This window comes from Paraburkholderia sp. EG286A, assembly GCF_040965375.1.
Taxonomy (GTDB): Bacteria; Pseudomonadota; Gammaproteobacteria; order Burkholderiales; family Burkholderiaceae; genus Paraburkholderia.
Genome location: NZ_JBFRCB010000003.1, coordinates 56793 through 112538 on the forward strand (window position 1 = coordinate 56793; position 55746 = coordinate 112538).

At 66.6% G+C, this 55746-nt stretch carries 53 protein-coding genes (2 of these 53 running past the window's edge); 32 read left to right on the forward strand and 21 right to left on the reverse strand.

Annotated elements, in window-relative coordinates:
* From AB4Y35_RS13000 to AB4Y35_RS13010, 3 genes are all read left to right on the forward strand, one after another.
* Positions 1–1003: the 3' portion of an ABC transporter permease gene (locus AB4Y35_RS13000; RefSeq protein WP_368704692.1), read on the forward strand. 104 nt of this gene lie to the left of the window's left edge; 1003 of the gene's 1107 nt are visible here — the last part of the coding sequence; the start codon falls outside the window, past its left edge; the stop codon is at positions 1001–1003.
* Between the two features lie 39 nt (positions 1004–1042).
* Positions 1043–1972: an ABC transporter permease gene (locus AB4Y35_RS13005; protein WP_368704693.1), complete on the forward strand. Its 930-nt coding sequence runs from the start codon at positions 1043–1045 to the stop codon at positions 1970–1972.
* Between the two features lie 105 nt (positions 1973–2077).
* A complete protein-coding gene (locus tag AB4Y35_RS13010) occupies positions 2078–3163 on the forward strand; it encodes a BMP family ABC transporter substrate-binding protein (RefSeq protein ID WP_368704694.1) in 1086 nt (361 codons plus the stop codon).
* A gap of 150 nt (positions 3164–3313) precedes the next feature.
* On the opposite strand, the gene AB4Y35_RS13015 is transcribed toward AB4Y35_RS13010, so the two are convergent.
* Entirely contained in the window at positions 3314–3523 is a 210-nt protein-coding gene (locus AB4Y35_RS13015) for a dodecin (RefSeq protein WP_133186728.1), read from the reverse strand.
* A gap of 189 nt (positions 3524–3712) precedes the next feature.
* On the opposite strand from AB4Y35_RS13015, the gene AB4Y35_RS13020 reads away from it, so the two are divergent.
* The 5 genes from AB4Y35_RS13020 (at position 3713) to AB4Y35_RS13040 (ending at position 10152) form a co-directional block, all read left to right on the forward strand.
* Positions 3713–4612: an NAD(P)-dependent oxidoreductase gene (locus AB4Y35_RS13020; protein ID WP_368704695.1), complete on the forward strand. Its 900-nt coding sequence runs from the start codon at positions 3713–3715 to the stop codon at positions 4610–4612.
* A gap of 198 nt (positions 4613–4810) precedes the next feature.
* The gene (locus AB4Y35_RS13025) at positions 4811–6403 is read left to right on the forward strand and encodes an ABC-F family ATPase (protein ID WP_368704696.1); all 1593 of its coding nucleotides are present in this window, start codon (positions 4811–4813) and stop codon (positions 6401–6403) included.
* A gap of 233 nt (positions 6404–6636) precedes the next feature.
* Positions 6637–8070 (forward strand): aldehyde dehydrogenase family protein, encoded by a 1434-nt coding sequence (locus tag AB4Y35_RS13030; protein ID WP_368704697.1) that lies wholly within the window; start codon positions 6637–6639, stop codon positions 8068–8070.
* Between the two features lie 165 nt (positions 8071–8235).
* On the forward strand, positions 8236–9426 hold the full coding sequence (locus tag AB4Y35_RS13035) for an NAD(P)H-dependent flavin oxidoreductase (protein ID WP_368704698.1): 1191 nt from the start codon (positions 8236–8238) through the stop codon (positions 9424–9426).
* 126 nt (positions 9427–9552) lie between these two features.
* Complete coding sequence (locus AB4Y35_RS13040; protein ID WP_368693655.1) at positions 9553–10152, forward strand: OmpW family protein; 600 nt, start codon at positions 9553–9555, stop codon at positions 10150–10152.
* 59 nt (positions 10153–10211) lie between these two features.
* Here AB4Y35_RS13040 and AB4Y35_RS13045 read toward each other — a convergent pair whose 3' ends face one another.
* Positions 10212–10415, reverse strand: a complete 204-nt coding sequence (locus tag AB4Y35_RS13045; RefSeq protein ID WP_321925507.1) for a DUF1289 domain-containing protein — start codon at positions 10413–10415, stop codon at positions 10212–10214.
* Positions 10416–10881: 466 nt separating this feature from the next.
* On the opposite strand from AB4Y35_RS13045, the gene AB4Y35_RS13050 reads away from it, so the two are divergent.
* From AB4Y35_RS13050 to AB4Y35_RS13065, 4 genes are all read left to right on the forward strand, one after another.
* Positions 10882–11982 (forward strand): polyamine ABC transporter substrate-binding protein, encoded by a 1101-nt coding sequence (locus AB4Y35_RS13050; protein ID WP_133186742.1) that lies wholly within the window; start codon positions 10882–10884, stop codon positions 11980–11982.
* Positions 11983–12102: 120 nt separating this feature from the next.
* Positions 12103–13266 carry an ABC transporter ATP-binding protein gene (locus AB4Y35_RS13055; protein WP_368686338.1) on the forward strand — a complete coding sequence of 388 codons (1164 nt, stop codon included), beginning with the start codon at positions 12103–12105 and terminating at the stop codon, positions 13264–13266.
* Positions 13263–14198 (forward strand): ABC transporter permease subunit, encoded by a 936-nt coding sequence (locus AB4Y35_RS13060; RefSeq protein ID WP_368704699.1) that lies wholly within the window; start codon positions 13263–13265, stop codon positions 14196–14198. Before AB4Y35_RS13055 ends, AB4Y35_RS13060 begins: the two co-directional genes overlap by 4 nt.
* Positions 14195–15013, forward strand: a complete 819-nt coding sequence (locus AB4Y35_RS13065) for an ABC transporter permease subunit (RefSeq protein WP_069265666.1) — start codon at positions 14195–14197, stop codon at positions 15011–15013. The genes AB4Y35_RS13060 and AB4Y35_RS13065 overlap by 4 nt, the downstream gene beginning before the upstream one ends.
* 84 nt (positions 15014–15097) lie before the next feature.
* Here the strand turns inward: AB4Y35_RS13065 and AB4Y35_RS13070 are convergent, their stop codons facing one another.
* Entirely contained in the window at positions 15098–16519 is a 1422-nt protein-coding gene (locus AB4Y35_RS13070; protein WP_368704700.1) for a methyl-accepting chemotaxis protein, read from the reverse strand.
* Positions 16520–16740: 221 nt separating this feature from the next.
* On the opposite strand from AB4Y35_RS13070, the gene AB4Y35_RS13075 reads away from it, so the two are divergent.
* Positions 16741–16872, forward strand: coding sequence for a hypothetical protein (locus tag AB4Y35_RS13075; protein ID WP_256094777.1), 132 nt, complete (start codon positions 16741–16743; stop codon positions 16870–16872).
* 18 nt (positions 16873–16890) lie between these two features.
* On the forward strand, positions 16891–17661 hold the full coding sequence (locus AB4Y35_RS13080) for a class I SAM-dependent methyltransferase (RefSeq protein ID WP_368704701.1): 771 nt from the start codon (positions 16891–16893) through the stop codon (positions 17659–17661).
* Here AB4Y35_RS13080 and AB4Y35_RS13085 read toward each other — a convergent pair.
* The 4 genes from AB4Y35_RS13085 to AB4Y35_RS13100 all read right to left on the reverse strand — a co-directional run bounded on the left by AB4Y35_RS13085 (position 17658) and on the right by AB4Y35_RS13100 (position 22282).
* Positions 17658–19148: a flavin-containing monooxygenase gene (locus tag AB4Y35_RS13085; protein WP_368704702.1), complete on the reverse strand. Its 1491-nt coding sequence runs from the start codon at positions 19146–19148 to the stop codon at positions 17658–17660. The genes AB4Y35_RS13080 and AB4Y35_RS13085 overlap by 4 nt on opposite strands.
* A 112-nt stretch (positions 19149–19260) precedes the next feature.
* Positions 19261–20427, reverse strand: coding sequence for a tetratricopeptide repeat protein (locus AB4Y35_RS13090; protein WP_368704703.1), 1167 nt, complete (start codon positions 20425–20427; stop codon positions 19261–19263).
* Positions 20428–20552: 125 nt separating this feature from the next.
* Positions 20553–21233 carry a PspA/IM30 family protein gene (locus AB4Y35_RS13095; RefSeq protein ID WP_069265671.1) on the reverse strand — a complete coding sequence of 227 codons (681 nt, stop codon included), beginning with the start codon at positions 21231–21233 and terminating at the stop codon, positions 20553–20555.
* A 398-nt stretch (positions 21234–21631) separates the two neighbouring features.
* Positions 21632–22282, reverse strand: coding sequence for a hypothetical protein (locus tag AB4Y35_RS13100; RefSeq protein WP_368704704.1), 651 nt, complete (start codon positions 22280–22282; stop codon positions 21632–21634).
* Positions 22283–22422: 140 nt separating this feature from the next.
* Between AB4Y35_RS13100 and AB4Y35_RS13105 the strand changes: the two genes are divergently transcribed.
* Both AB4Y35_RS13105 and AB4Y35_RS13110 read left to right on the forward strand, forming a co-directional pair.
* Positions 22423–22719 carry a hypothetical protein gene (locus AB4Y35_RS13105; RefSeq protein WP_368704705.1) on the forward strand — a complete coding sequence of 99 codons (297 nt, stop codon included), beginning with the start codon at positions 22423–22425 and terminating at the stop codon, positions 22717–22719.
* A 163-nt stretch (positions 22720–22882) separates the two neighbouring features.
* A complete protein-coding gene (locus AB4Y35_RS13110; protein ID WP_368704706.1) occupies positions 22883–25411 on the forward strand; it encodes a penicillin-binding protein 1A in 2529 nt (842 codons plus the stop codon).
* A 392-nt stretch (positions 25412–25803) separates the two neighbouring features.
* Here the strand turns inward: AB4Y35_RS13110 and AB4Y35_RS13115 are convergent, their stop codons facing one another.
* The 4 genes from AB4Y35_RS13115 to AB4Y35_RS13130 form a co-directional block, all read right to left on the reverse strand.
* Positions 25804–26424, reverse strand: coding sequence for a 2-hydroxychromene-2-carboxylate isomerase (locus AB4Y35_RS13115; protein ID WP_368704707.1), 621 nt, complete (start codon positions 26422–26424; stop codon positions 25804–25806).
* Between the two features lie 84 nt (positions 26425–26508).
* Positions 26509–28092, reverse strand: a complete 1584-nt coding sequence (locus AB4Y35_RS13120) for an efflux transporter outer membrane subunit (protein WP_368704708.1) — start codon at positions 28090–28092, stop codon at positions 26509–26511.
* The gene (locus tag AB4Y35_RS13125) at positions 28089–31244 is read right to left on the reverse strand and encodes an efflux RND transporter permease subunit (RefSeq protein WP_368704709.1); all 3156 of its coding nucleotides are present in this window, start codon (positions 31242–31244) and stop codon (positions 28089–28091) included. The genes AB4Y35_RS13120 and AB4Y35_RS13125 overlap by 4 nt, the downstream gene beginning before the upstream one ends.
* Positions 31241–32377: an efflux RND transporter periplasmic adaptor subunit gene (locus AB4Y35_RS13130; protein WP_368704710.1), complete on the reverse strand. Its 1137-nt coding sequence runs from the start codon at positions 32375–32377 to the stop codon at positions 31241–31243. Before AB4Y35_RS13130 ends, AB4Y35_RS13125 begins: the two co-directional genes overlap by 4 nt.
* Positions 32378–32630: 253 nt before the next feature.
* Here AB4Y35_RS13130 and AB4Y35_RS13135 point away from each other — a divergent pair, with 253 nt between their 5' ends.
* Positions 32631–33248 carry a TetR/AcrR family transcriptional regulator gene (locus AB4Y35_RS13135; RefSeq protein WP_368704711.1) on the forward strand — a complete coding sequence of 206 codons (618 nt, stop codon included), beginning with the start codon at positions 32631–32633 and terminating at the stop codon, positions 33246–33248.
* 34 nt (positions 33249–33282) lie between these two features.
* Here AB4Y35_RS13135 and AB4Y35_RS13140 read toward each other — a convergent pair whose 3' ends face one another.
* From AB4Y35_RS13140 to AB4Y35_RS13165, 6 genes are all read right to left on the reverse strand, one after another.
* The gene (locus AB4Y35_RS13140; RefSeq protein ID WP_069265678.1) at positions 33283–33513 is read right to left on the reverse strand and encodes a DUF2795 domain-containing protein; all 231 of its coding nucleotides are present in this window, start codon (positions 33511–33513) and stop codon (positions 33283–33285) included.
* Between the two features lie 245 nt (positions 33514–33758).
* Positions 33759–34031, reverse strand: a complete 273-nt coding sequence (locus tag AB4Y35_RS13145) for a hypothetical protein (RefSeq protein WP_368686079.1) — start codon at positions 34029–34031, stop codon at positions 33759–33761.
* A gap of 247 nt (positions 34032–34278) precedes the next feature.
* The gene (locus AB4Y35_RS13150; RefSeq protein ID WP_368704712.1) at positions 34279–35637 is read right to left on the reverse strand and encodes a C45 family autoproteolytic acyltransferase/hydolase; all 1359 of its coding nucleotides are present in this window, start codon (positions 35635–35637) and stop codon (positions 34279–34281) included.
* Between the two features lie 149 nt (positions 35638–35786).
* Positions 35787–37532 (reverse strand): ClcB-like voltage-gated chloride channel protein, encoded by a 1746-nt coding sequence (locus AB4Y35_RS13155; protein WP_368704713.1) that lies wholly within the window; start codon positions 37530–37532, stop codon positions 35787–35789.
* 148 nt (positions 37533–37680) lie between these two features.
* Positions 37681–38415, reverse strand: a complete 735-nt coding sequence (locus AB4Y35_RS13160; protein WP_368704714.1) for a glutathione S-transferase — start codon at positions 38413–38415, stop codon at positions 37681–37683.
* Positions 38416–38661: 246 nt separating this feature from the next.
* The gene (locus AB4Y35_RS13165) at positions 38662–39738 is read right to left on the reverse strand and encodes a YeiH family protein (protein ID WP_368686075.1); all 1077 of its coding nucleotides are present in this window, start codon (positions 39736–39738) and stop codon (positions 38662–38664) included.
* A gap of 145 nt (positions 39739–39883) precedes the next feature.
* Here AB4Y35_RS13165 and AB4Y35_RS13170 point away from each other — a divergent pair, with 145 nt between their 5' ends.
* From AB4Y35_RS13170 to AB4Y35_RS13205, 8 genes are all read left to right on the forward strand, one after another.
* Positions 39884–40804 carry a LysR family transcriptional regulator gene (locus AB4Y35_RS13170; protein ID WP_368704715.1) on the forward strand — a complete coding sequence of 307 codons (921 nt, stop codon included), beginning with the start codon at positions 39884–39886 and terminating at the stop codon, positions 40802–40804.
* A gap of 157 nt (positions 40805–40961) precedes the next feature.
* Entirely contained in the window at positions 40962–41759 is a 798-nt protein-coding gene (locus AB4Y35_RS13175) for a TIM barrel protein (RefSeq protein WP_368704716.1), read from the forward strand.
* 63 nt (positions 41760–41822) lie between these two features.
* Complete coding sequence (locus AB4Y35_RS13180) at positions 41823–42791, forward strand: sugar kinase (protein ID WP_368704717.1); 969 nt, start codon at positions 41823–41825, stop codon at positions 42789–42791.
* 98 nt (positions 42792–42889) lie between these two features.
* Positions 42890–44173, forward strand: coding sequence for an MFS transporter (locus AB4Y35_RS13185; RefSeq protein ID WP_368686071.1), 1284 nt, complete (start codon positions 42890–42892; stop codon positions 44171–44173).
* Between the two features lie 21 nt (positions 44174–44194).
* The gene (locus AB4Y35_RS13190) at positions 44195–45160 is read left to right on the forward strand and encodes a 2-hydroxyacid dehydrogenase (RefSeq protein WP_368704718.1); all 966 of its coding nucleotides are present in this window, start codon (positions 44195–44197) and stop codon (positions 45158–45160) included.
* A complete protein-coding gene (locus tag AB4Y35_RS13195; protein WP_368704719.1) occupies positions 45157–46254 on the forward strand; it encodes a LacI family DNA-binding transcriptional regulator in 1098 nt (365 codons plus the stop codon). Before AB4Y35_RS13190 ends, AB4Y35_RS13195 begins: the two co-directional genes overlap by 4 nt.
* A gap of 153 nt (positions 46255–46407) precedes the next feature.
* Positions 46408–47217 (forward strand): YhfC family intramembrane metalloprotease, encoded by an 810-nt coding sequence (locus AB4Y35_RS13200; protein WP_368704720.1) that lies wholly within the window; start codon positions 46408–46410, stop codon positions 47215–47217.
* A gap of 33 nt (positions 47218–47250) precedes the next feature.
* Positions 47251–47616, forward strand: a complete 366-nt coding sequence (locus AB4Y35_RS13205; RefSeq protein ID WP_368617604.1) for a DUF3022 domain-containing protein — start codon at positions 47251–47253, stop codon at positions 47614–47616.
* 54 nt (positions 47617–47670) lie between these two features.
* Here the strand turns inward: AB4Y35_RS13205 and AB4Y35_RS13210 are convergent, their stop codons facing one another.
* Both AB4Y35_RS13210 and AB4Y35_RS13215 read right to left on the reverse strand, forming a co-directional pair.
* Complete coding sequence (locus tag AB4Y35_RS13210; protein ID WP_368704721.1) at positions 47671–48105, reverse strand: PGDYG domain-containing protein; 435 nt, start codon at positions 48103–48105, stop codon at positions 47671–47673.
* 158 nt (positions 48106–48263) lie between these two features.
* The gene (locus AB4Y35_RS13215) at positions 48264–48815 is read right to left on the reverse strand and encodes a Spy/CpxP family protein refolding chaperone (RefSeq protein WP_368693470.1); all 552 of its coding nucleotides are present in this window, start codon (positions 48813–48815) and stop codon (positions 48264–48266) included.
* A 226-nt stretch (positions 48816–49041) separates the two neighbouring features.
* On the opposite strand from AB4Y35_RS13215, the gene AB4Y35_RS13220 reads away from it, so the two are divergent.
* Together AB4Y35_RS13220 and AB4Y35_RS13225 are read left to right on the forward strand one after the other, a co-directional pair.
* Positions 49042–49506: an Lrp/AsnC family transcriptional regulator gene (locus tag AB4Y35_RS13220; protein WP_042265707.1), complete on the forward strand. Its 465-nt coding sequence runs from the start codon at positions 49042–49044 to the stop codon at positions 49504–49506.
* Positions 49507–49727: 221 nt separating this feature from the next.
* The gene (locus AB4Y35_RS13225; protein ID WP_368686065.1) at positions 49728–50831 is read left to right on the forward strand and encodes a saccharopine dehydrogenase C-terminal domain-containing protein; all 1104 of its coding nucleotides are present in this window, start codon (positions 49728–49730) and stop codon (positions 50829–50831) included.
* Between the two features lie 4 nt (positions 50832–50835).
* Here the strand turns inward: AB4Y35_RS13225 and AB4Y35_RS13230 are convergent, their stop codons facing one another.
* Together AB4Y35_RS13230 and cydX are read right to left on the reverse strand one after the other, a co-directional pair.
* The gene (locus tag AB4Y35_RS13230; RefSeq protein WP_368704722.1) at positions 50836–51429 is read right to left on the reverse strand and encodes an AAA family ATPase; all 594 of its coding nucleotides are present in this window, start codon (positions 51427–51429) and stop codon (positions 50836–50838) included.
* Entirely contained in the window at positions 51426–51605 is a 180-nt protein-coding gene (gene cydX / locus AB4Y35_RS13235) for a cytochrome bd-I oxidase subunit CydX (protein ID WP_368704723.1), read from the reverse strand. Before cydX ends, AB4Y35_RS13230 begins: the two co-directional genes overlap by 4 nt.
* 141 nt (positions 51606–51746) lie before the next feature.
* Between cydX and AB4Y35_RS13240 the strand changes: the two genes are divergently transcribed.
* The 5 genes from AB4Y35_RS13240 to AB4Y35_RS13260 all read left to right on the forward strand — a co-directional run.
* Positions 51747–52193 carry a hypothetical protein gene (locus AB4Y35_RS13240; protein ID WP_368704724.1) on the forward strand — a complete coding sequence of 149 codons (447 nt, stop codon included), beginning with the start codon at positions 51747–51749 and terminating at the stop codon, positions 52191–52193.
* A gap of 198 nt (positions 52194–52391) precedes the next feature.
* Positions 52392–53369, forward strand: coding sequence for a magnesium/cobalt transporter CorA (gene corA, locus AB4Y35_RS13245; protein ID WP_368704725.1), 978 nt, complete (start codon positions 52392–52394; stop codon positions 53367–53369).
* Between the two features lie 202 nt (positions 53370–53571).
* A complete protein-coding gene (locus tag AB4Y35_RS13250) occupies positions 53572–54534 on the forward strand; it encodes a sugar ABC transporter substrate-binding protein (protein WP_368704726.1) in 963 nt (320 codons plus the stop codon).
* Positions 54535–54642: 108 nt separating this feature from the next.
* A complete protein-coding gene (locus AB4Y35_RS13255) occupies positions 54643–54801 on the forward strand; it encodes a hypothetical protein (protein ID WP_368704727.1) in 159 nt (52 codons plus the stop codon).
* On the forward strand, positions 54801–55746 hold the 5' portion of the coding sequence (locus AB4Y35_RS13260; RefSeq protein ID WP_368704728.1) for a sugar ABC transporter ATP-binding protein. It continues 767 nt past the right edge of the window; 946 of the gene's 1713 nt are visible here — the first part of the coding sequence; the start codon lies at positions 54801–54803; the stop codon falls past the right edge of the window. The genes AB4Y35_RS13255 and AB4Y35_RS13260 overlap by 1 nt, the downstream gene beginning before the upstream one ends.

Consider the following 55746-nt stretch of genomic DNA (forward strand, 5'->3'; position numbering starts at 1 on the left):
GATCTTCGGCCTCGTGGGCCGCGATCCCTTGCAGGCGATGCACGCGTTCTTCATCGAACCGCTGTCGAGCGTCAACGGCTGGTCCGAGCTCCTGCTCAAGGCCTCGCCGCTATGTCTGATCGCGCTCGGTCTCGCGGCGGGATATCGCGCCAACGTGTGGAACATCGGCGCGGAAGGGCAGATGGTGCTGGGCGGCATCGCGGCGAGCGGCGTGGCGATCTATTTCGATCAATCCACGGGCTGGTGGATTCTCTTCCTGATGATGTTCGCGGGCGTGCTGGGCGGTATGGCGTGGGCGGCGATTCCCGCGTGGCTCAAGAGCCGCTTCAACACCAACGAGATCCTCACGAGCCTGATGCTCACCTACGTCGCCACGCAGCTGCTGATCTGGCTCGTGAGCGGTCCGTGGCGCGACCCGCAGGGCATGAACTTTCCGCTCTCCGAAATGTTCAGCGGCGACGCGCTCTATCCGACCTTCGGCGGCGACTGGCGCATCCACTGGCTGCGCGGTACGCGCCTGAACGCATCGATCTTCCTGACGCTCGCGGCCATTCCGCTCGTGTGGCTCTTCATGCGCCGCAGTTTCGCGGGCTATCGCATGAGCGTGGGCGGTCTCGCGCCACTCGCTGCGCGCTATGCGGGCTTCTCGGAGAAAAAGACGATCTGGAGCTCGCTGCTGCTCTCCGGAGGCCTCGCGGGTCTCGCGGGCATGGGCGAGATTGCCGGCCCGATTGGCCAGCTGCAAGCGACGTGGTCGCCGGGCTACGGCTTCACGGCGATCATCGTCGTGTTCGTGGGGCGTCTGCATCCGGTCGGTATCGTGCTCGCGAGCCTCTTGATGGCGCTGCTCTACCTGGGCGGCGAAGCCGTGCAGACATCGCTGCAATTGCCGCAGGCGCTTTCCGGCGTGTTCCAGGGGCTGCTGCTGTTCTGCCTGCTCGGCGCGGACCTCTTCGTGAACTATCGCGTGCGCCGCCGTCATCCGGTCGCGGTTGCGAGCTGACCAGCGCGATCCAGAGAACAATCAAACGGGCCACACGACATGGATATCCAGCAAGCCAGCTCGCTCGCCTCGAGCGCCGTCACCGCCGCTATTCCGCTCATGTTCGCGGGCGTGGGCGAACTCGTCACCGAGAAGTCGGGCGTGCTCAACCTCGGCGTGGAAGGCATGATGCTGATGGGCGCCGTCACGGGCTATGCGGTCACGACCATTACCGGCAGCCCATGGCTCGGCCTCGTGGCGGGCATGGCCGCCGGCATCGTGATGTCGTTGCTGTTCGGCTTTCTCGTGCTCACCATGCTCGCCAACCAGGTCGCCACGGGCCTCTCGCTCACGATCTTCGGCGTCGGGCTCTCGGCGTACGTGGGCAAGCCGTACACCTCGGCCGCCACCTCGGCGACCATCGCGGCCTGGCCGATTCCGGGCCTCTCGCAACTGCCCGTGGTCGGGCAGGCGTTCTTCAGCCTCACGCCTGTCGACTACCTCGCGTTCATCATGTTCGCCGTAGTCGGCTGGTTCCTCTATCGCACGCGCGCCGGGCTCGTGCTGCGCTCGGTGGGCGAGTCGCCGCAAGTCGCGCATTCGGTGGGCTTTCCCGTGATCGGCGTGCGCTATGGCGCGACGGCCTTCGGCGGCGCGATGGCGGGCCTCGCGGGCAGCTACTACTCGGTGGTGCAGCTGCATCTGTGGCAGGAGCAGATCACGGCAGGGCGCGGCTGGATCGCGCTCGCGCTCGTCGTGTTCGCGACGTGGCGCCCGGGCCGTCTCCTGATCGGCGCGCTGCTCTTCGGCGCGGTTACGGGCGCGCAGTTCTATGCGCAGGCTGTGGGCGTGCCGGTGCCCACGCAGTTCCTCGCCATGCTGCCGTACGTCGCGACAATCGTCGTGCTCGTACTCATTTCGCGCAACCCGAACACCATCCGCCTGAACGCGCCGGCTTCGCTCGGCAAGCCGTTCTTTGGGGCCGCCTAGGTGGGGCCGCCCAGGTGGGGCCGCCCAGGCAGCGCCATTTATCCGGAATGCTAACCAACACGCCTTGAACGCTCGCAGTTCCCCATTCACGACAGGAGATCCACGATGAAAAAAACCATCCTGACCGCTTTCGCCGTCGCCGCCACGTGCGGCACGGCGGCCCTCGCGCCCGCGGCCCACGCCGCCGACGCGCCGGGCGTCGCGTTCGTCTATCTCGGCAATCCGGGCGATGCCGGCTGGACCTTCGCGCACGATCAGGGCTCGAAGGTCGCCGAGCAGAAGTTCGGCAACAAGATCAAGATCACGCGCGTGGAAAACGTGCCGGAATCGGCCGATTCGGAGCGCGTGTTCCGCGATCTCGCGAACAAGGGTAACAAGATCATCTTCGGCACGAGCTTCGGTTATCAGGACTTCCAGCTCAAGGTGGCGAAGGACTTCCCGGACACCGTGTTCCTGCACGCGACGGGCTACAAGAAGGCGCCGAACTTCGGCACCTATGACGTGCGCATGTATCAGGGCGCGTATCTCGCGGGCGTCGCGGCCGGTTACGCGACGAAGACCAACACGCTCGGTTTCGTCGCCTCGGTGCCGATTCCCGAGGTCGTGCGCAACATCAACGCGTACACGCTCGGCGCGCGCTCGGTGAATCCGAAGGTGCACACCAAGGTCATCTGGATCAACAGCTGGTTCGATCCGGGCAAGGAGAAGCAGGCCGCCGAAACGCTGATCGGCCAGGGCGCCGACGTGCTGCTGCAAAACACCGATTCGAGCGCCACGCTCGCCACCGCCGAAGAGAAGAAGGTCCACGCGTTCGGCTGGGATTCGAACATGAAGAAGTTCGGCCCGCACGCGCACCTGGGCTCGGTCGAGGCGAACTGGGGCGTGTACTACGTCGCGGCGATCCAGCAGGTGCTCGATGGCAAGTGGAAGAACGACCCCGTGTGGTGGGGCATTCCGCAAAAGGCCGTCGATCTCGGCGACGTCAACACGTCCGAGCTTTCGGCCGACGCGCAAAAGGCCGTCGCCGCGAAGCGCGAACAGATCGCGAGCGGCAAGTGGGACGTCTTCACGGGCCCGATCAAGGATCAGACGGGCGCGGTCAAGATTCCGGCCGGCAAGACGCTGACCGACCCGGAACTGCAACGCCTGAACTGGTACGTCGAAGGCGTGGACGGCTCGCTGCCGAAGTAGGCATGAACCGGGCGCTCGCGCCGACTTATACGGCGCGGGGGCGCGTGCATTCTTCGTACGATTCCGACGTGCGTACGCGAAACGGCTGCGTGTAGCGCTGAGAGGCGCGCGCAGCCGTTCGACTTTCTAGCAGTGCAACGCAGCGCCGCGTCAGTCGTCGATGCGTATGCCGACCTTGATCGTGACCTGCCAGTGCGAGACCTGATCGTTTTCGATCAGGCCGCGCGTTTCCACGACCTCGAACCAGTGCAGGAAACGCAGCGTCTTCGATGCCCGCGCGATGGCGCAACGAATGGCGTCGTCGCTGGACACCTTGGATGAGCCGGTAAGTTCGATCTGCTTGTAGACGTGGTCGTTCATGGCAGTGTCTCCTCGTGGGTCGCGCAGCGTCGGCGCGTCAATCGAGTATAGGTAACGGACCGGGGCGCAAGGGCAAAGATGAGAGAAGCCCGGCGCCAGTTATCATGGCGCCTCGCGCGAAAACGAGCATTCGACGTGCCCGTTTTGCAGACGTGAATGCGCAACGGCGAACGACAGGAGACGGAGAAAATGGACGGGCAGGTATTGGGTTTTTGTGGACCGGGGCTGATGGGCGCGCCGATGATCCGTCATTTGCTGCGCGCCGGGCACGCCGTGCGCGTGTGGAACCGCTCGCCGGCGAAGGCGCAGGCGCTGATCGCCGACGGCGCGCAAGTGGCCGCGACGCCTGATGAGCTGGCCCGCGAGGCCGACGTGGCGCTGCTGTGCGTTGCCGATGCGGCGGCGGTCGAGCAGGTGGTATTCGGCGAGCACGGGCTTCTGGCCGGAGCGCCCGGCGCGAGCGTGCGCGTGCGCCGCATCGTCGATCATTCGAGCATTCCTCCCGATGCGACACGCAGGCTCGCAGAGCGCGCGGCGGCGTTCGGCGTGGGTTGGGTCGACGCGCCGGTTTCGGGCGGCGTGGCGGGCGCGCAAAACGGCACGCTGGCGATCATGGCGGGCGGCGCAGCGGCCGACGTCGACGCCGTTACGCCGATCCTCGGCGCCTACGCGGCGCGCGTGACCCATATGGGTCGCGTGGGTGCGGGCCAGACCACCAAACTGTGCAACCAGGCCATCGTCACGGCTACGGTGGCCGCGATTGCCGAAGCGGTGAGCCTCGCGCGGCGCAGCGGCATCGACGCGGCCAAACTGCCCGAGGCGCTCGCGGGCGGCTGGGCCGATTCGACGCTGCTGCGCACCTTCGTGCCGCGCATGACGCAAGACGGGCTCGAATCCATCGGCGCGCTCAAGACGTTCCAGAAAGACGTGGACACGATCGCCGCAGCGGCCGCGCAGACCGGCACGCCCATGCCCGTCTCGGGCACGGTCCAGCAATTGCTGCGTCTGGCGGCAGCCATGGGCCTCGCGCAGGCCGATTTTTCGGGCTTCATCGACGTGCTGCACACGCCGCGCACCGGCGCAGCCTGACCGGATTGGGCACGCGCAGGCCGCGCGGGCGATGCGGCCCCGTTGTAACCGGCGTGCATGGCGGCCTTCACATTGCTCACTTCTTGCCGTGTCATGCTGCGCGGAGCAGGACTGTCCGTGCGGCTGGAACTCGCGCGCGAAGTGGCATAACCTGCTAAAATTACAGGTTTTTCGTCGATCTACTTTCCGGGACGCGCTGTGCTCTCTACCGCCAACATCACCATGCAATTCGGGCCGAAGCCCTTGTTCGAGAACATCTCGGTCAAATTCGGCGAAGGCAACCGCTATGGCCTGATCGGCGCGAACGGTTGCGGCAAATCCACGTTCATGAAGATCCTCGGTGGGGATCTCGAGCAGAGTTCGGGCAACGTCATCCTCGAGCCGAACGTGCGTCTGGGCAAGCTGCGCCAGGACCAGTTCGCGTACGAAGACGTGCGCGTGCTCGACGTCGTCATGATGGGCCACACCGAAATGTGGGCCGCGATGACCGAGCGCGACGCAATCTACGCGAACCCCGAAGCCACCGACGACGACTACATGCATGCCGCCGAACTCGAAGCGAAGTTCGCCGAGTACGACGGCTACACGGCCGAAGCGCGCGCGGGCGAACTGCTGCTCGGCATCGGCATCGGCACCGAATTCCACAACGGCCCGATGAGCGGCGTGGCGCCGGGCTGGAAGCTGCGCGTGCTGCTCGCGCAGGCGCTGTTCTCGAAGCCGGACGTGCTGCTGCTCGACGAGCCGACCAACAACCTCGACATCAACTCGATCCGTTGGCTGGAAGATGTTCTGAACGAGTACAACTCGACCATGATCATCATCTCCCACGATCGACACTTCCTGAACCAGGTCTGCACGCACATGGCGGACATGGACTACGGCACGCTGAAGGTCTGGCCGGGCAACTACGACGACTACATGCTGGCGTCGACGCAGGCGCGCGAGCGTCAGCAGGCCGCGAACCAGAAGGCGAAGGAGCGCGTGGCCGACCTGCAGGACTTCGTGCGCCGCTTCTCGGCGAACAAGTCGAAGGCACGCCAGGCCACCAGCCGCCTGAAGATGATCGACAAGATCAAGATCGAGGACTTCAAGCCCTCGTCGCGTCAGAACCCGTTCATCCGTTTCGAGTTCGAGAAGAAACTGCACAACATCGTCGTGGTCGCGGAAGAGATCACGAAGACGTACGAGCGCCGCATCTTCAACAAGCTCAGCATCAGCGTGCAGCCGGGCGAGCGCATCGCGATCATCGGCGAGAACGGCGCGGGCAAGACCACGCTGCTGCGCTCGCTGCTCGGCAACCTGGCCGTCGATAACGGCTCGGTGAAGTGGGCGGAGAACGCGAACGTGGGCTACATGCCGCAGGACACGTACGAAGAGTTCCCGGCCGACGTCACGCTGATGGACTGGATCGACCAGTACCGCCAGGAAGGCGACGACGAGCAGTCGGTGCGCGGTACGCTGGGGCGTCTGCTCTTCAATGCGGACGACATCAAGAAGTCGGTCAAGGTGCTATCGGGCGGCGAGAAGGGCCGCATGATCTGGGGCAAGCTGATGCTCGGCCGCCACAACGTGCTGCTCATGGACGAGCCGACGAACCACATGGACATGGAGTCGATCGAGTCGCTGCAAATCGCGCTCGAGAAGTTCGAAGGCACGCTCGTTTTCGTATCGCACGATCGCGAATTCGTGAACGGCCTCGCCAACCGCATCATCGAGGTGAAAACCGATGGCACGGTCAAGGACTACAGCGGCAACTACGAAGACTTCCTGGTCAGCCAGGGGCTGCAGTGAGTTTCGGTCGCTGATCGAAGCGTGAGATGAAAACGGGCGGCGCGTGAGCGTCGCCCGTTTTGTTTTTGGCCGCTGCAGCTTCGCTTTACGTTTGCGTCAACCACGCTAGAATGCGGAATCGCCGCGGCGCAACCAGCCGCGAATACGCGTGGACAAGACACACAGAGCTTTGCATGGGATGGCAGTAAGCGCGCTCAAGCGCTAACTGCCATCGACAGACAGGAGACGAGTAGATGAACGACTACACGCAGTTCTACATCAACGGCCAATGGGTCGCCCCGCACGGCAACGGCACGATCGACGTGATCGACTCGGGCACCGAGGCCGTGATGGGCCGCATCCCCGAGGGCGTCGAAGCGGACGCCGAAGCCGCCGTCGCCGCCGCGCGCGCCGCCTTCGGCGGCTGGGCCGCGACGCCCGCCGCGGAGCGCGGGGCGTATCTGCAGAAAATCGCCGACAACCTCAAGGCCCGCACCGACGAACTCGCGCAGCTGATCGCCGGCGAAGTCGGCATGCCGCTTAAGCTCGCGCGCGCCATTCAGGTGGGCGGCCCGGTCTACAACTGGGGCGCTTACGCGCAGCTCGCCAGCGAGTTCCAGTACGAGGAGCGCGTGGGCAACTCGCTCGTCGTGCGCGAACCGGTGGGCGTCGTCGCGGCCATCACGCCGTGGAACTATCCGCTCAACCAGATCACGCTCAAGGTCGCCGCTGCGCTCGCCGCCGGCTGCACCGTCGTGCTCAAGCCCTCCGAGGTCGCGCCGCTCAACGCATTCGTGCTCGCCGAGGCCATCCACGCAGCCGGCCTGCCCGCTGGCGTGTTCAATCTCGTAACGGGCTACGGTCCGGTGGTGGGCGAGCTGCTCGCGCGCCATCCGGACGTCGACATGGTGTCGTTTACCGGCTCGACGCGCGCGGGCAAGCGCGTGTCGGAAGTCGCGTCCGCCACGGTCAAGCGCGTCGCGCTGGAGCTGGGCGGGAAGTCGGCCGCCGTCGTGCTCGACGACGCCGACTTCGCGGCTGCCGTGAAAGGCACGGTGGGCGCGTGCTTCCTCAACTCGGGGCAGACCTGCTCGGCCCACACGCGCATGATCGTGCCGGAGTCGCGCTACGAAGAAGCGCGCGACCTCGCGAAGCAGGCGGCCGAGGCGTTCCGGGTGGGCGATCCGCGCGACGAGAAAGCGAAGCTCGGCCCGCTCGCCTCGAAAGTGCAGCAGGAGCGCGTGCTGCACTACATCGAACGCGGCATGGCCGACGGCGCCGAACTCGTGACGGGCGGCCCCGGCATGCCGGAAGGCGTGACGCAGGGCTACTTCGTGAAACCGACCGTGTTCGGCCGCGTGCCGCGCGATGCGGCCATCGCGCAGGAAGAGATCTTCGGCCCGGTGCTGACGATCCTCACGGCGAAGGACGAAGACGACGCCGTGGCGATCGCCAACGACTCGCTCTACGGCCTCGGCGGCGCGGTCTGGGCCGGCAGCGACGAGCGCGCGATGCGCGTGGCGCGCCGCATCCGTACGGGTCAGATCGACATCAACGGCGGCGCCTGGAACATGGCCGCGCCCTTCGGCGGCTTCAAGCAGTCGGGACACGGCCGCGAAAACGGCGCATACGGCCTCGAGGAGTACCTGGAATACAAGTCGATGCAGTTCAAGGTGCCGAAGGGCTGATGAGGCATCTCGTCGCGCGCTATCGCAAATCTTTTAATGCGACGTGTTGATGTACGTCATAAACGCGGGCTTCTTTACAGAAGTCCGCGTTTTTGTTTGATGCACGTCAATGTCTTATGTGGGGTACGCGCGACCATAGGCGCTTTGTCATCGACAGAGCACAACATGTTTCCTGGACACTCCTTCGCTCCGCTCCAGATTCGCGGTCGTCAACTCCTGCCCGTCGTGCAGGGCGGCATGGGTGTCGGCATTTCGGCACACCGGCTGGCTGGCAGTGTGGCGCGTGAAGGCGCGCTCGGCACGATCGCGAGCATCGACCTGCGCCATCATCACAGCGATCTCATGGACATGTGCCGCGCGGACCCGCGGCACGAAACGCTCGCGCGCGCGAACCTCATCGCGCTCGGCCGCGAGATCGCGGCGGCACGCAAGCTCGCGGGCGGCAACGGCATGATCGCCGTGAACGTCATGAAGGCGGTGAACGCCCATGCCGACTACGTGCGCACCGCCTGTGAGCAAGGCGCCGACGCCATCGTCATGGGCGCCGGCTTGCCGCTCGATCTGCCCGACCTCACGGCGGGCGTGGACATCGCGCTCGTGCCGATCCTGTCCGACGCACGCGGCGTCGCGCTCGTGCTCAAGAAGTGGATGAAGAAGGGCCGCCTGCCCGACGCCATCGTGATCGAGCATCCTGCCTACGCGGGCGGCCACCTCGGCGTGACCGACATCGCCGACATGGGCAACGAGCGCTTCGCCTTCACGCAGATCTTCGAGGAACTCGAAGCCGTCTATGCCACGCTCGGCATTTCGCGGCGCGACGTGCCGCTCGTCGTGGCGGGCGGCGTGAACAGCCACGAGGCCGTGCGCAAATGGCTCGAGGCGGGCGCGAACGGGGTGCAGGTCGGCACGCCGTTCGCGGTGACGGAGGAGGGCGACGCGCACCCCGAGTTCAAGCGCGTGCTCGCCGAGGCGAAGCCTGAAGACATCGTCGAGTTCGTGAGCGTGACGGGCCTGCCCGCACGCGCGGTGAAAACGCCGTGGCTCGAACGTTACCTGCGCAACGAGTCGCGCATTCGCACCAAGATCGGCTCGCTCAAGCTTGCTTGCCCAACCGGTCTCGAATGTCTTTCGGCCTGCGGGCTGCGCGACGGCATCGAGAAGTTCGGCCACTTCTGCATCGACACGCGCCTCGCTGCGGCGTTGCGTGGCGACGTCGCGAACGGCCTGTTCTTCCGCGGCCGTGAAGCGTTGCCGTTCGGCAATGCGATCCGCAGTGTCCGCGACCTGCTGGAGTTGCTGCTGACCGGCGTTGCGCGACCCGCGGTCGCACAACGAGCAGCGTTCGCGCTGGCTTGATACGTATCAAAACGGCGCCAGACCCCGTCTCTGACAATTTGTAGGCCTTCAAGGCTAGACCTACAGACACGGGGATTAACGATGTATAAAGCAATTAGAAAGGCAGCAGCCACTGCCGCGCTCACCATGGGCGCGGCCTTCCTGGCAGTGCCGGCCAGCGCGGCCGGTTCTCCCGATTCGGGCATTTACGCAGGCGACTGGCTGGTGCGCCTGCGCGCGATCGAGATCGCGCCGGACGCGCGCGGCAGCGGTACGCTCGGCGCGCTTGGTGCGGACGTGAACAACGCCATCGTGCCCGAGCTCGACTTCACCTACATGGCGACCAACAACATCGGCGTCGAGCTGATTCTCGGCACGTCGCGCAACCAGGTGACGTCGAATATCGGTGCACTCGGCGGCGTGGGCGTGCTTCCGCCTACGCTGCTGCTGCAGTATCACTTCAACAACGCGGGCAGGGTGCGGCCGTACGTGGGCGCGGGTATCAACTACACGCTGTTCTACAACAACGGTCTGCACGCAGGCGGCCAGTCGGTTTCGATCGACAATCACAGCTGGGGTCCGGCGCTGCAGTTCGGTATCGACTTCCAGGTGACGAAGCGCATCTTCGTGAACGCGGATATCAAGAAGATCTGGATGCACACGGATGCGTCGCTGGCCGGCACGTCGCTCGGCACGTTGCATATCGATCCGCTCGTGGTGGGTCTGGGCGTCGGCATGAAGTTCTGATCGATCGCCTGACCACCGCTTCTTCTAACGCCGGCATGCCCGGCGTTTTTTATCCGCGTTCAGGCGCGGTCCTTCTGGAAGCGCATGGCGGTGCCGTCGCGCTCGATGCGCTCCCACACGGCGCGCTTTTCTTCATCGCTCAGAAAAACCCAGTTGGAGACTTCCCCGGCGGTGCGTCCGCAGCCTTTGCAGACGTCGTCGAAGAGTGTCGAGCACACACCGATGCACGGGCTGTCGGGGAGGTCGTGGAGATTGGATGCCATTGAAGAGCCTTGGGGCGTGGCCGGGCGTCGCGCGCGCCGGCTTCGGTACGAAACGTCGCTATGTTAACCGATACGGCGCGGGGCGGCCGCCCGCACCGCGAGGCGAGCCGTGGCGACGCGCGATGCGCGATGAATCGGCCGGGCCGCTGCAAGGCGATAGCAAGGTGGAGGGCGGTGCCGCGCCCCGCCAGTAGCCGGGCGTCGCGCGCATGCGCCATCGAAGCGGTTTTTTGTGGACACGGCCCGTGAAACGGCTAAAATTGCGCGCGATTTACCGTCCGCGCACGGCTTGCCGGCTTTCCATGGCCCATGTTCCGTTTGCGCGACACGCCCGCGTTTTATTTCTTGCCGGGCGGGTTTGATGGTAGGTTCTGGGAAAGTCAGGGGAGTCGTGCGCAGGTAACACGAAGCACGGCACGAAGCGAGGCAGGCAGCCGGCCGGAGCCGGTCAGGATCGGAGAACGGGATGAAGAAAGGGGTTGTGGCGCAACTGGCCGCGCTCGCACTGTGCGCGGCGCCGTGGATGACGTCGGTGGCGAAGGACACGCAGCTGAACGTGTACAACTGGTCCGATTACATCGCCAAGGACACGATTCCGAACTTCACCAAGCAGACCGGCGTTCAGGTCAAGTACGACAACTACGACAGCGACGACACGCTCCAGGCCAAGCTGCTCGCTGGCAACTCGGGCTACGACATCGTCGTGCCGACCAGCAATTACGCGGGCAAGCAGATCGCCGCCGGCATTTTCGCGCCGCTCGACAAGTCGAAGATCCCCAACCTCAAGTACCTCGATCCGCAGCTGATGGCGCTCGTCGCCGGCGCGGATCCGGGCAACAAGTACGCGGTGCCCTGGGCGTACGGCACGACGGGTCTCGCCTATAACGTCACGAAGGCGCAGCAGATCCTCGGCAAGAACGTGCCGCTCGACAACTGGGACATCCTCTTCAAGCCAGAGAACATCTCGAAGCTGAAGGCCTGCGGCGTGTCCGTGCTCGACGCGCCGGACCAGATGTTCGCGGCCGCGCTGCACTACATCGGCAAGGACCCGCTCTCGACGAACCCGGACGACTATCGCGCCGCGCTCGCGATGATGAAGAAGATCCGCCCGTACATCACGCAGTTCAACTCGTCGGGCTACATCAACGACCTCGTGGGCGGCGACATCTGCTTCGCGTACGGCTGGTCGGGCGACGTCGTGATCGCCAAGCACCGCGCCATCGACGCGAAGAAGCCCTACAAGATCGAGTACTACATCCCGAAGGGCGGCGCGCCGATCTGGTTTGACGTGATGACCATCCCGAAGGATGCGCAGCACAAGGAAGCCGCGCACGAGTGGATCAACTATATCGAGACGCCGCAGGTCCACGCAGCGATCACGAACGCGGTCTACTACCCGAGCGCGAACGCGGAAGCGCGCAAGTACGTGGACAAGGACATCGCCAACGACCCGGCCGTGTACCCGCCGCCCGAAGTCCTGAAGACGCTGTTCCTGCTCAAGCCGCTGCCGCCTGAGATCCAGCGCCTGCAGACGCGTCTGTGGACCGAGTTCAAGTCGGGCCGCTGACGCGGTCACAGCCGCGGTTGAAATTCGATCCCGTTTTACCCCGAGCCCTCGGCACGATGCCGGGGGCTTTGTTCGTCAACCCCGTCCAGCATTCACGCAGAAACAGGCAGGGCAGAGAGAATCATGAGTGACCAGTCGAGCGCGCCGGCATCCGCCGGTTCGCTGCCTTCGGGCTTCACCGCGGCAGATTCGGCCGCGGACAACTTCGTGCAGATCGTCGATGTCGTCAAGAAGTTCGGCGAGACGACAGCCGTCAAGGGCGTCAATCTGTCGGTGAAGAAGGGCGAGCTGTTCGCGCTGCTCGGCAGCTCGGGCTGCGGCAAGTCCACCTTGTTGCGCATGCTCGCGGGTCTCGAGACCGTGACGTCGGGCAAGATCCTGATCGACGGCGAGGATCTCGCGTCGATGCCGCCGTACCGCCGCCCGGTCAACATGATGTTCCAGTCGTACGCACTCTTTCCGCACATGACGGTGGAGTCGAACGTCGGCTTCGGGCTGCGCCAGGAAGGGGTGAAGAAGGGCGAACTGAAGGATCGAGTAGCCAACGCGCTCGAACTCGTGCAGATGACGCGCTTTGCCAAGCGCAAGCCGCACCAGCTTTCGGGCGGCCAGCAGCAGCGCGTGGCGCTCGCGCGCTCGCTCGTGAAGCGCCCGAAGCTGCTCCTGCTCGACGAGCCGATGTCGGCGCTCGACAAGCAGATTCGCCAGCGCACGCAAATCGAACTCGTCAACATTCTCGACAAGGTCGGCGTCACCTGCATCATGGTCACGCACGACCAGGAAGAAGCGATGACGATGGCGGGGCGCCTCGCGGTGATGAGCGAAGGCGAGATTGTCCAGCTCGGCACGCCCAACCAGGTCTACGAGTTCCCGAACAGCCGCTTCTCGGCCGAGTTCATCGGCTCGACCAATCTTTTCGATGGCAACGTGGTCGAGGACGAGCCCGATCACGTGTTCGTCGAGTGCGCCGAGTTGCCGGTGCGTCTCTATGTGAACCACGGCATCACCGGTCCGCTCGGCATGCCCGTGACGATCTCGGTACGCCCGGAGCGCATCTCGCTCACGCGCAAGCCGCCCGAGGGCGTGTTCAACTGGGGCAAGGGCGTGGTCAAGAACATCGCCTACATGGGCGGCTACTCGCTGTACCACGTCAAGCTCGACTCGGGCAAAACGGTGATCGCGAACATGTCGAGCCTCGCGCTCTCCGAGATCGACTCGCCCACCTGGGAAGACGAAGTCTACGTGCGCTGGAGCGCTTCGGCCGGTGTGGTGCTGACGTCATGAGCGCGACGACTTTCCGCCGCATCCTGAACTGGCCGGCGAAACGCTTCAACCTGACGGGGCGCACGGCCGTCGTGGCGGGCCCGTTCATCTGGCTGCTGCTGTTCTTCCTCGTGCCGTTCATCCTGGTGGTGAAGATCAGCTTCGCCGACCAGCAGCTCGGCATTCCGCCGTACACGGAGCTGACGTCGTTCGCGGATGGCATCTGGCATATCTCGCTCGACCTTTCGCACTACGCGTTCCTGTTCCAGGACAGCCTGTACTTCGCGACCTACGTGAATTCGGTGGTCGTGGCGGCGATTTCGACGCTGCTGTGCCTCATCATCGGCTATCCGATGGCGTATTACATCGCGCGCTCGAATCCGGCCTCGCGCAACATCCTCATGATGGCCGTGATGCTGCCGTTCTGGACCTCGTTCCTGATCCGCGTGTACGCGTGGATCGGCATCCTGAAGAACAACGGACTGCTGAACAATTTCCTGATGTCGATCGGCATCATTCATTCGCCCATCGAGCTGTATCACACGAACACGGCGGTCTATATCGGCATGGTGTATTCGTATCTGCCGTTTCTCGTGATGCCGCTCTACGCGCACCTCGTGAAGATGGACCTCACGCTGCTCGAAGCGGCCTACGACCTCGGCGCGAAACCGTGGCGCGCGTTCGTGGAAATCACGCTGCCGCTCTCGAAGAACGGCATCATCGCCGGCTGCCTGCTCGTGTTCATTCCGGCGGTGGGCGAGTACGTGATTCCTGAACTGCTCGGCGGCGCGAACACGCTGATGATCGGACGCGTCATGTGGAACGAGTTCTTCGACAATGCCGACTGGCCGATGGCCTCCGCGGTGACCTGCGCGATGGTGCTGCTGCTGCTCGTGCCGATGGCGCTGTTCCAGCACTACCAGGCGAAGGAACTGGAGGGCCGCGGCAAATGAAACCGAATCGCGTTCTGCAGTTCATCGCGCTCGGCCTCGGCTTCGCGTTCCTCTATATTCCGATCCTGAGCCTGGTCGTCTACTCGTTCAACGAGTCGCAACTCGTGACGGTGTGGACGCGCTTTTCCACGCGCTGGTATCAGGCGCTCATCACCGACGACGAGTTGATCACGGCTGCATGGCTCTCGCTGCGCATCGCGCTGATGACGGCGTTCGCCTCGGTGTTCATCGGCACGTGGGCTGGCTTCGTGCTCGCGCGCATGGGACGCTTTCGCGGCTTCACGCTCTTCTCGGGCATGATCAACGCGCCGCTCGTGATTCCCGAAGTGATCCAGGGCATTTCGCTGCTGCTGCTGTTCGTGGAAATGGGCAAGCTGATTGGCTGGCCTGCGGGGCGCGGTGTGTTCACGATCTGGATCGGCCACGTCATGCTGTGCATTTCGTACGTCGCCATCATTGTGCAGTCGCGCGTTCGCGAGTTGAACCCATCGCTCGAAGAAGCGGCGCTGGACCTTGGCGCAACGCCGTTCAAGGTGTTTTTCCAGATCACGCTGCCGCTCATCTCGCAGGCGCTTGCGGCGGGTTGGCTGCTGTCGTTCACGCTGTCGATCGACGATCTGGTGCTCTCGGCGTTCCTTTCGGGCCCGGGCTCGACCACCTTGCCGCTCGTGGTGTTTTCGCGCGTGCGCCTGGGCCTGAACCCGGAGATGAATGCGCTCGCGACGCTCTTCATCGCGGTCGTGACGGTGGGTGTGATCGCCGGCAACTACTTCATGCAGCGCGCAGAGCGCAAGCGGATGGCGATGGCCGTCTGAGCGCCGCCGCGCTTCGAAACGCATGTTAAAAGCGGCTCGTGGGCAGTGATGTCCGCGAGCCGTTTGCTTTTTGCGGCGCAGTCGCTACAGCCGGTATCCCATGCGAAATCCTCCCCAGTGCCGACCGTTCACGAAAATCGGCGCGGAGGCGTCCTTCATCATCACGAACGTGCCGCCGCCCATGTCGCGACGGTAGGTTTGCAGCAGGAAGGGCTTGGTATGCGAACCGGCGGCGCGACCCGCGCGGTCGTTGAATATTCGATGATTGCGGCAGTTCGCGGCGTTCCACACCGGGTCGGCGCCCTGCGGATGCGAGAACTTGCGATTGTGGGTCGGTATGTAGCCGCGCGGATCGATGGCGACACAGAAGGCGACGCGTTCGTCGAACGCGAGCAGCGGTTCGAGGATCGGGGGCAGCATACGGTCGGTGAAGGCCGTGAAGCGCGTCAAATGCTGCTGCGGGTTCGTGTTCGGCACAGGGGTGTAGACGCTGTCGAACAGATCCGCTTCGCCGACCTCGCCACGCGCGAGCGCGCCTTCGAACAGCTTGCTCACCTGGGCGGCGGCGCGCTGCACCGTCTCGATGAAGCGGGTGTCGTCGGTTTCCACGCCGGTTGCGGCGGAAAGCTCGATGAGCGTTTCGGAGACCTCGAGCAGCTTGCCGAGCTGATCCTTCGCCTGCACGAAGTTGCGCCCCGAATCTTCGACGCCCGCGACCATCTCGCCCACCTGGCTCTCGAGCCCGTCGCACTTCGTCTCGATCTCGCCCGTGAGCTGGGCGATCTGGCCGGCGTGCTCGTCGAGCTGCATGATCGCCTGGCCGGTGCTGTGCACGGCCTCGCCGATCGTGTGCGTGCCCTCGCGCACGCGATGCGCGCGTTCGGTGTTGGCGGTGCCCTCGGCAATGAGCTGCTCGGTCTGCTGCGTGAGTTGCCCGAGCGTCTGCTCGATCTGGCCGGTGGCCTGCGCAGTCTTGGCGGAGAGGTTCTTCACCTCGGCCGCGACCACGGCGAAGCTCTTGCCGGACTCGCCCGCGCGCGCCGCCTCGATGGCCGCGTTGAGCGCGAGAAGCTGGGTTTGCCGCGCGATCAGGGAGATTTCCTCGGAAACCTTCGAGACATGCGCGAGCGCGCTTTTGAGCGCCCGGATCTGCGTCTCGATGACGGTGACGCTCTCCACGAGACCGTGAATGTCGGCAAGCGACTCCTCGATGGTCTGCTGCGACTGCTGCACGGTGGCGGCGGTGCCGGTGCTCAGCGCGCGCATGGCGCGCGCGGCCGTGGCGATCTGATGGTTGCCGGCGAGGGTGTGGGCCGCGGACTCGCGCAGGGCGTGGCAAACGTCGGTCTGACGCTGCACGCGCGCGGCCACTTCGTCGACATGGCCTGCCACGTCGCAGATCTCGATACCGAGCCTGCCGGCATGTGCGGCAATGTCGCCGACCACGCCGGCGGATTTTCCCGCGCGGCGGCGGCCGCGCAGACCCAGCAAACGCAAACGTGCCATCGGGTGTCTCCTTTCCCGGTGCGCCATGAAAGCTGCGGACAAAACTGCCCAAAGCTGCGTGCCCGGTCGTCGGCAGGTCCGATCGCCGGGCTTTCTGAACTTGTTTACGGCGTGTAACACGGCGACTTGAGCGCAGGGGTGGCGCCTGGCGCTATGATCGGGAACTCGGGCGCTTCGAATGCCGGCAATGGGGAGCAAAGGGGCGTCGCGACGGGAGCAAGATGATAGAAGCGATTTTCGGCGGGAGCGCGCCGCTCGCGCTCTGGCAGCAGCTGATCCAGCTCTGGGAGCTGATCGTGATGGTGTTGCGCTTCCTCTGGGAGCTGGTGAAGCTCCTCGGCGGGGGCGGTTGAACGACGAAAGGGCAGACGATGATCGACGATTCCACCCGGCGTTTCACCGACCGGGTCGCAGACTACGTGAAATTCCGGCCGACCTATCCGCGCGAAGTGGCGACCTTCGTGCATGTGGAGTGCGGCATCGCGCCGGGCGCGCCCGTGGCCGACATCGGCGCGGGCACGGGCCTTTCCACGAAACTCTTTCTCGACGCGGGCCATCCGGTCACGGCTGTCGAGCCGAACGCGGCCATGCGCGCCGCGGCGGACGAGCTGCTGGGCGGCTATCAAGGCTATCGCAGCGTGGCGGGCACGGCGGAGGCGACCACGCTCGAAGCCGCGAGCGTGGATCTCGTGAGCGCCGCGCAGGCGTTCCACTGGTTCCACAAGACCGACACGCAGCGCGAATTCGCGCGCATCCTCAAGCCGCGCGGCAAGATCGTGCTGTTCTGGAACAGCCGCCTGCTCGAAGGCTCGGCGTTTCTGGCGGGCTACGAGGCGCTCCTGCAGCGGTTTTGCCCCGACTACGCGCGGGTGGCCGAAACCTATCCCGACTCGGCCGCGATGGCCGACTGGTTCGGCGACGGCTTCGAGCATCGGACCGTGTTCCCGAACGCGCAACTGCTCGACTTCGATGGCCTGCGCGGACGGCTCATGTCGTCGTCGTATGCCCCGCGCGCGGGTGACGAACGCCACGAGCCGATGCTCGCGGCGCTGCGCGAGCTGTTCGAGGCGACACAAAAGGACGGCACCGTGAACTTCGCCTACGAGACGCGCGTGTACGCGGGACATCCGCAGCGCGTCTAGCGCCCGAACGCGTAGTCGGCGGTGCGCACGCGGCGCGTTCTGCGGCGGAACATGAACGTGAAGCCGGGCCACAGCGCCGTGTTCTTGCCCGCCCGCGTCAGGTAGTAGCTGCGGCAGCCCGACTGCCACACGGTGCGCGCGAAACGCGCCTGCACGCGCGCGTTCCAGCTTTGCTGCGCCTCGGCGCGAACCTCCATCGTGCGGGCGCCCGAGCGCTGCAGCGCGCGGATGCAGGCCGCGATATAGGCGATATGCGACTCGATCATGTAGATCATCGAGTTGTGCCCGAGCGCCGTGTTCGGCCCGATCACGAAGAAGAGATTCGGGAAGCCCGCGACGCTCGCGCCGAGGTAGGCCTCGGGGCCGTCGCGCCGCCATGTCTCGCCGAGGTCCTGGCCGCCTGCGCCCGTCACCTGGAAGGGCGCGTCCACATCGTTGACCTGAAAGCCCGTGCCGCAGACGATCGCGTCGTAAGGCCGATGCGTGCCGTCGGCGGTGACGATGCCATCGGCGACGACCTCGCGGATCGCGTCGGTCACCAGCTCGACGTTCGGCTGCGCGAGGGCAGGGTAGTAGTCGCTCGAGAGCAGCACGCGCTTGCAGCCCAGCAGATAGTCGGGCGTGAGGCGCGCGCGCAGCTCGGGATCTTTCACCTTGTGCGCGAGGTAGCTCAGCGCGAACTTCGTTGGCGTCTTGAGCAGGCGCGGCTCGACCGCGAAACCAAGCGCACGCGATTCGTGCTGCCAGTAAATCCCGGCGCGCACTACGCGTTGCACGAACGGCAGGTGCCGGTAAATCCAGCGCCAGCGCTCGCTGATGGCGCGGTCGCGCCGCGGCATGATCCACGGCGGCGTGCGCTGAAACACCGTGAGCTGCGCCGCGCGCGGCTGGATCTGCGGTACGAACTGGATCGCGCTCGCACCGGTGCCGATCACCGCGATGCGCTTGCCTTCGAGCGCGTAGTCGTGGTCCCAGCGCGCCGAGTGGAACAGCTTGCCTTCGAAGCGCTCGATGCCCGCGATATGCGGCAGCGCCGGGCGCGAGAGCGGACCGTTCGCGGCGATCACGATATCGGCTTCGATCGTCGTGAGCACGCCGTCGCGTTCGATCTCCACCTGCCAGACGCCGCGTGCCTCCAGGAAGCGCGCCGCGCGCACGCGCGAACGATATTCGATGAAGCGCTCGACGTCGTACTTGTGCGCACAATGGCGCAGGTAGTCGAGGATTTCGTGCTGCGGCGCGAAGGTGCGCGTCCACGCCGGATTCAGCTCGAACGAAAACGAGTAGAGGTGCGAAGGAATATCGCAGGCGGCGCCTGGATAGGCGTTGTCGCGCCAGGTGCCGCCGAGGCCTTCGGCTGCCTCATAGATCGTGAACGAATCCACGCCCATGCGACGCAGGCGGATCGCCATGCCGATGCCGGAAAAGCCGCTGCCGATGATGGCGATGCGCAGCGCGCCCCCGTTGCCGAGCGCTTCTTTGGCCATGTGTGCGTCCGCCGTCATGTGTGATGTGTCGTGTTGTGCGCCGATGCAAAACGGGCTCCATGAAGGAGCCCGTCGTTGCTTTAGCGGCTTGCGCTCGGGAAGCCTCAGGCGTTCAGGAGTTGTTCCAGTCGTCCGAACTGTCGTTGCTGCCCATATCGACACCGCCACCGCCCGAGCCGTCGTCCCAGTCGTTCGAGCCCTGGCCGAAGTCGAGGCCGCCGCCATTGTTGCCGTCGCGCTGCACCCGGCGGCCTTCGTCGTCGACCAGCACATCGCGCTCGATCACGCGGTCACGGCCGTGGTTCAGTGCTTCGCCGAGCAGCACGCCCGTGAGCAGGCCACCCATGCCGCCCATGCCACCGCCGCCTTGCTGCACGATGACCTGCGGCGGTTGCTGCGGCGGCGCAGGCGGATACTGCGGCTGACGTCCGAAGGCGGCGTCGGCTTCGCGCGCGTAGGTGGAGTTGCTGCCGTAGTCGGGCGCGGCAGGCTGCGCATTCGGATCGGGGCGGCCCTCGGCGCGCGCCTTGAGGCTCGCGAACTGGCGCTCGAGATCCTCAATCTCATACGGCGGCCGCGGATTCGCGCTGTTCGAGAGCGTTTCGACGAGGCTGCGCAACTGCGCTTCGAGTCCCTCGACTTCCTTTTCGAGCGCTTCGTGGCCGGGCGCTGTCGAGAGCTTCACGTCGAGCTTGAGCGAACGCACGCCGTTGAGCAACTCGGTGGCGCGCTTGAGCTGGTCGCGGCGGTCGTCGCCGGCCTTCGCGTCTTCGGTGGACTTCGCGCGGCGCAGCGTCCAGCGCAGCACGAGCGCAATGCCGACCAGCAGGATGGCGATACCAATCCACATGCCCATACCAGGACCTCGCTTCTGTGGCGCGGGCGCGGCCAGTTGCTGCTGCGTGAACGGGTTGCCCGTGCTGTTCGTGTTGACACTGCCGGCGCGCGAGGCGTCGGAGCGAATCTTCGCTTCGACCTGCGCGAAACGTTGCGGCTGGGTGAAGCGGATTTGCGGATCGAGCGACTTCGCCTGTTCGACCTGCGTAAGCGCGTCGCTGTAACGGCCTTCGCGGTCGAGCACCTGAGCGTAGAGGTAGTGCGCGCGAGCGTTGTCCGGATGCGCCTGCAGGACTTCGGTCAGGCCGGAGTCGGCGCGCTGCCAGTCGCCCTGGGACATCGCGGATTCGATCTGCTGCACGCTAGGCACGGCAAACGCAACGCCGCCCGTGAAGGCGAGCGACGCAACGGCGATGCTGGCAGCGGCAAGAAACTTTTTCATGTTGCAGGCCGGGCGGATTGACGCCCGTCTCCATGGCATTCGATACGGGGATGCGGCGCTCTCGGGCGCCTGCCGGCTACATCGGCCGCACGGACCATGCCGCGCCGCATCCAGCACGCAGGCGCTTACTGTGCCGGCGTGTTCATCTGCTTCTTGAGCGCCTCGAGGCGCTCGTCTACCGACGGGCCCTTGTTGAGCGCCGCGAGCTTGTCGTCGAGCGCCTTGCCGCTCGACTGGTCGGACGAATTCAGGCGGGCGTCCGAGCGCGCGTTCGACAGCGCGACCTTCTCTTCCAGCTTCTGGAAGTCGCCATCGAGATTCTTCCCGCCGATGCCGCCCAGCGCCGTGGCCGCGACATCCTTCGCCTGGGCGATCTGCTGCTTCGCCTGCAGGATGTTCGAGCGCGCGTTCAGATCGTTGCGGCGCTGGCGCATGTCGTCGATCTGCTGCTTCAGTTGATCGACCGACGGTTCGAGCTTCGCGAGTTCGCCCGCGAGCGCGTCGCGTTCGGCTTCGGCGGTTTGCTGCGCGCCGAGCGCTTCGCGTGCGAGCGCTTCGTCGCCCGATTGCAGCGCGCGCTTCGCGCCGTCTTCGTACTTCTTCGCCTTGTCGGCGGCCACGTCGCGCTTGCTTTGCTGCGTCGCGACCTGCGCCTGGATCTCGACGAGCGAGTTCTCCGCGCGGCCGATGCTGTCGTCGAGCTCACGCACGATCTGGCGCGCGTCGCGCGACGGATCCTGCACCGAGTCGGCGGCGTCGTTGAGCAGGCCCTTGACGGTGCGGGAGATGGAGTCGAAAAGCGACATGAATTCCTCCAGTGAAATGAGATCGGCCATGGTGGGCCGAGGTGCGTGTACGCGGTTGGCCACACGCGCCAGCCGGCTGGCAGAGGGCGGATCCATCTGCCAGCTTACGCCGCTTTACGCCTGGCGCGCATGCACGGCGCAAATCGGGGCGAGTGCGGCAATTGCAATAGCGTGAAGGGGTTTTCTTGCACGCGTATGTTCGTCAGGACGAGGCCTGGCTGCACGGCGCGAAGCACCGCTGCAGGCCGGGCGCCGCCATCGATCGCGGATATTACACCACGGCCCGTCTTAAAAGGGACTTAAAGGAATCGGGCCCGCGCGGCGCTCGCGGGCGCGCGTGTAAGCGGGCGTTAAGCCGATCGTGACTCGTGCGTAGGGCGAAGCGGATGCGGCCCGTGTCAGGCGTATTTGCCGCCTTCGGGCGCGGCGTCGTCGCTGCGGGCTTCGTCGCGTGGATCGCTTGCGTCGCGCCGCGAGCGCGCGAAGGGCGCCGAGCTCAGCGGCTGCAGCGGTTCGACGTCGAGCGACTGCGCCGCGGCCGTGTCGAGCGCGGCGCTTTCCGCTGCGGCGGCCGCTTCGGCGCTCAGCCGGGCGACAGCCTGGGCGATCTCGCGCGCGGCATGGCTCACGTCCGCCTCTTCGGTGTGCGCGGCGGGCAGGGGGGCGTTTGGCGCTTGAGGCGTTGCCTCGTGGGGGGCGTCGTCGTGAAGGGCCGCGGCCGCTTCGCTGGCCTTTTGCGCGTCGGCGGTCGCATCGCTCGCACCGATGGCTGCCGCGCCCACCGGTGGCCGGATCGCGCCCGCACGGCCCACGCGCAGCGGCCTCGCGGCCTTTTGCAGCACCTGGGCGAGGGCGTCGGGTTGACGCGGCGCGTTCAGCCGGTCGACGATGCTCGCGGCCTTCACCTGATCGCTCGTAGCGCTGAATGCGATCACGGCGCGGCGCATGAGTTCGCTGATGCTGATGCCGAGCTCGTCGGCGGTGGCGGAGATCGCGCGCTTTTGCGCGGGCGTAACGAAGACGACGATGCGTTCGCTGGGCTTGTTCATGATCGACGGGCCGTTGGGTCGGCTTCGTATGACGTCGGTTTGCCTGCCTGCGCAACAGCTTTTTGTAAGAATGGATGCGTGCTCGCCTGGGCGCAGACAGGGGCATGTAGCAGATCTTTCATCATAAGACGAGTGCGCCGATGCGCAATTGGAAGGTGCGCGATCAGGAACAACCCTGCCTGCAAGAATCTGCCGTCAAAAAAGGAGCAATGTCTAATTTGTCGCACGACAGGAGGACGGTTACGAAACTTTTCGCGCATAAAGCCATGTTCGGCGCAAGCCAGCGCCTGGGCTGCCAAAAAATCGGGCGGGAAGCGTTTCCCAAGAAACTCTTACAAAAAAAGCGCGACCCGGCGCCCGCGATTTCTTTAGAATGCGCTGTTACATTTCGCGAATGGCGCCTGATCGGGCGGGTATTCGCATGTGGCGTGCCATAGCGCGCGCCGCGCGGCCGGACGGGGGCGTTGCCGGTCGCGCCGCGTCGCCGGGATTGAGCCGGCGACGTCGTATGCCGCATTGGCGCCATGACGCCGTGGTCGAGATCCATGCGCGCGAGTTGCGCGCAGCCGGCGCGCTCGAGACGCGCCCATCATTCCAGTCATGCCTATCATCAAACGACCGCCTTCACCGCAGTACCCGAACGAAGATCGGGAACCCTCCTTCAACAACGGGCGCCAGCCGCCTCGCCGGCCTGAATCGGGCGGCGGGTCCGGCGGCAACGGGCCGCGCGACGGGAGCCCGAAGCGGCGCTCCATCGGCACTACGCTCGCGCTCTGGTTCGTCGGCCTGGTCGGCACGCTCTGCGTGGTCGGTGCGCTGCTCTTGGGCTACGCGCTCGTCGTGATGGGACCGCAACTGCCGTCGCTCGACGCTCTCACCAACTATCAGCCCAAGGTGCCGCTGCGCATCTATACCGCCGATCACGTGCTGATCGGCGAGTTCGGCGAAGAGCGCCGTCAGCTCGTGCGCTTCCAGGATATTCCTGACATCCAGAAGAAGGCCGTGCTCGCCATCGAGGACTACCGGTTCTACGAGCACGGTGGCGTGGACTTCGTCGGCATCCTGCGCGCGGGCGTGGCGGACCTCATGCACGGCGGCGCCTCGCAGGGCGCGAGCACGATCACGATGCAGGTCGCGCGCAACTTCTTCCTGTCGAGCGAGAAGACCTACACGCGTAAGGTCTACGAGATGCTGCTCGCCTACAAGATCGAGCGCGCACTCACGAAGGACCAGATTCTCGAGCTGTACATGAACCAGATTTATCTGGGTCAGCGCGCCTATGGTTTTTCGGCGGCGGCGCGCGTGTACTTCGGCAAGGACCTGAAGGACATCACGCTCGCCCAGGCGGCGATGCTCGCGGGCCTGCCTAAGGCGCCTTCGGCGTATAACCCGATCGTCAATCCGCACCGCGCGAAGATTCGCCAGGACTACATCCTCAAGCGCATGCTCGACCTCGGCTACATCACCCAGGCGCAGTACGACGAAGCGATGAAGGAGCCGCTGCAGACGAAGACGGCCGGCACCGAATACAACGTGCACGCCGAATACGTCGCGGAAATGGTGCGCCAGATGATGTACGCGCAGTACAAGGACGAGACCTATACGCGCGGTCTCACGGTGACGACGACGATCGATTCGGCCGACCAGGACGCCGCGTACGCGGCCGTGCGCAAGGGCGTGATGGACTATGAGCGCCGTCACGGCTATCGCGGACCGGAAGGCTTCGTGCAACTGCCCGCCGACGGCGACGACCGCGAGCAGGCGATCGAAGACGCACTCACCGATCACCCGGACAACGGCGACCTCGTCTCGGCGGTCGTGACCGACGCGGGCCCGAAGTCGGTGACGGCGCAGCAGCTCGACGGCACCTCGGTGACGGTGACGGGCGAGGGCCTGCGCTTCGTCGCGGCCGCGCTCTCGCCGCGCGCGTCGCAGGCGCTGCGCATTCGCCCCGGCTCGATCGTGCGCCTGATGGAAGACGCGAAGGGCAACTGGCAGATCACGCAGCTGCCGCAGGTCGAAGGCGCGCTCGTCTCGCTCACGCCGCAGGACGGCGCGATCCGTGCGCTGATCGGCGGCTTCGACTTCAACAAGAACAAGTTCAATCACATCACGCAGGCATGGCGTCAGCCGGGTTCGAGCTTCAAGCCGTTCATCTACTCGGCTTCGCTCGAAAAGGGGCTCGGACCGGCGACGATCATCAACGACGCGCCGCTGTACTTCCCCCCCAGCTCGCCGGGCGGCGACGCGTGGGAGCCGAAGGACGACGACCAGCCCGAAGGGCCGATGTCGATGCGCCTCGCGCTGCAGAAGTCGAAGAACCTCGTATCCATCCGCATCCTCTCGTACATCGGCACGAAGTACGCGCAGGACTACGTGACGCAGCGCTTCGGCTTCGACGCGGACAAGACCCCGCCGTACCTGCCGATGGCGCTCGGCGCGGGCCTCGTCACGCCACTGCAGTCGGCGGGCGCGTATAGCGTGTTCGCGAACGGCGGCTATCGCATCAACCCGTACCTGATCGCCGAAGTGGACGACGCGCGCGGCCAGCCGATCCTGCGCGCGCAGCCGCTGGTGGCGGGCCAGAATGCGCCGCAAACGCTGTCGCCGCGCAACGCGTTCGTGATGAACAGCCTGCTGCACTCGGTGGCGACAGCCGGCACGGGCGCCGGCACCAACGTGCTCCATCGCAACGACCTGCAAGGCAAGACCGGTACGACCAACGACGCGAAGGACGGCTGGTTCGCGGGTTATCAGCGCACGCTGGTCGCCGTGGCGTGGATGGGCTATGACCAGCCGAAGAGCCTCGGCAGCCGCGAATTCGGCGCTCAACTCGCGTTGCCGATCTGGGTGGAGTACATGCAGCGTGCGCTGCGCGGCGTGCCGCAGGAAGAGCCGGCGATGCCCGAGGGCCTCACGACGATCAACGACGAACTGTTCTTCTCGGACATGACGCCGGGTAACGGCTTCGTGGCGAGCATCGGTCTGGACTCGGCGAACCCGGCGGGTGCGGCGAGCGATGCGAGCGGCGCGACCGGCAGCATGGGTCCGGGCGGCATGACCCCGCCGAGCGTGACCACGACGGAGAAGAAACAGATCATGGATCTGTTCGAATCGAACAAGCCTTGATGCTGGTTCGATGAGTTCTGCAGGATAAACACGGCGCGTCGGCAACGGCGCGCCGTGTTTTGTTTGGTGAGCAGAATTTCCTTGTGGGCCAAGGAGTTGGTCGAGCTTTCCAGGGCTTTTCCACAGGGCTGTCAACGAAATCTGTGGGTAACTCTCGCGCTGAGTTTTCCACAGTTTTTGTTGAAGCCCCTGTTCATAACCCTGGGATATCGAAGCTAACTGGCTGACGCCAAAGGCTTTGTGCACTGACAAGCCGTATGAGGCATCGCGCCTCAAAACACATCGTCAGAACGCAGTCCGAAGGTTTGGCTGTGCGAATCGCGCGAATACGTGACGGCCTGAACAGGCAGGAATACGAATGACTCCACGGTAGTGAAGCGCGGAGAACAGGACTACGCAGTGTCTCCGTTCTGCGGCGCGCAGAGCGCCGTTTCGATCGCGTCCTCCAGCCGGTCGTTGCCCCAGAACATTGCCTCGCCGACAAAAAACGTCGGTGCGCCGAAGATGCCGAGATCGCGCGCCGCCTGGGTGCGCTCGCGCAGGCGCAGCCGGTTCGCTTCGCTGCCGGCTTCCTCGATGAGCCGCTGTGCCGGCAATCCGAGCGTGTCGAGCAGATGTGCAACCGCTTCGGGTGAATCGACTTCGAGGTCGTCGCCATAGTTGCGCGTCATGACGGCGCGGCACCAGTCGGGCAGCCACGGCTCGTCGGCGGCGAGCACGGCGATGCGCGTCGCGAGCACGGTGCGGCGGGGAAACTCGCTGGGCTGCTGCCACGGCAGCGCGTATTTGTGGCACTGCCGGCGCATGTCCTGCCACACATAGGCGCCCTTTTCCTTCTGCACGACGAAGGGCGGACCTTCCCAGCCGAGTGCGTCGAGAATGGGGCCGAGGAGGAAGGGCCGCCAGTGAACATCCACGCGATTTCGCGCCGCGAGTGCGTCGATGCGCATCACGCTCAGATAGCTGTAGTTGCTGGCGAGGTCGAACCAGAAGTCGAGCGATGGACGGGGCATGCTGTCGTCTCCATGAAGCGGTTGCGCCGGCGTGCGCGGCGCTTGCGATCATGGTACGCCGAGACGCCCGGACAATCGCGCGTGTTACTTGCCTTGCGCGGCGGCCCCAGCGTCCGATGCGGGCGCGGCAGCGGCCGTTTCCGCCCCGCGGCCACTGCCGAGCGTTGCCGGGTTGACGGGCGGATTGCCCATCGCCTGGAAGAGGGCGGCCGTATCGGAGAGCCGCGTGCCGCGATAGCGGATTTCGTCGAGCCGTGCGTTACGCCATTGCTGCTCGCTTTGGCGCACCGCGTACCACGGCACCGCGCCGAGCTTGTAGCGCGCGTTGGTGTCCTCGTAGACGCCCTGGGCCGTGCGCGCCGAGGTACTGGCTGCGTCGAGGGCCTGGGCGTCGTGATCGAGCGCGGCGAGGCGGTCGGCGACGTCCTGGAACGCCGTGAGCACCGTTTGCTTATAGGTGTCGTTGGCCGCCTCGTAGGACTGCAGCGCCGCGCGCCGCTGGGCGACGAGTGCGCCGCCGTGGAAGATCGGCTGCGAAAGCGAAGCGCCGATCGCCCACAGCGCGCCCGCGCCGGAGGTCACCACCGGCCAGCTGAAGCCGCCCTGGCCGAGCGCCGCCGAAAGCGTGATGCTCGGGTACATCTGCGCGGTGGCGGCGCCGACGCCGGCGGCGGCCGCCTTGAGCGTGGCTTCGGCGGCTTCGATGTCGGGACGGGTTCTCAGGAGTTCTGAAGGGATGACCACGGGCACCTGCGCGGGCAAGGTCAGGCTGGCGAGATCGAGGTCGGGCGGCGCCTGGTCAGGCGTACGGCCGATCAGCACGGCGAGCGCATGGCGCTGTGCGACCCATTGCTGACGCAGCCCCGGCAGACTCGCCGCGAGCGACGCCGCGCTCTGCTGCGCGCTGAGCAGATCGGTGTGCGAGGCCGAGCCGAGTGCGTAGCGCTTTTGCACGTCGTCGGCCTGCGCATTGGCGAGCGCGATCAGCTGCTCGGTCGTGTCGATCTGCGCATGCAGCGTTGCCGCGCCGAGCGCGCTTGCCACGATGTTCGCCGCGAGCGCGCGCTGCGCGGCCTCGAACTGGAACGCCTGCACGTTCACGCGCGAGGCGAGCGCTGCGTTGTTCAGGCGGGTCGCGCCGAACACGTCGAAGGTGTAGCGAACGTCGATCAAGCCCGCAAAGATCGCGTATTGCAGCTGGTCGATGCCGAACTGCGGGATCGCGGGTTGCTGCTGGCGTTGCGCGATGCCGATGGCGTCGACGGTCGGCAGCAGCGAGCTGCCGATCTGGCCGCGCAACTGCTCGCGCGCGGCCTGCAGGTTGTGGTCGGCGGCGGCGAGGTTCGGGCTGTTGGCGAGCCCCTCGTTGACGAGCGCATCGAGCGCGTCGGAGCCGTAGAGCGTCCACCATTGCGGCACCGGTTCCGCGCCCGTCACGAACTGCTGCGCGACGCCCTGGGCGGCGACCGTCTGTGCCGGTTGCGCCTGCGCACCGTAGTGCTCGGGCTGCGGCATGGCGGGCGGCTCACCGGTCGGGCCCATCGCGCAGCCTGCCAGCGCGAGCGCGGCGCATGCGGCGAGCAAGCCGGGCGCGTGCGGAAAACGTGTTGCGGGCAAACGCGCCGTTTCATGCGGGCCCGACGCCAATGTCGAAGAATCCGTCTTCATGATGCCTGTTCCGGCGTCTTGCCGGTCTCGTCAGTCTCGCTGCTGCGCACGCGGAACGCGGCCGCGTACGCCGCGGGCAGGAAGAACAGCGTGAGCACGGTCGCAATCGTGATGCCGCCCATCAGCGCCGTGGCCATCGGTCCGAAGAAGTTCGAGCGCAAGAGCGGAATGAGCGCGAGCACGGCGGCCGCTGCCGTCAGCATGATTGGCCGGAAGCGGCGCACCGTGGCGCCCACCACGGCGTCGAAGCGCTTGTGCCCGGCGCGGATGTCCGTTTCGATCTGGTCCACGAGAATCACCGAGTTGCGCATAATGATCCCGAACATGGCGATCACGCCCAGCATGGCCACGAAGCCGAACGGCTGCCCGAACACGAGCAAGGCGATCACCACGCCGATCAGACCGAGCGGCGCGGTCAGCACGACCATCAGCACGCGCGTGATGCTTTGCAGCTGGATCATGAGCAGCGTGAGCACGGCAATGGCGAGCACCGGCAACTGCGCGAAGATGGACGCCTGGCCCTTCGCGCTTTCCTCCACGGAGCCGCCCACCTCGATGTGGTAGCCGGGCGGCAGCGCGCGCTTGATCGATTCCAGTTTGCCGTCGAGCGCATGCGTGACGTCGATGCCTTGCGCGCCCGCCCGCACGTCGGACTGCACGGTGATCGTGGGCTGCCGGTCGCGCGACCAGATCACGCCGTACTCCAGATCGTTGGCGAGATGCCCGAGCGCACCGAGCGGCACCGGGCCGTTCGGTGTGGGCATGGCGAGCGAGAGCAGACGCGCGGGATCGACGCGTTCGGCGGCTGGCGAACGCAGATCGACGCTGATGAGCTTGTCGCGCTCGCGAAACTGCGTGACGGTATAGCCCGAGTACGTCATCTGCAGGAAGTTGGCGATGTCCTGCGACGAGACATTGAGCGCGCGCGCCTTTTGCTGGTCGATCTGGAAGTGCAGCGAGCGTCCCGCCGGTTCGTCCCAGTCGAAACTGACGTTGTCGGTGCGCGGATCGGCGCGCATCGTCGCTGCCACCTTGTTCGCGATGTCGCGCACGCTCGGGATGTCGTCGCCGCTCACGCGAAACTGCACGGGGTAGCCGACCGGCGGCCCATTCTCGAGCCGTGACAGACGCGTGCGGATGGCCGGGAACTTGTCGCGCAGCATCGGTTCGAGCCAGCTTGCGAGCTTCTCGCGATCTTCGACCGACTTCGTCGTGATCACGAACTGCGCAAAATTGGGCTGCTGCAGCTGCTGATCGAGCGGCAGATAAAAACGCGGCGCGCCGGTGCCGACGAAATCGATGAAATGGTCGATCTCGGGGCGGCCCTTGATCGCCGCTTCGAGTCGCTTCGTCTGGCGCAGCGTCGCATCGATCGAGGCGCTTTCGGGCAGGCGCACGTCCACGAGCAGCTCGGGCCGGTCGGAACTCGGGAAGAACTGCTGCGGCACGAGCTTGAAGCAAGCGAGCGCGGCCACGAACAGCACGATGGTCAGCACGAGCACGATCGCATGGCGCTCGATGCACCAGCCGATCCAGCCGCGCAGGCGCCGATAGAAACGCGTGTCGTAGATCTCGTGCTCGTGATCCCCACCGTTGCCGGCGTGCGCCGCATCCGGATCGGGCTTGCGCTCCGGCAGCAGCCGGTAGCCCAGCAGCGGGATCAGCACGACGGCCGCAAACCACGAAGCGATCAGCGCGATGGCGGAGACCTGGAAGATCGAGCGCGTGTACTCGCCGGTGCTCGACCTCGCGAGCACGATGGGCAAGAAACCCGAAACGGTGACGAGCGTGCCGGTCAGCATCGGGAACGCGGTGCTCGTGTAGGCGAAGGCGGCCGCGCGCGTGCGGTTCCAGCCCTGCGCGAGCTTCACCGCCATCATCTCGACGGAAATGATGGCGTCGTCCACCAGCAGGCCGAGCGCGAGCACGAGCGTGCCGAGCGAAACCTTGTGCAGACCGATGCCGAAGAGGTACATCGCGAGCGAGGTGACGGCAAGCACGATCGGAATGGTGATGACCACCACCATGCCCGTGCGCACGCCGAGCGAAACGAGGCTCACGAGCAGCACGATGCCCACGGCCTCGGCCACGGCTTCGACGAAGTCGTCCACCGAGCGCGCGACCGCATCGGGCATGCTCGATACCTCCACGAGCTTCAGCCCCGCGGGCAGTTGCGCGCGCAACTGCTCGACGCGCGCATCGAGCGCCTTGCCGAGGCGGATCACGTCGCCGCCCGGCTGCATCGTGAGGCCGATGCCGAGCACGGCCTGGTTCTGGAAGCGCATCTGCGTGGCGAGCGGCTCGTCGTAGCCGCGCCGGATCGTGGCGATGTCGCCGAGCCGAAACGTGCGGTCGTTCACGCGGATCAGCGTATCGGCGAGCGCCTTGAGGTCCTCGTACTGACCGCTCGGGCGCACGAACACGCGGTCGTCGGCGGTCGTGAGCGTGCCCGCGGCGGCGACGCTGTTCTGTGCGCCGATCACCTGGCCGAGCTGCGTGGGCGAGATGCCGAGGCGTGTGAGCTGCGTGTTCGGAATCTCGATGTAGATGCGCTGCTGCGGATCGCCGAAATAATCGACCTTGCCGACGTCGGGCACGCGCAGCAGCTGCTCGCGCAGCTTGTCAGCGTAGTCGTGCAGTTGCGCGGGCGAAAAGCCGTCGCCCTCCAGCGCGTAGATGTTGGTGTAGACGTCGCCGAACTCGTCGTTGAAGAACGGCCCCTGCACGCCCTGGGGCAGCGTGTACGCAATGTCGCCGACTTTCTTGCGCACCTGGTACCAGGTCTCGCGCACTTCGCTCACGGGCGCGGAGTCCTTCATCGTGAAGAACACGAGCGATTCGCCGGGCCGCGAATAGCTGCGCAGAAAGTCGATATAAGGCGTTTCCTGCAGCTTGCGGCCGATGCGGGTCGTCACCTGGTCCTCGACCTGGCGCGCGCTCGCGCCGGGCCAGAAGGTCTGGATGACCATCACGCGGAACGTGAAGGGCGGGTCTTCCGATTGTGCGAGACGCGTATAGGCGAGCGCGCCGAATATCGTTGCGAGAACAACGAGAAAGGTGACGAGCGCCCGATGCCGCAGCGCCCACGCCGACAGGTTGAAGCGGCCCTCTTCGTGATCGGCGCCGGGACCCGGGTCCGTCGTCTGGCTCATGACGCGAAGTCCTCGGGATGCAGCGGCGCGACCGGCCGTACCCGCTCGCCCGCGTGCACCGTATGGACGCCTTGCAGCACGATGCGCTCGCCGTCCTGCAATCCGCTTGCCACGGTGATCGTGCGCGCGTCGTAGCGCGCGATGCTTACGCGCCGCAACTGCAGCACGTTGTCGGGCGCGTGGACGACCCAGATGGCGGGCGCCTCGCCGTCGTGGAAGAGCGCGGTGGCCGGCACGGTAAACGCGGCCGGCGCGCTGGCCGCGCTCGGGGCCGCGAACGCCACGTTGGCGGTCATGCCGAGACGCACGTCGGCGTCGGGATGTTCGAGCGTGAGCCGCGCGCGCCACGTGCGGCTTTGCGGGTCCGCAGCGGCGGCGAGTTCGCGCAGGCGCGCCGTGTAGTGGCGGCCGGGCAGGGCGCCGAGCGTGACCTGCGCGGTGTCGCCGGTGTGCAGCGCGGCCACGGCGCGCTCGGGCAGGTCGCACACCACGTCGACGTCGCCGCTCCACGCGAGCTGGTAGACCGCCTGGCCGGCCTGCACGTTCTGGCCGGTGTCTGCGTTTTCGGCGGTGATGACACCCGCGTGGTCGGCGACGATCTGCGTATAGCGGAGCTGGTTCTTTGCCAGCGCGAGCTGCTGCTGCGCCTGATCGCGCTGGGCCGCGGCCGAGGCGTAGGCATCCTGCGTCTGTTCGAGTTGAGCGCGGGCGATGAGATTGGCCGCCGACTGGGCCGTGTCGCGCTCGAGCTGCTGCTTCGCGAAGACGAGGCGATGCTGCGCGGCGTCGAGTTGGGCCTGCGCGCTGGCCGCGTTCTTTTCGAAGTCCGCCGGATCGAGCCGCGCGAGCGTCTGGCCGGGCTTGACGCTGTCGCCCAGGCGCACGCTGCGCTCGATGATCTTGCCGTTCACGCGAAACGACAGCGGCGTGGCGTTGCGCGCCTCGATATCGCCGGGATAGGCGGGGCTCACGCCGCCGCCGTCGGGGTGCACGGTCATCGAGACGACCGGGCGCGGCTGCGGCGGGGCTGCCTTTTCCTTGCCGCAGGCGGCCAGCGTGGCGACGCCGAGCACGAGAAGCACATTCGCGGCATGCCGCCATGGCGCACTGAACTTACCGGTACCACTGCGCATCCTGCTCGATGCGCCACGACCGCAACGATTCACCTGGACCTCGATAGGCTGGGTGCGCACGCAGACCGCAATACTGCCGGACCGGTTGCGCCGCCGTTGAGTCGCGGGCGCGGCGCGGCTCACGCACCGGCCCGGACCTGGGATGATGAGCCGGATTCTAATACAACCTTGTATCTGAGTGCGAAACTGAATCCGAGGAATGTTTCAGTGCTAGACTCGCGTCCATCCGCGATACATAACGACGCCCCACGCCATGAAGCGCATTCGACTCACCCGCGAACAAAGCCGCGACCAGACGCGCGAGCGCCTGCTCGACGCCGCGCAGGCCATGTTCATGAAAAAAGGGTTCGTGGGCGCGAGCGTCGAGGACATCGCGCATGCGGCGGGGTACACGCGCGGCGCGTTCTACTCGAACTTTTCGGGCAAGTCGGACCTGCTCGTGGAATTGCTGCGGCGCGATCACGAAGCCATGCAGACCGACCTGCGCGCCATCTTCGAGACCGAGGTCTCGCGCGAGCAGATGGAGGCGCGCGTGCTCTCCTACTACAGCCGCATGCCGCAGGACAACAAGGTCTTCCTGCTGTGGGTGGAAGCCCGGCTGCTGGCCGCGCGCGACGCGCGCTTTCGCACGCGCTACAACGCCTTCATGAAGGAAAAACGCGAGAGTCTTGCCGTGTACATCGAGGAATTTGCGGCGCGCGTGGGCATGCCGGTGCCGCTCGATCCTGAATTGCTCGCACTCGGGCTGATGGGGCTGTGCGACGGGGTGCAGTTTCTCGCCACGGCCGATCCGCAGCATGTCACGCCGCCGGTCGTCGAAACCGTGCTGGGGACTTTTTTCGCACGCGTGGTGTTCGGCCGCGACGCGTGAGCCCGGCGTGCACGCAGCCCACGACGCGCGCGCGTCAGGAGCCGAGGCCAGGGCCGTAGTTGCTGCCGATCAGCCGCGTAACCGACGCGACGTCCTGGTAATCCTGCTCGGGCATGCCGTCGAGGATGCCGAGCACCTCGTTGCTGGCGCCGGCCTCGCGCGCGGCGTCCACGAGTTCGTCCTTGTTGGCGGGCCAGCGCACTTCGCGCAGCACGTCGGCGAATTGCAGGTCGATGGGTTCGTCGGGAATGCGAGAGGCTGACATGCGTGGCGTCCTTTGCGCGGGCGGCCGGCGTTGGCGGTCCGCGTCGTCGTCTCGTTTGTTGTGCGGTTTGTTTTTCAGATTTTGTTCGCGCCTGCTTTACATTGCGGCGCGCAGCGCTAGCGCCGCGCCTCAAGCATACACAATCCGCCTCGCACGCCCTCGCGGCGTGCGCACGCGCTGCACATTTGCCGCTCATGCGCCACTTTTCTTTGCCGCTTGTTCGCAAACGGGAGTACCGGCCAGGCTCAGGTCTGCTCGTGCAGGTCCGGGCTTAGCGTCTTGTCCAGCCGATGCGACCTGGGCAGCGTGAGGTACTCCCAGTGTTGCGGACCGTTGGCGGTCACGGGCACGTTGGGGGCGGGGGGCGCCACGGGGGCGTCGTAGGCGTGGGACTGTCCACTTGCGAGCGGAATGTGCGCGCTGGCCTGGGCGACCGGTGAGTCCTGCGCGGTGCGTACCGGAGCGGCGAAGCATGACGCCGACAACAGCACGGTGGTCATCAGTGTCGAGGTTTTCATCGCTCGACCTCCTTTCTCATGCGGCCCATAGGTCGCAGCAAGCGCCGTACCGCATCCGCCAGCGTGGGTGGCGGCGCAGGCAGCCGCGCCGGCCGGGGCGGCCCGGCGCGCCGCTACGCGATGGCGCAACGAGCCGCCTGGGCGGCTCATGTGCGCGAGGCGCATACGGAAATACCATGATGGCAGGAAATGCGCCGACACGTCTCGAACGTGCGTGCTTTTTTGTCGGCGCCGGCGTTACGCGGGATTAAAGCGAGGGCCTGCGCAGCGCCTCGAAGCGCGTCCAGGGCCACGACGGGCGGTCGCGCATATAGCCGTTGAGCCAGTTCCATTGCGGGTGGCGCTGCATGAACGCCTGGGCATCGAACGGGCGGCCGCACGGATGGCCCCAGCGCGCCCAGAACGACAGATCGCGCGCCATTTCGCTGTCGACCACCTTGCCGTCGTTCGCGCCCCATGGATTGAACGGCCCATGGTCGGCGCCGCCGAAGCGCGCGTCGTCGAGTTCGAGATGGCCGCAGATCGTGCGCGAGCATGGGTTGTCGCTGCGCTCGAGGTAGACATCGTGGTGGTCCGCGATCATCGCCTTGGCGAGTTCGGCGTCGATCGCGCCGCGGTGCTCCTGCGCGAGCTGCATGAAGCGCAGGCGGCGCGCACCGTTGCGGCGCACGTCGGTGTAGTCGTCGGCTTCGCCGGTGCATTCCTGGTTGCGGATCTTGAGGTCCGTGGCCGCGTTGAAGCCGCTGTAGAAGCCGTCTTTCGTGCTCTCGAAGCCCGCGTGCTGCAGGCCCAGTTCGTAGCGCGCGATCTCGCCCGTTTTGGTGTCGCCGAGCAGCCAGCTGTTCACGTAGCCCGCGTTGTTCGCCTGCGCGAACATCTCGCACCACTGCGCAATGCTCGACGCATACTGCGTCGCTCGGCGCGAGCGATAGAACTCGGGGGCGCCGTTCGCGCGGTAGCCGATGAAGTTCGAGATGGTCGTCTCAGTCACCATCAGGCCCGCGCCGTTGATCCAGAAGTCGGTGAGGCTCGAGATGCAGCCGGGCAGGCCCTGCATGAGGATGCGGTGCCCTGAGTCGGGCACGATATCGAACACGACGTTGAAGGCGTCGCCGGCCGCGTAGCGGTCCCACGAGTTGTGCGCCATGACGATGCGGCCGTCGCGCGTCGCGCTGCCCGTCGCGATGAAGGCGCTGCAGTGGTGGCCGCGCCGCCCGCGCCAGGGGCGCACCGCGCCTTGCCCATGGGGCGCCTGCTGCGCTGCGACATGAACCGGCCACCAGCTCTGCAGCAGGTCCATGTAGCCGTTCCAGGCGAGCACTTCGGCGAACTTGAGACCGGCGCCGTCGGCGATGCCCTGGATCTCGTCGGCGAACTCGGTGTCGAGGCGCGGCGCGAACTGCACGATCGCGGCGTTGATGAAGGTGTCGAAGTCCTCGCCCGTGTCCCATTTCGCGAGGTAGCGCGCGGTGCGGATCGCGTTGCGGATTTCGTTGGCGAGCAATTTGCCGTGCTGCTCGCCGCGGTCGTAAGGCTCGCCCTGCAAGTGCACGAATATCCAGCCCGCGCGGTCGCGGCGTACGGCTTCGAGTGAGGGTTCGCTCATCTTCGCTCCGGTCATCCCCGCGTCGATTCTCGCTGCCTCCTGCGCGCGCGTCGGTGCGTAGGCGCACAGCGCGGGCCGCGTAGCGCGTTTCCCTCTAGATTCTAGAAAATCCGCTGCGCTTTGCCACGCGCCCCGTGGGCTGGCGAAGCCTACCGCTCCGCGTTCATGCGCTGATACGCGTCGAGCAGCGACGTCTTGTACACCACGCCCGCGAGTCTGGGCTCGCGCGTGCTTTCGACCACGGGCAGGCGCTCGCCCTGAAACGACATGAAGTGCTGCAGGCCGACGGCGAGCGGCATGTCGGGCGTGAGCACGTCGAAGGTCGGCTTCAGATAGTCGCGGGCGTGCCTGTTCGCGGTATCGCGCTTTTGCAGCAGGTCCGAGGTGATGTCGGCCAGCGCGACCGCGCCGAGAAAGCGCCCCGTCTCGTCGGTCACGTAGAGGTACTTGACCGGATATTCGAGGAACACGCGCGTCATCTCCTGCACCGTGGCGCTCTCCAGCACGACAGTCTGCGCGGGGCGCACCAGCTCGCGCATCTGCGTCATGCGCAGGCGCATGCGCTCGGCCTCCTCGCGGTTGCGATGCAGCGTGATTTCGTACATCGACGCCTTGCCGATCGCGCGCGAGACGAAATACGCGACCACGCACGAGAGCATGAGCGGCAGCACCACCTGGTAGCTCAGCGTCATCTCGAAGATCATCAGGATCGCCATCAGCGGCGCCTGGGTCGCGCCCGCGAGAAACGCGCCCATGCCCACCATCGCGTAGGCGTACGAAGCGGAGGTGCCGTCGGGCCAGAGCGCGTGCATGCCCTGGCCGAACAGGCAGCCGAGCACGGCGCCCATGAAGAGCGTCGGCGTGAACACGCCGCCCACGGCGCCCGAGCCGACCGTCGCGGCCGTCGCGATGAGCTTGAAGACGAGCACCGTGGCGAGCGCGGTCCAGGTCCACGGCGAATGGAGGATGGAGTTGACGACGCTATAGCCGTTGCCCCACACCTCGGGCGTCCACACGGAAAGGATGCCGACCACGAGGCCGCCGAGCGCGAGCCGCACGGGCAGCGGCGCGTTGATGCGGCCAAAGCCTTTTTTCGCGGTGGCCATCATCATGAGGAACTGCGGGGCGAGCGCGCCGCACAGGAGGCCGAGCCCCACGAAGAGCAGCACCTCGACGCCCGTCACCGGCGGGAACACGGGCATCTCGTACGGCGGCTTGTAGCCCGCGAACTCGCGCATGGTGATGTTGGCGACCACGGAGGAAACGACGATCGGCCCGAAGCTTTCCATGACGATGGAGCCGAGCACGATTTCGGTCACGAAGAAGGCGCCGGCGATGGGCGCGTTGTACGCCGAGGTGATACCGGCCGCCGCGCCGCACGCGACGAGCAGGCGCAGCCGCGGCGGATCGAAGTGGACCCAGCGGCCGATCAGCGAGGCGGCGAGGGCGGCGAGCTGCACCATCGGGCCTTCACGGCCGATCGAGCCGCCGCTCGCGATCGTGAAGAGCGACGAGAGGCTGCGCCAGATGCTCGTGCCGACGGGCATGACGCCGTCGCCGATCGCCACCGCCTCGATGTAGTCGGCGTGCATTGCCTTGCCGCTGCTGCCAGGCGCCTTGCGCCGCGCGAGCAGCAGCAGGCATCCCGCGATGAAGCCGCCGGCGGCCGGCATCCAGATGCGCCGGTGCCACGGCAGGTGGCGCGCCATCTCGACGAGGCTGCCTTCGCTGCCCGTGAAGAGCATCTGCACATGCGCGATGCCCTCGCGAAAGATCACGGTCGCAAACGCGCCCGCCACGCCGACGATGACCGACCAGATCAGCATCGTATGGGCGTCGGACAGGCGAAAGAGATCGCGGGCGCGGGTGCGCAGTTTCAGCAGGAATGACAGCACGGCGGGCGGGTCAGGTTACGGGTGAAAGAAAGTCGCGCGTGCGCGGGGCGCGACGTGCGGCGGGAAGCATAACGGCTGCGCGGCGACAATTGCGCGCCGCGTGCACGAAACCGGGCGGCGGCGGACGCCTTCCACGGCCCGCGCGCATTCAGCGCACGGCCCGGTCGAGTTCGGGGTAGTGCCGGAAGATGCCCGTGTCGTTGAACGGCAGCCGCCGCTCCGAGTCGAGATAGGCGGCGATATGCGGGCGCTTCGCCACGGCGTCGCGCAGCGCGACGACATGCGGGTAGTGATCCGCGAAATGCTTCGTCGCCTTTGGAAACGCGTAGCGCAAGCCCTCGACGATCTGAAACATCGACAGATCGACATAGCTGAGCGCGTTGCCCACCATGTGGCGCGGGCCGTCCGGATTCTGCGCGAGCACGCGCTCGAAATAGCTCATGAATTTCGGAATGCGATGCGCGATGAAATCCGCCGAGCGCGCCTTCGCGGCATCCTTCTGGTCCTCGTAGTAGAGCCCGCTCGCGATCGGATGATGGGTGTCGTGCGCTTCGGTCACGAGGTCCGCGATCGTCAGCTGCAGGCCGTTCGCAACGATGCGCAAGCCCTCGTCGCGCGGCGCGAGCTTGAGCTTCGGGCCGAGATAGAAAAGGATATTGGCGGTTTGCGGCACGATCAGGTCGCCGTCCTTGAGGAAGGGCGGGGCGTAAGGCGGATACGGCTCGTCGCTCTCCAGTTCGCCCATCATCGCGCCGATGCCGTGGCCGTCCTTCTTCTCGCCGCGCGCCACATCCACGTAGGGCGCCTGCGCTTCTTCCAGCGCGAGCCGCACGAATTCGCCCCGGCCCTGCAGACCGTCCCAGTAATAGAGCTCGTATGCCATCGGTCGTCCCCTTGCGTTCATGGCCGTGCTCGCCACGGCCTGCGCGGCCGCTGCCCATGCAACCGGCAGCAACGCACAGTATCGCTCGCAACGCCCGCGCCTGGTTCGCGCGTGGCGTGCGCGCGCGAGATGGCGCAAGGGCGCCATGCGCAGAAACGCAAAAAGCCCCGCCGCAGGCGGGGCCGGTGGCCGGGAGCACCGGCGCACAGGGGATCGGGTCGGGGCGCGCGGCCCTCGGGCGCCGGGTCATCCGAACAGGCGCTGCACACCCCAGGTGATCGCGAGACCGCCGCCGACCAGCCAGAGGTAGATGATGAAACCGGCGGTCAGCGCCCGCGGGCCGGCCTGGCGGATTTGCGAGACACGCGTCTCGATGCCGAGCGCGGTCATCGCCATGGTGAGCGCGAAGGTGTCGAGCGTGTTGACCGCGTGGGTGGCCGTTTCGGGCAGCACGTGCAGCGAATTGACGATCACGAGCGCGAGGAAGCCGAGCGCGAACCAGGGCACCGCGAGCTTGCGCGCGCCGCCGTGGCTGGCGTGGCCGTCGGCCATTGCCTTGCTGCGCGCCGCGCGGTTGAGCCACACGCCGAGCACGAGCAGCACCGGCACGAGCAGCATCACGCGCGTCATCTTGACGATGGTGGCGATGTGCGTGGCCTCCGGGCTCACGTTGCTCGCCGCGCCCACCACCTGCGCGACCTCGTGAATCGTGCCGCCGAAGAAGAGCCCGGCGCCGAGCGTATCGAGATGCAGCCAGCCTGCGCGGAACAGCACCGGGTAGAGGAACATCGAAAGCGTGCCGAACAGCACCACGCTGCCCACGGCCATGGCGCTCTTGTGCGGCTTCGATTGCAGCGTGGATTCGAAGGCGAGCACGGCCGCTGCGCCGCAGATCGCGCTGCCGGCCGCCGTGAGAATGGCGGTGTCGCGGTCGAGCTTGAGGAGCTTCATGCCGACCCAGGTGCCGATCACGAGCGTGCTCACGACGATCACGACCGATTCGACGAGCCCCGGCACGCCGACCTGGGCGATTTCCTGCAGGCTCACGCGCAGTCCGAAGAACGCCACGGCAATGCGCAGCAGCTTGCGCGCGGAGAAGTTCACGCCGGCGGCCCAGCTTTCGGGCATGCCGTCGCGCAGCGCATTGCCATAGATTGCGCCCGCGACGATGCCGACGATCAGCGGGCTCATGCCGAGCCCGGCGATGGCGGGCAGCGACGCGACGCTGGTGACGGCGGCGGCGAACAGCGCGACGAACAGGACGCCGTTGAGCTGCCCGCGGGTGGACGGCGATGATGCGTGCGCAAGACTGGGTGTAGACATGACGGCCTCTCTACCGGGCGATCCGGTCGAAAAATGGGGTAGCGAACAGGGCGCTATCGAATGGCCTAATCCTAATTTAGATATATCGATATGAAAAATCGTGATTTGTGAAGTAATATATAGGTCAACACGATGGTTTTCCACGATGACCCCGGAACAACTGATAACTTTCGCTGCCGTCGCCGAGCATCTCAATATCAGTCGAGCTGCGCTGGCACTGCATTTGTCGCAACCGGCCGTCTCGGGCCAGTTGCGACTGCTGCAGGAGGAGATCGGCGAGCCGCTCTATCAGCGGGACGGCCGGGGGGTGCGCCTCACGCCCACGGGCGAGCAGCTCGCGGGCTACGCAGCGCGCCTGCGCGACACCTGGCGCGACGCCCTCAGCTACCGCGACGCGTTGCGCGGCCTCGAGCGCGGCACGCTGCGCATCGGCGCGACCACCACGCCCGCGAGCTACCGCCTGCCGTATCTGGTGGCGCAGTTCCACGGCCGCTATCCGCAGGTCAAGCTCGAAACGTCGAGCGGAAATTCGACGGACGTCGTGGGCATGCTCGGCGCGGTCGATATCGCGCTGATCGAGGGCCCAGTGGGCGAGCAGTTGCCGCCGGATACCGCCGTGCATGCCTGGCACGAGGACGAGATCGTCGCGATCGTGCCGCGCTCGCACGCGCTGGCGTTGCAGCTCGACGCGCAAGGGGAGGCGGCCGCTCCGATGCCGGCCATCACGGTGGAAGCGCTCGCGCAGTGGCCGCTGGTCCTGCGCGAGGATGGCTCGGGCGTGCGCCAGGTGGTCGAGCGCGCGTTCGCTCGCGCCGGCGTGCCCATGCGGGTGGCGCTGGAGATCGCCGGCGTGGAGGGCGTGAAGGAGGCGGTGCGGGCGGGCATGGGCATCGGCTTCGTCTCGGCGATGTCGATGCGTCACGAGAACGGCGCCTTGCGGCAGATCCGCCTTGGGCCCGAACCGCTTGCGCGGCGCTTCTCGATCCTGGTGCCGCACGCGGGCGCGGCTTCGCGCGTTGCGCAGCGCTTCCTGGAACTGTGTCTCGCCGATGTTCCGGGCCTCTGATCCCTCTGACCCAGGGCAATCCAGAATGGCGGCCTGAGCGGCTAACGCGCACTATCCGCCCTAATCAACCGGCGCGCAGGCGCTTTTTTTCGGGCTGGATTTGGAACCGGTTCCAAGAAAAGCGAAGTGCGCGACGGCAGGCAACGGGAAGACGGCAATGGCGGAAGTAGCAATCGTGGCGAGCGCGTTCGGCGCGCAGGCAATCTGGCGTGACGGTCACGCGGCGTGGAGCCGGCCGGCGCGGCGCGCGGGCGCGCAGGCGTTCGAGGTGCGGCGCGAGCTGATGAGCGATGCCGACGCGCAGCCCGAAGCGCTGCGCGCGCTCGGAACGGCGCTTGCGGACGAGGGTTTGTGGCGCGTCTGGTCCACGCCGGACGCGCTCTATGGTGAGGATGGCGCGCTCGACGAGGCGGCGCTTGGCGCCGCGGTCGCCGCGGGACGGGCGCTCGGTGCGCGTTTCGCGAAGCTGCAACTGGGCGGTTTCGCAGGCGACGCCAGCGCGGCGCGCCTCGCGAGCCTGCTCGAAGCACTGGGCGCACGTACTGGCGACACCGCTGACGCGCGCAACGGCCCGCGCGTCGTCGTCGAGAACGGCCAGCTCGAGCAGGGCGGCAAGCTCGACCAGTTCATCGGCCTCTTCAACGCGCTGCGCGACGGCGGCGCACCGGGCGTGATCGGCATGACCTTCGACATCGGCAACTGGCAATGGCCGGGCGAGCCGCCGCTGCTCGCCGCCGCCGCGCTCGCGCCGTACGTCGAATACATCCATTGCAAGGCCGTGGCGGGCGAGGGCGCACGCCGCTTCGCCGCCGCGCCGGACGACGACGACACGCTGTGCCGCGCCGCGCTCGCGCTGCTGCCGACCCACGTGCCGCGCGGCATCGAATTTCCGTTCGATCCGGCGCGCGTGCACGACGCCGCCGCGCACTACGTCGAGTGGCTCGCGGCCGCCTGAGCGCCGCGTGAAGCCGCGAAGCCGGGCTTCAGGCTCCCATACGATTCATCAGGAACGCATCTCATGACCGAAGCACTCGATGTCATCACCTACGGCGAAGCAATGGCGATGTTCGTCGCCACGGAGCCGGGTCCGCTCGCCCAGGTCGCGCATTTCACGAAACGCGCGGCGGGTGCGGAGCTCAATGTCGCGACCGGCCTCGCGCGCCTCGGTTTCAAGGTGGGCTGGATGAGCCGCGTGGGCGCCGATTCGTTCGGCCAGTTCGTGCGCGACGTGCTCGCACATGAAGGCATCGACGCGCGCTGCGTGAGCACCGACACGCGCTTTCCGACCGGCTTCCAGCTCAAGTCGAAGAACGACGACGGCAGCGATCCCGCGGTCGAGTATTTCCGCCGCGGCTCGGCGGCGAGCAAGCTTTCGGCTTGCGACTATCAGGCCGACTATGTGCTCGGCGCGCGCCATCTGCACCTGAGCGGCGTGGCGCCCGCCATCTCTTCCTCGTCGCGCGAACTGGCGTTCAAGCTGGCCCACGAGATGCGCGCCGCGGGCCGCACGATCTCGTTCGACCCAAATCTGCGCCCGACGCTCTGGGGCTCGCAAGCCGAAATGGTGGGCACGCTAAACGAACTCGCGAGCTTCGCCGACTGGGTGCTGCCCGGCGTCGGTGAAGGCCGCGTGCTGACGGGCTCGGACGACCCGGAAGCCATCGCGCAGTTCTATCTTGCGCGCGGCGCGCGCGGTGTGATCGTGAAGCTCGGCGCAGAGGGCGCGTACTACGCCACGGCCGAAGGCGAACAGGGCCGCGTCGCGGCGCAGCGCGTGGAGCGCGTGGTCGATACCGTGGGTGCCGGCGACGGCTTCGCGGTGGGCGTGGTGAGCGCGCTGCTCGAAGGGCGGCCGCTCGCTGCGGCCGTCGCTCGCGGCAACCGCATCGGCGCGCTGGCCGTCCAGGTGATCGGCGACTCGGAAGGGTTGCCCACGCGCGCGCAGCTCGATGCGCTCGAAGCGGCGCAAACGCAGGCAGCCGCATAGCGGAACAGGCGGCGCAACGCCAAGTGCGGCGCGCCAAACGACATGAGACCAGAGGGCGGCACTGTCAGGTACCGAGCCCCATGCAACTGGAGACACCGATGACCTCAACCTCGCTCGCACCGCGCCGCTGGTGGGCAATCATGCCGATCGTGTTCATCACGTACAGCCTCGCCTATCTCGACCGCGCCAACTACGGCTTCGCCTCGGCGGCCGGCATCAACCGCGATCTCGGCATCAGCCCGGGGCTTTCGTCGCTGATCGGCGCGCTGTTCTTCCTCGGCTACTTCTTCTTCCAGCTGCCGGGCGCAGTGTATGCGGAGCGCCGCAGCGTGCGCACGCTCGTGTTCGCGAGCCTCGTGCTGTGGGGCGGCTGCGCCGCGCTCACGGGCGTCGTCACGAACATTCCGTCGCTGATGGCGATCCGTTTCGTGCTCGGCGTGGTCGAGGCGGCCGTGATGCCGGCCATGCTCATTTTCATCAGCAACTGGTTCACGAAGAAGGAGCGCTCGCGCGCCAACACGTTCCTGATCCTCGGCAATCCGGTCACGGTGCTGTGGATGTCGGTCGTCTCGGGCTATCTCGTACATGCCTTCGGCTGGCGCCACATGTTCATCGCCGAGGGCGTGCCGGCTGTCGTGTGGGCCGTGTGCTGGTGGCTGCTCGTGCGCGACAAGCCCGCGCAGGTCGACTGGCTCTCCGACGACGAAAAGCGCGCGCTCGACGCTGCGATGCGCGCCGAGCAGGCCGCCATCAAGCCGGTGCGCAACTATGCCGAGGCGTTCCGCACGCCTGCCGTGATGCTGCTCTCGGCGCAGTACTTCTGCTGGAGCATCGGCGTGTACGGTTTCGTGCTGTGGCTGCCCTCGATCGTGAAGAACGGCTCGGCGCTCGGCATGGTCGAAACGGGCTGGCTTTCCGCCGTGCCGTATCTCGCGGCGACCATCGCGATGCTCGCCGCTTCGTGGGCGTCGGACAAGCTCGACAATCGCCGCGCCTTCGTGTGGCCGTTCCTGCTGGTCGGCGCGCTGGCCTTCGCGCTCTCCTACGCACTCGGCTCGACGCACTTCTGGATCTCCTACGCGCTGCTCGTGGTGGCGGGCGCGGCGATGTACGCGCCGTATGGCCCGTTCTTCGCGATCGTGCCGGAACTGCTGCCGAAGAACGTGGCCGGCGGCGCGATGGCGCTGATCAACAGCATGGGCGCGCTCGGCTCGTTCGTCGGCTCCTATGTGGTCGGGTATCTGAATGGCGCGACGGGCTCGCCTGCGGCATCCTATGCGTTCATGAGCGCGGCGCTGCTCGTTTCGGTGGGCCTCACGCTCGCCGTCAAGCCGCAGCGCGCCGCCGCCCGTGCTTATGCATCGCCGGCTCACGGAAAATAACCTCTCTTTTCTAGCGCACCTATGAAGCCGAAAATCGTTGTCTACAAAGCCTTGCCCGCCGATGTCGCCGACTATCTGCGCGAGCACGCCGACATCATCGACGTCGATGCCGACCAGCCCGGCGCACTCGCCGCCGCGCTAAAGGACGCCGACGGCGCGATCGGCGCGAGCGTGAAGATCACACCGGCGCTGCTGGACGGTTCGCGCGTGAGGGCGCTCTCCACGATCTCCGTGGGCTACGACCAGTTCGACGTGGCCGATCTCACGAAGCGCGGCATCGTGCTCGCCCACACGCCCGATGTGCTGACCGAATCGACGGCCGACACCGTCTTCTCGCTGATCCTCGCAAGCGCGCGCCGCGTCGTCGAGCTGGCCGACTGGGTCAAGGCGGGCCACTGGAAGGGCAGCATCGGCCCGGCGCAATTCGGCGTGGACGTGCAGGGCAAGACGCTCGGCATCGTCGGGCTCGGGCGCATCGGCGGCGCCGTGGCGCGCCGTGCCGCGCTCGGCTTCAACATGAAGGTGCTGTACACGAACCGCAGTCCGAACGAAGCGGCCGAACGCAACTACGGCGCACGCCGTGTCGAACTCGACGAACTGCTCGCCAGCGCGGACTTCGTGTGCCTCCAGGTGCCGCTCACCGACGCCACGCGCCATCTGATCGGCGCGGAGCAGTTGAAGAAGATGAAGAAGGGCGCGATTCTCATCAACGCCTCGCGCGGCGCGACCGTTGACGAAAACGCGCTGATCGCGGCGCTCGAAGCGGGCACGATCCACGGCGCGGGCCTCGACGTGTTCGAGCGCGAGCCGATCGATCCTGCGTCGCCGCTGCTGCGCATGCCGAACGTGGTGGCGCTGCCGCACATCGGCTCGGCCACCCACGAGACGCGTCACGCGATGGCGCGCTGCGCGGCGGAGAACCTCGTCGCGGCGCTCGCCGGCACGCTTAACGTGAACGTCGTCAACCGCGACGTGCTCGCGCGATGAGCATGGCTGCGGGCGACGCGGATCGCGAGCATGACGTCGCTGCGGCGGAAAAGGGCGCCGCGGCCACGGCGCCGCGCCGCGCGACCATCAGCGACGTGGCGCGTGAAGCCGGCACCGGCAAGACCAGCATCTCGCGCTATCTGAACGGCGAGCTGGGCGTGCTTTCGCCCGATCTGCGTGCGCGCATCGAAGCGGCGATCGAGCGGCTCGACTATCGCCCCAACCAGATGGCGCGCGGGCTCAAGCGCGGCCGCAACCGTCTGCTAGGCCTGCTGATCGCCGATCTCGCCAATCCCTATTCGGTGGAGATTCTGCAGGGCGTGGAGGAGGCGTGCCACGCGCTCGGCTACATGCCGCTCATCTGCCACGCGGCGAACGAGATCGACATGGAGCGGCGCTACCTGCAACTACTCACCACGTATCGCGTGGAAGGCGTGATCGTCAACGCACTCGGCGTGCGCGAATCGATGTTGAAACCCGTGGGCAGCGGCGGCATTCCGGCCGTGCTGATCGATCGTACCGTCGACGGCCTCGATGCGGACATGGTCGGCCTCGACAACGCGGCGGCCGTGCGTCTCGGCACCGAGCATCTGCTTGCGCGCGGCTACGACGACATCGTGTTCGTCGTGCAGCCGTTCGAGCAGGTGAGTTCGCGGCGCGAGCGCGAAGCGGCGTTTCGCGAGTCGATGCAGACGACGAAGGGCGCGGCGCGCGGCCTCACGCACGTGCTCGATCTCCACGACGAAGCCGCCGTGCAAACCGCGCTCGCGGCGCTCGACACTCACGTGGCCCACGCGCTCGAGCGCGGTGCGCGGTGCGCGCTGTTCGCGGCCAATGCGCCGGTGGCGCTGCGCCTCGCCTTGCATCTGAAGGCGGCCCTCGGCGCGCAGTGGCAGCAGCGCGTGGCGCTCGCCGCCATCGACGATCCGGAGTGGGCCGAGCTTGCCGGCATTACGACGATCCGCCAGCCGACGCGCGAGATCGGCTATCGCGCGGTGGAGTTTCTGCACGAGCGCATCGAAGGCGCGGCGCCCAAGGCACGCGCGGCGGCGTTCGAGGGCGAACTGGTGGTGAGGGCTTCGACGCAGGGGTGACGACGGCGCGATTGGGTGAGGGCTTCGACGCAGGGGTGACGACGGCGCGATTGCGGGCCCCTCGCGCAGCCTGGGCTGCGCGCAGGCGCCGATATCTGCGATCATTCGGGCTGCGGCGCGCGTGCGTGCGTGCCGAACGTCATAAGGAAGCCCATGTCCGTAGCTCCGATCACGCTCGTCTGCCTTTCGCTCGCGACGCTGTTCGTCGCCGCCTTGCCCGTATCGCTGTATCGCCGGCTGCGTGTGCCGTTCGCGCTCGACTGGCGCGATACGATCACGGGCGTCGCCATCTTCGCGTTGTTCGCGACTGTGATCGAGCGCGCCGTCAACGACTACATGCTGCACGGCAACGCCGCCGTCGCGCAGGTGCTTTCGAACCCCGTGTTCTTCGTGCTGTACGGGGCGCTCGCCGCGGGCGTGTGCGAGGAGGTCGGGCGCTATATCGCCATGCGCGTCATCGCGCGCCGCGGCGCGGGCAAGCCCAACGCGCCCGCTGACGGCGCGGCGTTCGGCTACGGCATTGGCCATGCGGGTGCGGAGGCGTGGTTCGTCGGTGTGCTCGTGCAGCTGCAATGGATCGTGTTCGCGGTGCTCGCGAATCGCGGCGATCTCGACGAGCATCTGTCCAATCTCACGATGGACTCGGTCTTGCGCGTCCATCTGATTCTCGCTAGCCTTTCGCCGCTGTTCGCGGGCGTGTTCGCGCTCGAGCGCACGGCCGCGTTCGTGTTCCAGATCGGCTTGTCGGTGCTGATGTGGCGCGGCGTGCGCGCGGGATGGAAGGGGATTTTGCCGCTCGCGATCCTCGTGCACGCGCTCATCGACGTGCCTGCCGCGATGTACCAGGCGCGTCTCGTGCCGCTCGTGGCCGTGGACAGTTTGTATGTGGTGGCGGCCGTGGTGGTCGCCGTCGTGCTTTTCAGGACGTGCCGCCCGCAGCGGCGCGTCGCACGCGCGGCGTGAGTGCGCGCGTCTTACTTCTTTTTTCTGGCGTCAATGGAAGCCTATCTGTTTGAATGCGCGAGCCCCGAATTCGACGAGCTCGCCCGCGTGATCGCCGACATCTTTCCCGAGCAGACGCGCTTTGCCGAAGAGCCGAATGAAAACGGCGTGCCGCAACTGGTCGTGCACTGGGTGGCGATGCGCTTCGGCTCGAAGGCGCGCCGCATGGTGCTCACGGTGGCAATCGCGCCCGCCGCGCTCGCGCGCTATCGCGCCTTGCCGCCGCGGCTGCGCGGTCGCAGCTTCGCGGTGTTGCGCGCCTATGTGGAGGCGACGATCGAATCGCTCGAGGAACAGCACGCGAAGGGCGAAGACGTGCCGCGCGAGGTGACGATCGCGCTGGACGAAGAGTTTGCGTAAAGCGCTTGCTCGAAGCGACGGGCGCGGCGCGCCCGCTCGGCATTGCGCTGGGACTTAGTCGGCGAGCTTGTAGACCCTGGCGAAACGTGCGGCCTGCACGACGCCATAGTCGCCGGGCGCGTACTGCATGACCCAGTCGCCGGCCACGCCGCTGAGCCGGTCGCCGCCGGCCGAACGCACGAGCGTAAACGGCTCGTCCATGCGCCTTGCGAGCACCACGACCTGGTGGTTGCGATACGCGCCTGCATCGCCGTGGGCAAGGGTGTCGCTCGCCGGCAGGTACTTCGCATCGAACCGGTCGCGCGAGACGACCCAGCGATCGCCGGTCGAACCGGTGATGATCGCGTCGCCGGGCGCGTAGCGGTTCGGGCCTTCGAGGCTCATCAGCTCGCCGGCTACGGCTGCGAACTCGACGCTCACGGTCTCGTCCTTGACGACGCGCTGTGCGGCGGGGTCGACACGCAGGTCGAGTTGGGTCAGTTCAATCATGGCGGCAGCAGCGGACGGCTTCACAAAAAACGGCTTTCGAAGAAGCGACGGCCGGGCAGTTTCGCCCGGCCGTCGCGCGGTCCGCAAGGGTACCCTGGATCGGGCCGTCGCGCACGCATGGGAGCGCGACCCGATTCGCGGGTGCGCCTTCCTCCGTCTTACTGCGCGGCCGGCGTGCTGGCCGCTTCGGTGTCGCTGGCTGCGGCGCCTGCGGACGGCTTCGCCTTGCCCTTGTGCTTCGGATGCCCCGGCTTGCCCGACGGGCCGTGCTCATTGCCGTGGCGGAAGGCCTGATCGGCGAGCTTCTTCTGTTCCGGCGAGAGGCTCGTGTAGAGCGGCTCGAACGCCGAGACGAGCTTCTGCATGTCGTCCGCGTGCGCCTGGGCGATCTGCGCGTACTGCTTCATGTCGTCGAGCGCGTTGCGCGAGCTTTCGCTCTCCGCACGCTGCTTGAAGAGATTCGACATGGTCTCGCCGTTGCTGCGCATGGTGTCGGCGAACGTCTTCCATTGCGGCTCTTGCTCGGGCGTGATCTTGAGCTGCGTGTGCAGCCACGTGATGCGCTCCTCGACGCGCTGCTGATGCTGCGCGGCGCGCACGTCGGCGCTCGACGCGGCCGCGGCGGTTGCCGAGGCGGCCGGCGCGGCGCTTTGCGCGAACGCTCCGCTCATCGAGAGCGAGGCGGCAAGGATGACGAAAGCTTTCTTCATTGTGACTCCTTGAATCATTTCGTAGCGGGTAGCATGGCCAGAATGGCTGCAGCCGTTATTAGTACCACGTTCTCGCTTCATGACGCCCCGGCTGCGACACTTGCTTACAAACGAAACGCGTGGAAATACCCGTCGGGCATGACTTGCGCGACGCGAGCGCCGCCCGGCGTGCTCACCCGCGCGCGATAATGACGCCGTTCAGACTTCCCATCCAGACCGCCCCCCGATGAGACCTCCGCGCCTCGATCAACTCGACGACCTCGACCGCAGCCTCGTCGCGCTGCTGCAGGAAAACGCGCGCGAAAGCGTCGCGAATCTCGCACGGCGCCTGGGCGTCGCGCGCACCACGGTGCTGGCGCGCATCGAGCGGCTCGAACGCACCCAGGTGATCGCCGGCTACGGCGTGCGCCTCGGCCAGGACGTGCTCGACGCGAGCCTGCAGGCGTGGGTCGGGCTCATCATCGCGCCACGCCATGGGCCCGATGTGCAAAAGCGCCTCGGCAAGATGCCCGAAGTGCAGTTGCTGTGCGCGGTGAGCGGCGAGTACGACTACGTGGCGTGGCTGCGCGCCGATTCGCCCGACCGCCTCAACGACCTGCTCGACCAGATCGGCGGCATACCCGGCGTGGAGCGCACGACCACGTCGATCGTGCTCGCGCGCAAGGTCGATCGCGGCTCGGTAACGGGCTGAAACGCGGGCCGAGCCGCGGGCCGAAACGTGGACCGGACGGCGAGGTATTCGCCGTCGAAAATGAATGATTTCGTCATTTCGACGAAACCGGTCGTCATAATGACGAAAAACGCGGTCGAAACGCATCGTTTTGCGTCTATGAACCGTATTTGTCTCTCCCTAGACTGTGTTTGAGCGGGCGCTGCCCATCCCCAAGCATAGAAAACCAAAGGAGATGACCCATGAAAGTTGCGATTGCAGGCGCCGGCCTGATCGGCCACACCATTGCCCACATGCTGCGCGAGAGCGGCGACTACGAAGTCGCGGCGTTCGACCGTGATGCGAAGGCGCTCGAGCCGCTTGCGGCGCAGGGCATCCCCACCGCGCGCGTCGATTCCGGCGACGCGGCCGCGCTGCGCGGCGCGCTGGATGGCTACGACGTGCTCATCAATGCGCTGCCGTATTACCTCGCGGTGAACGTCGCCTCGGCGGCGAAGGGCGCGGGCGTCCATTACTTCGACCTCACCGAGGACGTGCGCGCGACCCACGCGATCCGCGCACTGGCCGACGGCGCCGATCATGTCTTCATGCCGCAATGTGGTCTCGCGCCCGGCTTCATCGGCATTGCGGCGCATGCGCTCGCGAGCCGCTTCACCGAGATCCGCGACGTCAAGATGCGCGTGGGCGCGCTGCCGCAGTTCCCCACCAACGCGCTCAAGTACAACCTCACGTGGAGCGTGGACGGTCTCATCAACGAGTATTGCCAGCCGTGCGAAGCGATCCGCGAAGGCCGCACGCAGTGGGTGCAGCCGCTCGAAGGTCTCGAGCATTTCTCGCTCGACGGCGTGGAGTACGAGGCCTTCAACACCTCGGGCGGCCTGGGCACGCTCTGCGAGACGCTTTCCGGCAAGGTCGAGTCGCTCGACTACAAGTCGGTGCGCTATCCGGGTCATCGCGCGCTCATGCAGTTCCTGCTCGAAGACCTGCGCCTTTCCAGCGACCGCGACACGCTCAAGTCCATCATGCGCCGCTCGGTGCCCGCCACGGAGCAGGACGTCGTGCTCATCTTCATGACGGTGACCGGCATGCGCGACGGCAAGCTCGTGCAGGAAGTGTTCACGCGCAAGATCTTCGCGAAGACGGTGTGCGGCGTGCCCATGAGCGCGATCCAGATCACCACGGCCGGCGCCATGTGCGCGGTGCTCGACCTGTTCCGCGAAAAGCGTCTGCCGCAAGCCGGGTTCGTGCGTCAGGAGCAGGTGTCGCTCCAGCAGTTCCTCGCGAACCGCTTCGGTCAGGTGTACGAAGGCGCGACGCTCGACAGCCGCGCAAAGGTGGCGGCCTGAAATCTCAGGTCGATGCCGTTGCCGACACGATGCGCTCAAGCAAGGCGTCGTAGTCGGCCGCGGCGGGCGCGCTGTTGTCGAAGAGCAGCAGGCCGTCGAGTTGCGCACCCGTCGGCATGAAGCGCCGCTGCCGGTATTCGTCCCAGTGAGCGAGTTTGTAGGCGTCGATCGGATGGGCGCGCGCGACGATGCGCGCGTGCGCCGTTTCCTCGCTCGTATGCACCCACACCACGGTGAGCCCCACCTCCTGATCGACGCCGAGCCACGCGCGGTCGAACAGCTTGCGCTCGCGCACTTCGCGCGATAGCGGGCCGACCACGAGCGCGCTCACGCCAAGCTCGAGGTTTTCGCGGGCGGTGTCGATGAGGCCCCGGTACTCGGGTTCGCGAAAATGCTGCAGGAAGAGTGGGCTGTCGCGATCGTTCGGGTCGTGCGTGAGCGCGCCCATTGCGGCGGCGCTATAGCTGCCGTAGAGCGTGTCCTTGTCGAGCAGGCAGAACGGCTCGCCGGTCTCGCGGGCGAGCGGGGCGAACAGGCGTTTGGCGAGCGACGTCTTGCCGGCGCCGGCGTGGCCGCAGAAGAACACCAGTCTCGTCACGGGCGGCGTGCCTCGCCATGTGGTGTGCCGGCGCCTGCCGAAGGGACGTTATCCGGGCCGGTCTGCTCCGGTCCGTGTCCGTTCAGGAATTTGCCGTTGGCGTCGAGCCACATCACGTTGATGATGCCAAAGCCGAGCGCAACGCCGATGCCGAGGATCCACGCGAAGTACCACATGGCCGTTGCCTCCTCTTGATGCCGGTTGCGAGCGCTGCCGCGCATTCCCCACAGCATATAACAACGATGATCGGTCTGGCGCCCGTACGGATATGATGGGCGCGAACCAGCAGCCAGAGGTCAGAAGAGGGGAATGCGCCCATGCCGTCCTTGCCGTCGCGCAGGTCGATTGCGAGTCTCGCCGCCGCCGTCACGGTGGTCGCCGCGTTCGCACTCGGCGGCTGTGCCGAGGAGCAGCCGCAGCCCATGCCGTTCAAGCCCGTGCCGGCCGAACGCATCCTGAAGCCTGGCTACACCGCACCGGGCGAGGGCCTCGTGGCCGTGGACGTGCGCCGCGAGCGCACCCGCAACGTCATCGTCAAATTCCGGGACGCGCCCGTCTACCTCGACGGCGAGCCCGTGACCGACCTCATGGACGGCGAGCACGTCACGTTCTACCTCACGCCGGGCGTGCACCGCATCGCCGTGACGACCCAGTTCGATCCCGTGATCGAATTGCGCTTTCTCGTGGATCCGCGCTACACCAACCGCGCGAGCGTCACCTTCGACAAGGATCACCACGTCGGCATCCGCCGCGTCGCGCAGTAGGCCAGCCGCCAGTTCGCCACGACCGTTGCGCGGCGGGCACGGGCAGTGCTCCCAAGCGCCAGTCAGGCCCCGTCAGGCGGGCGCGCGCCGCTCGGGCACTCCGTCCAGACGCCGCCGGTCGACGGAACCCCTTAAACTTGGCAACCGGTGCAATTCGAAGCGGCGCGGCCGCGGCCCGCCGCCGGGAAGAAGAGGAACATGCTAATCAACTGCGTCGCGTATCAAGGCGGCAAGAAACTGGCCGACGTCACGGTCGAAGCCATCAGCGACTATCTGGCGAAGCCCGAGTGCTTCGTCTGGGTCGCGCTCAAGGAGCCCGACGCCGGCGAAATGGCGGCGATGAAGGAGGAGTTCGGCCTGCACGAGCTCGCCATCGAAGACGTGATGAACGGCAACCAGCGGCCGAAGATCGAGGAATACGGCGACACGGTCTTCAGCGTGCTCCATACGCTCGAACTCGACGACGACGGCGAAGTCATCATAGGCCAGGTGAACGTATTCGCCGGCCCCAATTTCGTGCTCTCCGTGCGCCACCGCGCGCAGCAGGGTTTCACCGACGTTCGCGCGCGCTGCGAGCGTGAGCCCGAATTGCTGCGCGAAGGCTCCGGGTTCGTGCTCTACGCGCTGATGGACAGCGTGGTCGACCGCTACGCGCCTGTGCTCGAAACGCTCTCCAGCGAGATCGAGGAACTGGAGGACCGCATCTTCGACAAGCACGACCTCGCGGGCTCGCGCGCGATCATCGAGGATCTCTATTCGCTCAAGCGCCGTCTCGTGATCCTCGCGCATCACGTCACGCCGCTCGTGGATGCCGTCGGCAAGCTCGTGGGCGGGCGCATTCCGCAGATCTGCGTGGGCATGCAGGCGTACTACCGCGACGTGTACGACCATCTCGTGCGCGTGTCCAACATGATCGACGCACGCCGCGAAATGATCGTCACGGCCATCCAGGTGAACCTCGGCATGATCTCGCTCGCGGAGAACGAGGTGACCAAGCGGCTCGGTTCGTTTGCCGCGCTGTTTGCCGTGCCGACGATGATCGCGGGTATCTACGGCATGAACTTCGAGCATATTCCGGAGCTGCATTTCAGGTTTGGCTACCAGATCTGCCTCGCGGCCATGCTCGTGCTCGATATCTTCCTGTTTTTCCTGTTTCGTCGTATCAACTGGCTCTGAAGCGGGCTCTGAGGCGGGCTAAGAGACGGGCTAAGAGACGGGGCGGGCGTTGTTGCGCCGCCGCATGGCCGCCAGCGACGCCAGTGACAGAGCGAAGTTGACATCGTTCAGCGCCTGCGCCGAGAATGGGCCGGCAGAAAACGTTTGCGCATAACCAGAAAGCAGGGCCCAGCCGGGCCCGACAAACCGGAGACTTCCAGACATGAACTCCCGCATTCGCCGCCGCATCCTCCTCGCCGCCAGCGCGCTCGCCACGACCGCCGTAACAGGCGCCTTGCCGCTCGCGGCCCGCGCGCAGACGCCTCACAAGCCGAAGGTCGCGCTCGTCATGAAGTCGCTCGCCAACGAGTTCTTCCTCACCATGGAGACCGGCGCGAAGGACTATCAGAAGCACAACGCCGACCAGTTCGATCTCATCACCAACGGCATCAAGAACGAGACCGACACGGCCGCGCAAATCCAGATCGTCGAGCAGATGATCGTCTCGAAGGTCGACGCCATCGTGCTCGCGCCCGCCGACTCCAAGGCGCTCGTGCCCGTCGTGAAGAAGGCGGTGGACGCGGGCATCATCGTCGTGAACATCGACAACAAGCTCGACGCCGACGTGCTCAAGTCCAAGGACCTGAACGTGCCGTTCGTCGGCCCGGACAACCGCAAGGGCGCCCGCCTCGTGGGCGACTACCTGGCCAGGCGCCTGAAGTCGGGCGACCCGGTGGGCATCGTCGAGGGCGTCTCCACCACAACCAACGCGCAGCAGCGTACCGCGGGCTTCAAGGACGCGATGGACGCCGTGGGCGCGAAGATCGTCTCGACGCAGTCGGGCGAATGGGAGATCGACAAGGGCAACGCCGTCGCCTCCGCCATGCTCAATGAGTACCCGGACATCAAGGCGCTCTTGTGCGGCAACGACAACATGGCGATCGGCGCCGTGTCGGCGGTGCGCGCGGCGGGCAAGCAGGGCAAGGTGTACGTGGTGGGCTACGACAACATCGCTGCCATCAAGCCCATGCTGAAGGACGGCCGCGTGCTCGCCACCGCCGACCAGTTCGCGGCGAAACAGGCCGTATTCGGCATCGACACGGCCTTGAAGGCGCTCAAGGAGCACAAGAAGCAATCGGAGCTGTCGGGCATCGTCGAAACGCCCGTGGTGCTCGTCACGAAGTAGAGCGCTGCCGGCAGGCGCCACGCCGTGGCGCGGCGGTATTTGCGTGCGCAACGCAATAAGCGCTCAAGAATCTCGCCGCGCAGCCGTTATTTGTACCGGGATGGCCGCATGGGCGGCCGTCTTCCGCTGGGCGGCGTATCGCTGCCCGGCGCGCCGTTCGAGGCACGCTCTACCGGAGCGTGCGGCGGCGGTGCGGACCCGCAGTATCCGGGCGGCGCGGCTCACCGGTTGAACCCGGCGGCGCGGCTCGCGACTACAGGATCGTGATGGATGCAAATGTCCCCGACGTAGCGTCACCTGCGCCCGCCGTGCTTACGGTGACGGGCGTCGGCAAGACCTACGAGCAGCCGGTGCTCGCCGACGTCAGCCTCGCGCTGCACGCCGGCGAAGTGCTTGCGCTCACGGGGGAAAACGGCGCCGGCAAGAGCACACTCTCGAAGATCGTGAGCGGCCTCACGGCGCCGAGCGCGGGCAGCATGACGCTGATGGGCCAGCCCTACGCCCCGGCGAGCCGCCGCGAAGCCGAGGCGCTCGGCGTGCGCATGGTCATGCAGGAGCTGAACCTGCTGCCCACGCTGAGCGTTGCGGAGAACCTGTTTCTGGACCGCCTGCCGCAGTCGGGGCCGCTGCGGTTCGGCTGGATCGATCGCAGGCGGCTGCGCGACGACGCGCGGGCCGCGATGGCGCAGGTCGGGCTCGAGGCGATCGACCCCGACACGCCGGTCGGGGAGCTGGGTATCGGGCATCAGCAGCTCGTGGAGATCGCGCGCAACCTGATCGGCAGCGCCGCCGGTGCCGGTGGTGCCGATGGCGGCGACATGCGCGTGCTGATCCTCGACGAGCCGACGGCCATGCTCACGGCCCGCGAGGTCGAGCTGCTGTTCGAGCAGATCGCGCGGCTGAAGGCGCGCGGCGTGGCGATCGTCTACATCTCGCACCGGCTCGAAGAACTCGAGCGCATCGCGCAGCGCGTCGCGGTGCTGCGCGACGGCAAGCTCGTGCGGGTCGATGCCATGGCCAACCTCACGCCCGCGCGCATCGTCGCGCTGATGGTGGGACGCGAGCTTGGCGAGCGCATCGATCTGGGGCAGCGGCGCATCGGCGCGCCGCTCCTGAAGGTGGACGGGCTCACGCGCGCGAAGGCCGTGCGCGACGTGTCGTTCGAAGTGCGCGCCGGCGAGATTTTCGGCGTGTCGGGGCTGATCGGCGCGG

Excerpts from the sequence above, each read along its gene's own strand:
- AB4Y35_RS13005 (WP_368704693.1), top strand. The coding sequence starts at position 1,043 with ATGGATATCCAGCAAGCCAGCTCGCTCGCCTCGAGCGCCGTCACCGCC.
- AB4Y35_RS13010 (WP_368704694.1), top strand. The coding sequence starts at position 2,078 with ATGAAAAAAACCATCCTGACCGCTTTCGCCGTCGCCGCCACGTGCGGC.
- AB4Y35_RS13015 (WP_133186728.1), bottom strand. The coding sequence starts at position 3,523 with ATGAACGACCACGTCTACAAGCAGATCGAACTTACCGGCTCATCCAAG.
- AB4Y35_RS13020 (WP_368704695.1), top strand. The coding sequence starts at position 3,713 with ATGGACGGGCAGGTATTGGGTTTTTGTGGACCGGGGCTGATGGGCGCG.
- AB4Y35_RS13030 (WP_368704697.1), top strand. The coding sequence starts at position 6,637 with ATGAACGACTACACGCAGTTCTACATCAACGGCCAATGGGTCGCCCCG.
- AB4Y35_RS13035 (WP_368704698.1), top strand. The coding sequence starts at position 8,236 with ATGTTTCCTGGACACTCCTTCGCTCCGCTCCAGATTCGCGGTCGTCAA.
- AB4Y35_RS13040 (WP_368693655.1), top strand. The coding sequence starts at position 9,553 with ATGGGCGCGGCCTTCCTGGCAGTGCCGGCCAGCGCGGCCGGTTCTCCC.
- AB4Y35_RS13045 (WP_321925507.1), bottom strand. The coding sequence starts at position 10,415 with ATGGCATCCAATCTCCACGACCTCCCCGACAGCCCGTGCATCGGTGTG.
- AB4Y35_RS13050 (WP_133186742.1), top strand. The coding sequence starts at position 10,882 with ATGAAGAAAGGGGTTGTGGCGCAACTGGCCGCGCTCGCACTGTGCGCG.
- AB4Y35_RS13060 (WP_368704699.1), top strand. The coding sequence starts at position 13,263 with ATGAGCGCGACGACTTTCCGCCGCATCCTGAACTGGCCGGCGAAACGC.
- AB4Y35_RS13065 (WP_069265666.1), top strand. The coding sequence starts at position 14,195 with ATGAAACCGAATCGCGTTCTGCAGTTCATCGCGCTCGGCCTCGGCTTC.
- AB4Y35_RS13070 (WP_368704700.1), bottom strand. The coding sequence starts at position 16,519 with ATGGCACGTTTGCGTTTGCTGGGTCTGCGCGGCCGCCGCCGCGCGGGA.
- AB4Y35_RS13075 (WP_256094777.1), top strand. The coding sequence starts at position 16,741 with ATGATAGAAGCGATTTTCGGCGGGAGCGCGCCGCTCGCGCTCTGGCAG.
- AB4Y35_RS13080 (WP_368704701.1), top strand. The coding sequence starts at position 16,891 with ATGATCGACGATTCCACCCGGCGTTTCACCGACCGGGTCGCAGACTAC.
- AB4Y35_RS13085 (WP_368704702.1), bottom strand. The coding sequence starts at position 19,148 with ATGGCCAAAGAAGCGCTCGGCAACGGGGGCGCGCTGCGCATCGCCATC.
- AB4Y35_RS13090 (WP_368704703.1), bottom strand. The coding sequence starts at position 20,427 with ATGAAAAAGTTTCTTGCCGCTGCCAGCATCGCCGTTGCGTCGCTCGCC.
- AB4Y35_RS13095 (WP_069265671.1), bottom strand. The coding sequence starts at position 21,233 with ATGTCGCTTTTCGACTCCATCTCCCGCACCGTCAAGGGCCTGCTCAAC.
- AB4Y35_RS13100 (WP_368704704.1), bottom strand. The coding sequence starts at position 22,282 with ATGAACAAGCCCAGCGAACGCATCGTCGTCTTCGTTACGCCCGCGCAA.
- AB4Y35_RS13105 (WP_368704705.1), top strand. The coding sequence starts at position 22,423 with ATGCGCAATTGGAAGGTGCGCGATCAGGAACAACCCTGCCTGCAAGAA.
- AB4Y35_RS13110 (WP_368704706.1), top strand. The coding sequence starts at position 22,883 with ATGCCTATCATCAAACGACCGCCTTCACCGCAGTACCCGAACGAAGAT.
- AB4Y35_RS13115 (WP_368704707.1), bottom strand. The coding sequence starts at position 26,424 with ATGCCCCGTCCATCGCTCGACTTCTGGTTCGACCTCGCCAGCAACTAC.
- AB4Y35_RS13120 (WP_368704708.1), bottom strand. The coding sequence starts at position 28,092 with ATGAAGACGGATTCTTCGACATTGGCGTCGGGCCCGCATGAAACGGCG.
- AB4Y35_RS13125 (WP_368704709.1), bottom strand. The coding sequence starts at position 31,244 with ATGAGCCAGACGACGGACCCGGGTCCCGGCGCCGATCACGAAGAGGGC.
- AB4Y35_RS13130 (WP_368704710.1), bottom strand. The coding sequence starts at position 32,377 with ATGCGCAGTGGTACCGGTAAGTTCAGTGCGCCATGGCGGCATGCCGCG.
- AB4Y35_RS13135 (WP_368704711.1), top strand. The coding sequence starts at position 32,631 with ATGAAGCGCATTCGACTCACCCGCGAACAAAGCCGCGACCAGACGCGC.
- AB4Y35_RS13140 (WP_069265678.1), bottom strand. The coding sequence starts at position 33,513 with ATGTCAGCCTCTCGCATTCCCGACGAACCCATCGACCTGCAATTCGCC.
- AB4Y35_RS13145 (WP_368686079.1), bottom strand. The coding sequence starts at position 34,031 with ATGAAAACCTCGACACTGATGACCACCGTGCTGTTGTCGGCGTCATGC.
- AB4Y35_RS13150 (WP_368704712.1), bottom strand. The coding sequence starts at position 35,637 with ATGAGCGAACCCTCACTCGAAGCCGTACGCCGCGACCGCGCGGGCTGG.
- AB4Y35_RS13160 (WP_368704714.1), bottom strand. The coding sequence starts at position 38,415 with ATGGCATACGAGCTCTATTACTGGGACGGTCTGCAGGGCCGGGGCGAA.
- AB4Y35_RS13165 (WP_368686075.1), bottom strand. The coding sequence starts at position 39,738 with ATGTCTACACCCAGTCTTGCGCACGCATCATCGCCGTCCACCCGCGGG.
- AB4Y35_RS13170 (WP_368704715.1), top strand. The coding sequence starts at position 39,884 with ATGACCCCGGAACAACTGATAACTTTCGCTGCCGTCGCCGAGCATCTC.
- AB4Y35_RS13175 (WP_368704716.1), top strand. The coding sequence starts at position 40,962 with ATGGCGGAAGTAGCAATCGTGGCGAGCGCGTTCGGCGCGCAGGCAATC.
- AB4Y35_RS13180 (WP_368704717.1), top strand. The coding sequence starts at position 41,823 with ATGACCGAAGCACTCGATGTCATCACCTACGGCGAAGCAATGGCGATG.
- AB4Y35_RS13185 (WP_368686071.1), top strand. The coding sequence starts at position 42,890 with ATGACCTCAACCTCGCTCGCACCGCGCCGCTGGTGGGCAATCATGCCG.
- AB4Y35_RS13190 (WP_368704718.1), top strand. The coding sequence starts at position 44,195 with ATGAAGCCGAAAATCGTTGTCTACAAAGCCTTGCCCGCCGATGTCGCC.
- AB4Y35_RS13195 (WP_368704719.1), top strand. The coding sequence starts at position 45,157 with ATGAGCATGGCTGCGGGCGACGCGGATCGCGAGCATGACGTCGCTGCG.
- AB4Y35_RS13200 (WP_368704720.1), top strand. The coding sequence starts at position 46,408 with ATGTCCGTAGCTCCGATCACGCTCGTCTGCCTTTCGCTCGCGACGCTG.
- AB4Y35_RS13205 (WP_368617604.1), top strand. The coding sequence starts at position 47,251 with ATGGAAGCCTATCTGTTTGAATGCGCGAGCCCCGAATTCGACGAGCTC.
- AB4Y35_RS13210 (WP_368704721.1), bottom strand. The coding sequence starts at position 48,105 with ATGATTGAACTGACCCAACTCGACCTGCGTGTCGACCCCGCCGCACAG.
- AB4Y35_RS13215 (WP_368693470.1), bottom strand. The coding sequence starts at position 48,815 with ATGAAGAAAGCTTTCGTCATCCTTGCCGCCTCGCTCTCGATGAGCGGA.
- AB4Y35_RS13220 (WP_042265707.1), top strand. The coding sequence starts at position 49,042 with ATGAGACCTCCGCGCCTCGATCAACTCGACGACCTCGACCGCAGCCTC.
- AB4Y35_RS13225 (WP_368686065.1), top strand. The coding sequence starts at position 49,728 with ATGAAAGTTGCGATTGCAGGCGCCGGCCTGATCGGCCACACCATTGCC.
- cydX (WP_368704723.1), bottom strand. The coding sequence starts at position 51,605 with ATGTGGTACTTCGCGTGGATCCTCGGCATCGGCGTTGCGCTCGGCTTT.
- AB4Y35_RS13240 (WP_368704724.1), top strand. The coding sequence starts at position 51,747 with ATGCCGTCCTTGCCGTCGCGCAGGTCGATTGCGAGTCTCGCCGCCGCC.
- corA (WP_368704725.1), top strand. The coding sequence starts at position 52,392 with ATGCTAATCAACTGCGTCGCGTATCAAGGCGGCAAGAAACTGGCCGAC.
- AB4Y35_RS13250 (WP_368704726.1), top strand. The coding sequence starts at position 53,572 with ATGAACTCCCGCATTCGCCGCCGCATCCTCCTCGCCGCCAGCGCGCTC.
- AB4Y35_RS13255 (WP_368704727.1), top strand. The coding sequence starts at position 54,643 with ATGGGCGGCCGTCTTCCGCTGGGCGGCGTATCGCTGCCCGGCGCGCCG.